40 protein-coding genes are annotated in these 40,867 nt (G+C 67.6%); 17 read left to right on the top strand and 23 right to left on the bottom strand.

The genetic code is table 11. The annotated features are described in order from the left end of the window. Positions 1 to 224 precede the first annotated feature (224 nt). Genes ACQPWZ_RS36760 through ACQPWZ_RS36745 form a run of 4 tightly spaced genes read left to right on the top strand, consistent with a single transcriptional unit; the run spans position 225 to position 2,076 of the window. The gene (locus ACQPWZ_RS36760; RefSeq protein WP_433573957.1) at positions 225 to 1,205 is read left to right on the top strand and encodes an RNA ligase family protein; all 981 of its coding nucleotides are present in this window, start codon (positions 225 to 227) and stop codon (positions 1,203 to 1,205) included. A gap of 48 nt (positions 1,206 to 1,253) precedes the next feature. Further along, positions 1,254 to 1,499: a hypothetical protein gene (locus ACQPWZ_RS36755; protein WP_433573956.1), complete on the top strand. Its 246-nt coding sequence runs from the start codon at positions 1,254 to 1,256 to the stop codon at positions 1,497 to 1,499. Further along, the gene (locus ACQPWZ_RS36750; RefSeq protein ID WP_433573955.1) at positions 1,499 to 1,711 is read left to right on the top strand and encodes a LexA family protein; all 213 of its coding nucleotides are present in this window, start codon (positions 1,499 to 1,501) and stop codon (positions 1,709 to 1,711) included. The genes ACQPWZ_RS36755 and ACQPWZ_RS36750 overlap by 1 nt, the downstream gene beginning before the upstream one ends. 20 nt (positions 1,712 to 1,731) lie before the next feature. Next, on the top strand, positions 1,732 to 2,076 hold the full coding sequence (locus ACQPWZ_RS36745; RefSeq protein ID WP_433573954.1) for a DUF6233 domain-containing protein: 345 nt from the start codon (positions 1,732 to 1,734) through the stop codon (positions 2,074 to 2,076). A gap of 61 nt (positions 2,077 to 2,137) precedes the next feature. Here the strand turns inward: ACQPWZ_RS36745 and ACQPWZ_RS36740 are convergent, their stop codons facing one another. Further along, positions 2,138 to 4,312, bottom strand: coding sequence for a WD40 repeat domain-containing protein (locus ACQPWZ_RS36740; protein ID WP_433573981.1), 2,175 nt, complete (start codon positions 4,310 to 4,312; stop codon positions 2,138 to 2,140). A gap of 445 nt (positions 4,313 to 4,757) precedes the next feature. On the opposite strand from ACQPWZ_RS36740, the gene ACQPWZ_RS36735 reads away from it, so the two are divergent. The 3 genes from ACQPWZ_RS36735 (at position 4,758) to ACQPWZ_RS36725 (ending at position 7,307) form a co-directional block, all read left to right on the top strand. Continuing rightward, on the top strand, positions 4,758 to 4,997 hold the full coding sequence (locus tag ACQPWZ_RS36735) for a hypothetical protein (RefSeq protein WP_433573953.1): 240 nt from the start codon (positions 4,758 to 4,760) through the stop codon (positions 4,995 to 4,997). Between the two features lie 287 nt (positions 4,998 to 5,284). Then, a complete protein-coding gene (locus ACQPWZ_RS36730) occupies positions 5,285 to 5,965 on the top strand; it encodes a recombinase family protein (RefSeq protein ID WP_433573952.1) in 681 nt (226 codons plus the stop codon). A gap of 688 nt (positions 5,966 to 6,653) precedes the next feature. Further along, positions 6,654 to 7,307 (top strand): hypothetical protein, encoded by a 654-nt coding sequence (locus ACQPWZ_RS36725; protein ID WP_433573951.1) that lies wholly within the window; start codon positions 6,654 to 6,656, stop codon positions 7,305 to 7,307. 171 nt (positions 7,308 to 7,478) lie between these two features. Here ACQPWZ_RS36725 and ACQPWZ_RS36720 read toward each other — a convergent pair whose 3' ends face one another. Further along, complete coding sequence (locus ACQPWZ_RS36720; RefSeq protein WP_433573980.1) at positions 7,479 to 8,594, bottom strand: helix-turn-helix domain-containing protein; 1,116 nt, start codon at positions 8,592 to 8,594, stop codon at positions 7,479 to 7,481. A 91-nt stretch (positions 8,595 to 8,685) separates the two neighbouring features. Continuing rightward, entirely contained in the window at positions 8,686 to 9,510 is an 825-nt protein-coding gene (locus ACQPWZ_RS36715; RefSeq protein WP_433573950.1) for a hypothetical protein, read from the bottom strand. Positions 9,511 to 10,466: 956 nt separating this feature from the next. Between ACQPWZ_RS36715 and ACQPWZ_RS36710 the strand changes: the two genes are divergently transcribed. Further along, positions 10,467 to 11,270: a hypothetical protein gene (locus ACQPWZ_RS36710; RefSeq protein WP_433573949.1), complete on the top strand. Its 804-nt coding sequence runs from the start codon at positions 10,467 to 10,469 to the stop codon at positions 11,268 to 11,270. Positions 11,271 to 12,018: 748 nt separating this feature from the next. Here the strand turns inward: ACQPWZ_RS36710 and ACQPWZ_RS36705 are convergent. Further along, positions 12,019 to 13,212, bottom strand: a complete 1,194-nt coding sequence (locus ACQPWZ_RS36705) for a hypothetical protein (RefSeq protein WP_433573948.1) — start codon at positions 13,210 to 13,212, stop codon at positions 12,019 to 12,021. 469 nt (positions 13,213 to 13,681) lie between these two features. Between ACQPWZ_RS36705 and ACQPWZ_RS36700 the strand changes: the two genes are divergently transcribed. Beyond that, entirely contained in the window at positions 13,682 to 14,089 is a 408-nt protein-coding gene (locus tag ACQPWZ_RS36700) for a hypothetical protein (protein ID WP_433573947.1), read from the top strand. Positions 14,090 to 14,093: 4 nt separating this feature from the next. Here the strand turns inward: ACQPWZ_RS36700 and ACQPWZ_RS36695 are convergent, their stop codons facing one another. From ACQPWZ_RS36695 to ACQPWZ_RS36685, 3 genes are all read right to left on the bottom strand, one after another. Then, positions 14,094 to 15,590 (bottom strand): hypothetical protein, encoded by a 1,497-nt coding sequence (locus ACQPWZ_RS36695; RefSeq protein WP_433573946.1) that lies wholly within the window; start codon positions 15,588 to 15,590, stop codon positions 14,094 to 14,096. Between the two features lie 842 nt (positions 15,591 to 16,432). Beyond that, positions 16,433 to 16,813: a hypothetical protein gene (locus ACQPWZ_RS36690; protein ID WP_433573945.1), complete on the bottom strand. Its 381-nt coding sequence runs from the start codon at positions 16,811 to 16,813 to the stop codon at positions 16,433 to 16,435. A 163-nt stretch (positions 16,814 to 16,976) separates the two neighbouring features. Continuing rightward, on the bottom strand, positions 16,977 to 17,294 hold the full coding sequence (locus tag ACQPWZ_RS36685; RefSeq protein ID WP_433573944.1) for a hypothetical protein: 318 nt from the start codon (positions 17,292 to 17,294) through the stop codon (positions 16,977 to 16,979). A gap of 503 nt (positions 17,295 to 17,797) precedes the next feature. Between ACQPWZ_RS36685 and ACQPWZ_RS36680 the strand changes: the two genes are divergently transcribed. Next, complete coding sequence (locus ACQPWZ_RS36680; protein WP_433573943.1) at positions 17,798 to 18,052, top strand: hypothetical protein; 255 nt, start codon at positions 17,798 to 17,800, stop codon at positions 18,050 to 18,052. A gap of 101 nt (positions 18,053 to 18,153) precedes the next feature. On the opposite strand, the gene ACQPWZ_RS36675 is transcribed toward ACQPWZ_RS36680, so the two are convergent. After that, positions 18,154 to 18,855, bottom strand: coding sequence for a hypothetical protein (locus tag ACQPWZ_RS36675; RefSeq protein ID WP_433573942.1), 702 nt, complete (start codon positions 18,853 to 18,855; stop codon positions 18,154 to 18,156). Beyond that, entirely contained in the window at positions 18,855 to 19,382 is a 528-nt protein-coding gene (locus ACQPWZ_RS36670) for an RNA polymerase sigma factor (protein WP_433573979.1), read from the bottom strand. Before ACQPWZ_RS36670 ends, ACQPWZ_RS36675 begins: the two co-directional genes overlap by 1 nt. Before the next feature lie 1,031 nt (positions 19,383 to 20,413). Here ACQPWZ_RS36670 and ACQPWZ_RS36665 point away from each other — a divergent pair. Continuing rightward, complete coding sequence (locus tag ACQPWZ_RS36665) at positions 20,414 to 21,115, top strand: restriction endonuclease (RefSeq protein ID WP_433573978.1); 702 nt, start codon at positions 20,414 to 20,416, stop codon at positions 21,113 to 21,115. A gap of 50 nt (positions 21,116 to 21,165) precedes the next feature. On the opposite strand, the gene ACQPWZ_RS36660 is transcribed toward ACQPWZ_RS36665, so the two are convergent. The 9 genes from ACQPWZ_RS36660 to ACQPWZ_RS36620 form a co-directional block, all read right to left on the bottom strand. Then, positions 21,166 to 22,041: a hypothetical protein gene (locus ACQPWZ_RS36660; RefSeq protein ID WP_433573977.1), complete on the bottom strand. Its 876-nt coding sequence runs from the start codon at positions 22,039 to 22,041 to the stop codon at positions 21,166 to 21,168. Further along, a complete protein-coding gene (locus tag ACQPWZ_RS36655) occupies positions 22,041 to 22,697 on the bottom strand; it encodes an AAA family ATPase (RefSeq protein WP_433573976.1) in 657 nt (218 codons plus the stop codon). The genes ACQPWZ_RS36660 and ACQPWZ_RS36655 overlap by 1 nt, the downstream gene beginning before the upstream one ends. A gap of 220 nt (positions 22,698 to 22,917) precedes the next feature. Continuing rightward, entirely contained in the window at positions 22,918 to 23,865 is a 948-nt protein-coding gene (locus ACQPWZ_RS36650) for a hypothetical protein (RefSeq protein WP_433573975.1), read from the bottom strand. Between the two features lie 514 nt (positions 23,866 to 24,379). After that, on the bottom strand, positions 24,380 to 25,090 hold the full coding sequence (locus ACQPWZ_RS36645) for a hypothetical protein (RefSeq protein ID WP_433573974.1): 711 nt from the start codon (positions 25,088 to 25,090) through the stop codon (positions 24,380 to 24,382). Beyond that, positions 25,087 to 25,500, bottom strand: coding sequence for a hypothetical protein (locus ACQPWZ_RS36640; RefSeq protein ID WP_433573973.1), 414 nt, complete (start codon positions 25,498 to 25,500; stop codon positions 25,087 to 25,089). The genes ACQPWZ_RS36645 and ACQPWZ_RS36640 overlap by 4 nt, the downstream gene beginning before the upstream one ends. Continuing rightward, positions 25,497 to 25,949, bottom strand: coding sequence for a DUF4326 domain-containing protein (locus ACQPWZ_RS36635; protein WP_433573972.1), 453 nt, complete (start codon positions 25,947 to 25,949; stop codon positions 25,497 to 25,499). The genes ACQPWZ_RS36640 and ACQPWZ_RS36635 overlap by 4 nt, the downstream gene beginning before the upstream one ends. Continuing rightward, positions 25,949 to 26,221 carry a hypothetical protein gene (locus tag ACQPWZ_RS36630; RefSeq protein WP_433573971.1) on the bottom strand — a complete coding sequence of 91 codons (273 nt, stop codon included), beginning with the start codon at positions 26,219 to 26,221 and terminating at the stop codon, positions 25,949 to 25,951. The genes ACQPWZ_RS36635 and ACQPWZ_RS36630 overlap by 1 nt, the downstream gene beginning before the upstream one ends. Continuing rightward, entirely contained in the window at positions 26,218 to 26,403 is a 186-nt protein-coding gene (locus ACQPWZ_RS36625) for a hypothetical protein (protein WP_433573970.1), read from the bottom strand. Before ACQPWZ_RS36625 ends, ACQPWZ_RS36630 begins: the two co-directional genes overlap by 4 nt. A gap of 244 nt (positions 26,404 to 26,647) precedes the next feature. Then, positions 26,648 to 26,848, bottom strand: coding sequence for a hypothetical protein (locus tag ACQPWZ_RS36620; protein ID WP_433573969.1), 201 nt, complete (start codon positions 26,846 to 26,848; stop codon positions 26,648 to 26,650). Positions 26,849 to 27,097: 249 nt separating this feature from the next. On the opposite strand from ACQPWZ_RS36620, the gene ACQPWZ_RS36615 reads away from it, so the two are divergent. The 4 genes from ACQPWZ_RS36615 (at position 27,098) to ACQPWZ_RS36600 (ending at position 31,371) form a co-directional block, all read left to right on the top strand. After that, complete coding sequence (locus tag ACQPWZ_RS36615) at positions 27,098 to 27,280, top strand: hypothetical protein (RefSeq protein WP_433573968.1); 183 nt, start codon at positions 27,098 to 27,100, stop codon at positions 27,278 to 27,280. Positions 27,281 to 27,350: 70 nt separating this feature from the next. Then, the gene (locus tag ACQPWZ_RS36610) at positions 27,351 to 28,667 is read left to right on the top strand and encodes a DUF2637 domain-containing protein (protein ID WP_433573967.1); all 1,317 of its coding nucleotides are present in this window, start codon (positions 27,351 to 27,353) and stop codon (positions 28,665 to 28,667) included. Between the two features lie 179 nt (positions 28,668 to 28,846). Further along, positions 28,847 to 30,766, top strand: coding sequence for a type IV secretory system conjugative DNA transfer family protein (locus ACQPWZ_RS36605; protein ID WP_433573966.1), 1,920 nt, complete (start codon positions 28,847 to 28,849; stop codon positions 30,764 to 30,766). Continuing rightward, positions 30,763 to 31,371, top strand: a complete 609-nt coding sequence (locus tag ACQPWZ_RS36600) for a hypothetical protein (RefSeq protein ID WP_433573965.1) — start codon at positions 30,763 to 30,765, stop codon at positions 31,369 to 31,371. Before ACQPWZ_RS36605 ends, ACQPWZ_RS36600 begins: the two co-directional genes overlap by 4 nt. 57 nt (positions 31,372 to 31,428) lie before the next feature. On the opposite strand, the gene ACQPWZ_RS36595 is transcribed toward ACQPWZ_RS36600, so the two are convergent. Then, positions 31,429 to 31,968 (bottom strand): hypothetical protein, encoded by a 540-nt coding sequence (locus tag ACQPWZ_RS36595; RefSeq protein ID WP_433573964.1) that lies wholly within the window; start codon positions 31,966 to 31,968, stop codon positions 31,429 to 31,431. A gap of 95 nt (positions 31,969 to 32,063) precedes the next feature. On the opposite strand from ACQPWZ_RS36595, the gene ACQPWZ_RS36590 reads away from it, so the two are divergent. Continuing rightward, entirely contained in the window at positions 32,064 to 32,717 is a 654-nt protein-coding gene (locus ACQPWZ_RS36590) for a hypothetical protein (RefSeq protein WP_433573963.1), read from the top strand. A 64-nt stretch (positions 32,718 to 32,781) separates the two neighbouring features. Here ACQPWZ_RS36590 and mobF read toward each other — a convergent pair whose 3' ends face one another. Next, entirely contained in the window at positions 32,782 to 37,281 is a 4,500-nt protein-coding gene (gene mobF / locus ACQPWZ_RS36585) for a MobF family relaxase (protein WP_433573962.1), read from the bottom strand. A gap of 343 nt (positions 37,282 to 37,624) precedes the next feature. Then, entirely contained in the window at positions 37,625 to 38,146 is a 522-nt protein-coding gene (locus ACQPWZ_RS36580; protein WP_433573961.1) for a hypothetical protein, read from the bottom strand. A 339-nt stretch (positions 38,147 to 38,485) separates the two neighbouring features. On the opposite strand from ACQPWZ_RS36580, the gene ACQPWZ_RS36575 reads away from it, so the two are divergent. Next, positions 38,486 to 39,046 carry a hypothetical protein gene (locus tag ACQPWZ_RS36575; protein WP_433573960.1) on the top strand — a complete coding sequence of 187 codons (561 nt, stop codon included), beginning with the start codon at positions 38,486 to 38,488 and terminating at the stop codon, positions 39,044 to 39,046. A 92-nt stretch (positions 39,047 to 39,138) separates the two neighbouring features. Here ACQPWZ_RS36575 and ACQPWZ_RS36570 read toward each other — a convergent pair whose 3' ends face one another. Both ACQPWZ_RS36570 and ACQPWZ_RS36565 read right to left on the bottom strand, forming a co-directional pair. After that, positions 39,139 to 39,309: a hypothetical protein gene (locus ACQPWZ_RS36570; RefSeq protein WP_433573959.1), complete on the bottom strand. Its 171-nt coding sequence runs from the start codon at positions 39,307 to 39,309 to the stop codon at positions 39,139 to 39,141. An 875-nt stretch (positions 39,310 to 40,184) separates the two neighbouring features. After that, on the bottom strand, positions 40,185 to 40,355 hold the full coding sequence (locus tag ACQPWZ_RS36565) for a hypothetical protein (protein ID WP_433573958.1): 171 nt from the start codon (positions 40,353 to 40,355) through the stop codon (positions 40,185 to 40,187). Between the last annotated feature and the right edge of the window lie 512 nt (positions 40,356 to 40,867).

Genomic DNA, 40,867 nt, shown 5'->3' with positions numbered 1-40,867 from the left:
CGGGGAACATCGACGTCTTTCGAGACGATGGGGCACGGACGTCGTGTCTCCGCTCGCCATTCACGAAGTGACGCTTCGAGTGCCATCGCGCTTCAGTTGCGCGACCAGAGCCATCGAGCGGCACGGGTTCGGTGACCGGCTGGAAGAAGGTCACACCGCCGGACTAGCAGTTCGGTCCGCGCGTCCGCTCCTGCTGTGCGGGGCGTGCGGTGTATGCCGGGAAAGTGAGGATTGATCCCCCGGTGGTGCCGATGGCCGCGCAGGCCCTCGCCCGGTTGCCCGCGCCCGGTGCCGTGCCCGGCGGCATGGTGTTCGAGCCCAAGTACGACGGCTATCGGCTACTGGTCTTCGCCCATGGGGGCGATGTCTTCTTGCAGTCCCGGAACCTGCGGGATCTCACCGGCGCGTTCCCCGAGATCGCGGACGCGGCCGCGGCCCTGGGTGAGGACGTCGTCCTGGACGGCGAGGTCGTCATCCACACCTGCGGGCGCCTCGACTTCTCCGCGCTGCAGCACCGACTGAACCGGCGCCCAGCGACCACTGCTCGGCTGGCCGTTGAGCAGCCGGCGCACTTCATCGCCTTCGACCTGCTGGAGCATGCGGGGGTCGACATGCTCACCTGGCCCTACGTCGAACGCCGGGCCGCGTTGGAGTCCCTGTTCCAGGGCCACGATCTGCATGCGCCGTGGCAGCTGACGCCCACGACGGAGGACCGGGCCTTGGCGGAGCAGTGGCTGACGGAGTGGGGCGGTCTCGGGGTGGAAGGCGTGGTGGCGAAGGGCGCCCAGCAGCCGTACCTGGCGGGGCGGCGTGGATGGTTCAAGATCCGCTCCCGGGACACCGCGGAGGCGGTCGTGGGTGCGGTCACCGGACCGGTCACTCGCCCGAACGCGCTTCTCCTCGGCCGCTACACCCGCGGCGGCCGGCTGCGGCTCGTCGCCCGCAGCGCGCCACTGCCGCTCGCACTGCGGGACGAGATCGGCCCCCTCCTCACGCCTGCTGGCCCGGGACATCCCTGGTGGGGGATGCGGCTGACCGTCACCTGGGGCAGCCGCGAGCCCTTGTCCTTCACCTGCGTCGCTCCGGAGCTTGTCGTCGAGTTCCTCGGGGACACCGCCGTCGACTCCGGCCGCTGGCGCCATTCCGTGCGAGCGCAGCGGACGCGCACCGACCTCACTCCGGAGGACATCTCCACCCTCGACTGATCCGCGTGCCGCTCGCCCCGCAAATCGAACACGTGTTGTAATTCAGGTATGGCGCGAACCGTGTTTCCCGACGACCTGGTGCAGGCCCAGAAGGACTGGGACCGCACGTATGCGGCGCTCGCCGCCCCGCGGCAGCGGAGCACCACGGTGCTGCGCCGCCGACTGCTGCGGCTCTCCGCGCGCCTGGTCTGTCATCCGTTCTGGTCGACGGCGGCGGGCCGGTCGCCGGCCGCCCGGGTGGAACTGCACCAGGTCGCCCGCGACCGTGAGCACGGAGAGGAGACATCGCCGTGATGGATCACCTGAGCGCACGGCAGGAGCGGATCCTCGGCTGCATCCGCGCGCGGATCGCCGAGACCGGCGAGGGCCCGAGCATCCGGCAGATCGGGCAGCTGGTCGGACTGTCGTCCACCTCGTCCGTGGCCTACCAGCTCGGACGGCTCGAAGAGGGCGGGCTGATCAGTCGAAGCACCAGCAGCTGGCGCTCGGTCCGCCTCGGAACCTGACCTCGCTCAGGAGCACCAGCGTGTCCGAACCACTCCCTCCCCCGCCGCCCTCACCGCTGGAGCTGCTCTACTTCCTGCGCCGCGTCCAGGTCCAGCAACTCGCGACGACCGACCGGTGGATCAAAGACGCCGAGGCGCGCCAAGCCGCGCTCGCCGCCCGCCGGCCGCCACCCCCGCCGCCGGACTGGGTGCTGGAACACAGCGGCAAGGACAAGACACCCATGTACGTCCACGCCGGCCCCTGCAACACCCGACTCCGCACCCGCCAGGTGATCACCGCCCAAGAGGCTCGACGCTTGATCACCGATGGCGTCCGCGCTTGCGTGCTGTGCCGCCCCGACACCGAACTCGGCATCGTTGGCTAACCAGCCGCCGTCGCCAGTGCCCACCGCCGATCCACTTCACCGCTCGGCCTGGGCGCTGCTTCTACGGCACTATCCACAGCACTGTCGAATTCTCGCCGGCGGTGGCGAGGAGACGCCCGTCGGGCGAGAACGTCACCGCAAGAGCCGTGCCGGTGTGGCCGGTGAGGGGGTCGCCGACAGGCTGCCGCGTAACCGGATCCCACAGCCGCACCACTCCGTGGTCGCCGGCGGTGGCGAGGAGGTGCCCGTCGGGCGAGAACGCCATCGCCCAGACCGCGTCGTCGGGGCCGGTGAGGGGGTCGCCGACAGGCTGCCGGGTGGCCAAGTCCCACAGCCGCACCATTCCCTCGTCGTTGGCGGTGGCGAGGAGGTGCCCGTCGGGCGAGAACGCCACCGCAAGAACCGCGCCGGTGTGGCCGGTGAGGGGGTCGCCGACAGGCTGCCGCGTAACCGGATCCCACAACCGCACCACTCCCTCACCGCCAGCAGTGGCCAGGAGATGCCCGTCGGGCGAGAACGCCACCACGTTGACCGTGCCGGTGTGCCCGGAGAGGGGGTCGCCGACAGGCTGCCGCGTAACCGGATCCCACAGCCACACCCTTCCGTCCTTGCCATCAGCGGCGAGGAGACGCCCGTCGGGCGAGAACGCCACCGCAAGAATCGTGTCGTCGTGACCGTGGCCGGTGAGGGGGTCGCCGACAGGCTGCCGGGTAGCCGGGTCCCACAGCCGCACCACTCCGTGGTCGCCGGCGGTGGCGAGGAGACGCCCGTCGGGCGAGAACGCCACCGCCCAAACCGTGCCGGTGTGGCCGGAGAGGGAGTCGCCGACAGGCTGCCGCGTAACCGGATCCCACAGCCGCACCACTCCCTCGTCGTTGGCGGTGGCCAGGAGACGCCCATCGGCCGAAAAGGCGACAGCGGTACCCCCGTTCGGGAGCGCAGGCAGCGGGATCGCATGACCTTGGTCCAAAGCTGATAGGAGAGCTCTGGTCCCAACCAGGCCTAACTTGTCGTTCAGTGCATTCAGCGGCCCTCGCGCGCTGTACAGCGTCACCGCTCCGTCCTTGCCAGCAGTGGCGAGAAGGTGCCCGTCGGGCGAGAACCCGATGCCGATGGTTCCGCCGGTGTGGCCGGTGAGGGGGTCGCCGACGGGCCGCCGGGTCGCCGCGTCCCACAACCGCACCGTTCCGTCGATGCCAGCGGTGGCGAGGAGGCCCCCATCGGGCGAGAACGCCACCGCGTAGACCGCGCCGGTGTGGCCGGTGAGGGGGTTGCCGACGGGCCGCCGGGTGGCCGGGTCCCACAACCGCACCGTTCCGTCCTGGCCGACGGCGGCAAGGAGACGCCCGTCGGGCGAGAACACCAACGCAAGAACCGCGCCGGTGTGGCCGGTGAGGGGGTCGCCGACGGGCCGCCGGGTCGCCACGTCCCACAACCGCACCGTTCCGTCGATGCCAGCGGTGGCGAGGAGACGCCCGTCGGGCGAGAACGCCACCGCGTAGACCGTGCCGGTGTGGCCGGTGAGGGGGTCGCCGACAGGCCGCCGGGTCGCCGGGTCCCACAACCGCACCGTTCCCTCCTCGCCGACGGCGGCGAGGAGACGCCCGTCGGGCGAGAACGCCACCGCGTAGACCGTGCCGTCGGGGTTGGTGAGGGGGTCGCCGACGGGCCGCCGGGTCGCCGGGTCCCACAGCCACACTGTTCCTTCGCCGCCATCAGCGGCGAGGAGACGCCCGTCGGGCGAGAACACCAACGTCCAGACATCATCGTCGGGGCCGGTGAGAGGGTCGCCGACGGGCCGCCGGGTCGCCGGGTCCCACAACCGCACCATCCCGTCCTCGCCAGCGGCGGCAAGGAGACGACCATCGGGCGAGAACGCCACCGCGTAGACCGTGCCGGTGTGCGCAACGAAACGACTGGTAACAGTGAAGGGGTCTGCTTGCAGCAGGCCCGACCGGTGGGCCTCGTCGATGGGTGGGGACTCAAGGACCGGCCCTGAGACGAGAGGTAGGGAGGAGGTCAGGCTTTCCGCTTCCGCAGCAACAGCTGAACTGTCGGCTAGGCGACGGGAGTCGAGTCGCGGAGCAGTGGTGGCACCGTTCGAGGAGCGTTGTGCCTCAAGCCTTTTCCACCTGCTTTGCCAGGCGTCCACCACAGGTGTGCCATAAGGGGGAACCGCCTTCCCATCGAACTGGCCGTATACGTCGTGTGCGAGCAGGATGCGGACCAGCGCCATGAGAAAGTCCAGGCGGGGCAGCCGCTTGCCCTTGAAGATGTCACTCTGCGTCCCCAAAGGCAGAGCCCGCATGCCTTGGGTCTGATCCGCGCGGCTGGCGATGTCCCTCAGTGCTGGATTTCCGCGCTCCAGGCGGAGCTGGCGCAACTGTTCGGCGAACTCCGCCAACTGTTGCTCATAGGCCGCGTCCTGCTGCGGCCCATCGCTTCCGATGTTCGTGGCGTAGTCCATGTGCGTCCCCCGGCGTGCTGCGCGAGCGACCAGGCTAGAGCCAGAGGTATGGAACAGTACGGAACTTGCAGGAACAGGACGGAACACTCTCGGAATGATCGGATACGTTCCGCCCGTCTCGGCCTTTGTACGGCCCCGTTTCGACGCGATCTATCTCTCATGGGTGCGTTCTGTTTGTGCAGGTCAGAGCCCTTGCGGTGGTCGAGTAGATGGCATGACGACGAACTCGCAGAACTCGACCCCCGACCCGTCCGCTTCCCACAGCGCCGTCTCAGACTCCGGCCAGCCGTTCATGACGATGCACACCGTGGTCGTTCTCCTGACCGCGATGTTCATTGGCGCCATCGCCGGAGGACTCACCTACCTCACAGCGGTCCCTGTAGCGGGTGCCGTCCTCGCCGGCCTGACCGCCGCCGGAGCCAGCGTTCCTGTACTGCGTTCCCTCATCCACTGAACCGCCGCGTTCCACCCCGTGCCGGTTGTCCCCCAGGCTGTTCTCGAAGGACAACCGGCAGCTGCCTTCCGCACGGCACCGTCGATCGGGCCTCGGGATCGAACGGCACCCCTCCAAGGCAGTGCTGCCGCGATTGGCGTGCCGTCCAGAAAACGATCGATTGTTGGACAATGGCGCCCGGACATCGACACGCCCCGCCAGAGTCGACTTCTGGTGTCCAATAAGGGTGTTCAACAACTAAGGGCGTCCAGAAACGCGGCAGAGCCCTTTTCTGTACGGTGCCGTGCATGACGAATACCGCTGAGTGGGCGGACGCTGACAGCCCGCTAGAAGCCTTCCCCACCAACTTGTCCGGGGCCCGGGTCGGGTACGGCCGGGTCTCCACGAAAGGCCAACTGCTCGATCGGCAGATCTCGGCACTGACAGCGGCCGGCTGCACGCGGGTCTTCACCGACAAGAAGTCCGGCAAGAACGCGGAGCGCGAGGAACTGTGGAAGTGCCTCGACTATCTCCGGCCCGGTGACACGCTCGTAGTGCCCTCGCTCGATCGCTTGGGTCGCTCGATCCAAGACCTGATCTCCATCGTGGCCGGACTCCGCAAGCGCGGGATCGGCTTCCAGTCCCTACACGAGTCCCTCGACACCACCACGCCCGGCGGGCGCCTCGTCTTCCACGTCTTTGCCGCGCTCGCCGAGTTCATCCGCGAACTCATCGTGCAGGGCACCCACGAGGGCCTGGCTGCGGCACGGGCCCGGGGCGAGCGGATCGGCCGGCCGCCCGCCATGAGAGAGGAACAGGTGCGGCACGCCCGTGCCCTGCTCGCGCAGCCAGACAACACGATCACCTCGATCGCGAAGCTTCTCGGTGTCTCCCGTACGACGCTGTACAAGTACGTGCCCGAACTGAGGGTGGGCCGTGACGCACTCGTGCCAGGCGACCGGGGCCCGGCCCTACCAGGACCCCGGTGACCGCAGCTGCGACCGATGCCCTCGGCTCACCGGACACGTGTGAGGGCCCGGAGCGATGCTCCGGGCCCTCACACGGCGGGACCACAGGGGAGGGGGACGAGGGGCACAACCCCGTCTGCTCCCCTCCGCCATCCGTCATTCGCCTCCTATGGCGGGGACGGCGAACCTTCGGACTACTTGAACCGTGGTGACGCTAAGTCAGCTGCAGTCCCTAGGGCGGGAGTAGGGATACCTCCCGTCCCGCCTTCAACATCAGCTGCTCTGCTTCAACGATAGACGGATCAGCCGGAGAAGCGCCAGCCTCTTCTTCACCTATCGACCAGGTAACCCCCCACCTTTGTGCCCTGGGTGACAGGTTCTTACCCAGTTCAGGGGGTACCTTCGTAGCGGGTAGCAGGTACCTTAGAACCCGGCACTACGTAACTAAGAATTACTTATGGCTACTAACTCTACGAAGGGCGACCGGGTGCAAGCGAAAAGTGGGTCTGTCCAGACGAAGCGCTCCCCGTCGAACGAGGCACTGCGAGCGGCGGGGAACGCTGCCAACTACGGGCGGAACAAGGCTCAGTTGCGCTACAGCTTCGTCCAACGCGTCCACCCTGACGATCCGCCCCCTCCGCTGGCTCGGATGCTTCGGGGCGGCCGGGGAGGCCAGGTTCGGCTGAAGCTGTTCCTGAGCTACCTATGGATGCAGAAGGAAGACTCGGCCCAGGGCCTCACCTTCACGAACCGGGCCTGGGCCACCTTGCTTGACCTTCGTGACCCGGCAACGGCTGGCGCCCGGCGGATCAGTGACGCACAGGCATGGCTGGTGGAGAACCAGTTCATCGAGATCGTGTCTCAGTTGGGGCGCCCCAACCAGGTCGTGGTCCTGGATGAGAGCGGTGACGGCAAGCCCTACGTGGCGCCTGGGGCTGCAGCCCGCAAGGAGGCGACCGAGAGCGCATTTGGGGCCGTCCTCCACCGCTATGTCCAGATCCCACGGGCTTTCTGGATTAACGGGTACCTCACCGTGCTCTCCGGGGCGGGCGTCGCGATGTTCCTCGCACTGCTGTGTGAACGCGGTCCTGCGGCGAACGACGAGGCACTGTGGTTCAGCCCCAAGGATGCAGAACGCCGCTTCGCACTCAGCGAGGACACACGCAGCAAAGGCCTCCGAGAACTTGCGGAGGCCGGACTCGTCCGCACAAAGCGGCGCCCCATCAACCCTGCCGATTTCGAGGTGGTCCACGTCCGCAACGTCCACTACCTCGATCTCGACCGCCTCAATGAGACGGCCGTGATCAAACCGGTCCAGCGCCGCGTGGTGCGCGTACCAAAAAAACGCGCGGCAGCTGATTGAGGTGTGCTGCTGGCACGGTGCCGGCCAGCGTTGGCTGGCGGCGCTGGCCACGTCCACGCGGTGTACGCCGCGGAGCATCGCCGTGAGCATGGGGAACCGGAGCCGACGACGAGCCTGGCAGGTGTCCCGACGGCTCTGGGGGCGCCGTTCCCTGCGGGAGCCGGCTGGCCATCAGGACGAGCTGCTGACCAGTCGGAGGGCTGGCCGGTCTTCCTCAAAACCGAACATGCGCCGCACCTGGGCTGCACTCCAAGCCAACTCGTGAGCCAGTTCAGTAATTGTCAGCCCGTGGTCGCAGGCGAGGGCGAAGGCCTGGGACAGCAGCGAGGGCTGTTCGCCGGGATAGCCAGCCAGGGGTTCCGGAGCGAAACCGGGTTGCCCCTGCAGGCCGTGCAGCCGCTGGTAGGCGCGGCTGGCCGAGGAGTCCGACAGGAGGCCGAGTTCTCGGCAGCGGTACAACAGGGAGTGCACCGAGACGCCCCAACCGTCGCGGAGCTGCGAGAGCTTGTGCAGGTCCGCCCGTGCGGGCAGTTCGGGCAGGATCGATTCGCGGGGGGTGAGGAACTCGGCTGCGAAGGTGTCGGCCTCGCGTTCCTGGGTGATGTCACCGGGATTGGTGTCGCCGTGCAGGATCAGGTGGCCCAGCTCGTGGGCGGCGCTGAAGCGGTGCCGGTAGACGTCGTCGGTCCGGTTGGGCGTCAGTACGATCAACGGGCGCGGGAGGCGCGAGGTGGAGAAGGCGTCGACGGAGCGCAGGTCCTCGTCGCGCTGCGGGGTGACCACCACGATGCCGTGCGCTTCCAGGCGCCGGACCAGGTGAGCGATAGGCCCGGTGCCCAGCCCCCACGCGACTCGCAGGGCTCGGGCGGCGGAGGCAGGTTCGCTGGGCAGATCGGTGCCCGGGTGCACCTCGCCGCCGGCGAAGCCGGGGAGGTCGACCACGGGGAGCTGGACACGCTTCTCGAGTGCGTAGGTCAGCTCCCAGACCTGTTCGGTGAACGCGACGGCTTTGGCGCGCTGGTAGGCCCGGGTGCCGCGCAGACTGCGGAAGTGCGCGGCCGAGGGGTCCAGCCGCGCGTGGGGCCGCCCCGCCAGGAAGTACGTCAGCGGTACATCCAAAATCTTGGCCAGGCGCGGCAGCAGGTCGGGGCGCGGCCGGTTGGTGCCCATCTCGTACTGGCTCACCGCAGCAGGGGTCACCCCCAGCTCGTCGGCCAGCCGCCTCTTCGTCATCCCGATGAGGCTGCGGGCTTGGGCCAGCCGGGCGGGGTCGAAGAGCTCGTGCACGGCAGCCGGGGACGGTTGACCCCGGTCGGCGCGGCCCTTACCGGAGCCGCCGCGGCTGCCGGGGGCGGTGAACAGCGGTGGTTGGGTGTTCTTACTCATCGCCGTCTTCTATGTCGGAAATGGTTGGTTCCTGTTCGGCGGACGGACGCTTGGCGACCTCGAAGCGGTGCGTGACGCCCAGAACAGGCAGGTCTCCCCCGGTGAAGCCCTTTTCGCGGGGGACAGTGATACCCGCATCGCGCAGGTCATCGCGGGAGTCGCTGGAATCCTGCTCGGCGGTGGCGATGCTCATGTCGATCGGCTCCGGGGTCCACACCATGGCGCCGTCGTCCTCCAGCGACGTCGGCGTACCCCACCAGGCGGCCAGGACCTTGTCGCTGTCGGCGTTGGCAGCGTACGCGACGTAGATCACCGTCAGTTGCTCCGCCTCGGCCGCCGCGGCGGCCTCGGCCACCGAGGGGTCCGCCGCCGGCTCGGTGGTCTCGGAATCGCTGTCGAACAGCGTCGGTGGAGGTTGCGCAGGGCCTACCCCGTTGTCGCGGGAGACCTGGTGGGGAAGCTTCGTGCTCAGCTTTGCGCGGGAGATCGGTTCCTTCAGCGAGTCGGCATGCCGAAAGGGGATCAGCACTCGCCCGTTGACGACCGCCAGGCTGTACGACGCCCCTTTGGGCTTGCGGGCCTCATAGCCGGTGAGTTCGGCCAGCTCGAACTGCTTGACGACCTGTCCGTAGCGCGTGGCCCACATGCTGCCGTAGGCGCGCTTGTCCTCGGCCCCCGCCTTCTGGGCCGCCACCTGTACCTCGTAGGCGGTTTGTTGACCACGTGCCAGACCCTTAACCACATGCCGTATCACCTCCGCGGCGTGATCACCGAACTGCTCAACGGCCCACTGCGACGGCGTGATTTCACCAGCCACGATCCCCCCAGGGAACTAGTCACTTACCGAATCGACATCAACGTAGCACCCTGACTTAATTTATAGCCACGGTTTGCCCGATCGGTCTGGCGGCGGGCGCGGCTTGGTTCCAGGAGCGGCAGGCAGGTCGACCTGCCGTCGCGCCGTGCAATCCAAGATGGGCTGGCGCAACGGCCGTCCGATCGCTAAGCGGAATGCTCGCAACCGTGAATGGCTGTACCGATGTTCCCCACGGCCGATCACGCACGCGGGTCGGGGTCCGGGGCTTGGTCACCCCTGCTATCGCTGGTGAACCACAGGATCCGAACCATGTCCGCCGCTGCCCTTCGTCGGGCTGGCTTCTTCCCGTAAACCGCTGTGAGCGACAGCAGGACGATCAGGAGCAGGTAGAGCAGCGCGACCGCGAGCAGAGCCCATACCAACAGCGGAACTCGGGCGAGGAACGGCAGAAGCGCCGACACAGCGACCCCCATCAAAGTGCAGCAATCTCCGCACTGACGGGGCGGCTTACCGCAGCACAGGTAGCCGACCGCGATTGTCGGTCAGCTCCTACGGAACCGCCGCGTTTGTCGGTCGGTCCCCGCCCCTCATGAAGCAGTGAAGAGGCATGCTGCGTACTCTCCGGCGGTCATGATCCACCAGCCGAGCGGTCTCGGTCGAGAGCTATCCCAAGGATCCCACACCACGAGCACGGCTCCTCAGGGGCCGCGTCACGGTTATCGGCATAACTGTGACATCGAGGCGACCCTATCGGGCCCTCAGCAGCTGGTGCTGAAGGTGCGTCAGTGGCGGACGCCGGACGCCGGACATCGGTGCCCGATCCGGGGTTCAGGAGCGGAGCACCGACGCGAGGTAGCGCGCTACGAAATCTAATTTCGGCTTCGAGGGGGATGACACCCACCTTCTTACATATAGGGGTGCACTAAGACCTCACAGTACGAGATGGGATTTTGCCTGTGTCCTCCATAGCCACCTCCGCGCTCACCGCGCCCGCGTTCGCTACCTCGCCGCGCCTCCCCGCAGAAGAACGGGCCGCCGCACAGCGGGCCGCAGACCGGGTGTTGTACGAGCAACTGCAGATGGATGGGTTCGAGGGCCCCCGCTTCGACATGTTCAAGGATCGTCTTTGGATGTACGGGTGGAAGGTGCTGCGCGCCTGGATGCGGGACGGGACAATCATCGAGCGGTGCCGTGAGCGCAAGATCTACTTCCCCGCGCCATACACCGAGGTCGAGGAGATGATGCGCCGGGACGATATACGGCAGGACATCGCCATCGACTGCTTGGGCCGGGCCGTCCCCGTCTTCCTGGCCGACTCCTTGCAAGAGTGGAAGCCTGAAGGCGGACGGAGCCTGAACAGCTTCTTCCTGCACCTCGCCCTGTACTTCTACCGGGACGCTTACCGCCAGTGGGCTGGCAGCCACCGGCAGCGGATGCGCGAGATCCTCGGGCCTGATGCGATTTCGGTGTACGACTCCGAATGCGAGGAGTGGTTACGGGTCCCCGTGCCCAGCCCCGAGGAACAGACCGTTCTGCAGGAGACTCTGGACACCATCCTGGCCCAGGCATCGATGGAGGAGCGGGCGGTGTGCAAGGCGATACTCACCACCGGAGCCACCCAGGAGGAGATCGCGAAGCAGCTCGGGACCACGCGGAAGTCGGTCGAGCGGCGCCTGAGCAAGGTCCGGCAGCGTGCCCGGAAGCTCGCGGCGGAAGGTGTCATCATGACCCCCTCGATCAGCTCGGCGGTGACCCGGTGACCGGTCCCCTCGATCTGCGGGTTCTCGTCCTTCTCCTAGTCGGGGCCGTCACGGCATACATCGCGTACACGCACCCTGACGTCGGGGTCGCCCTGCTCGTCGCCGCCGGAGTAGTGACCCCGGTGTACCTGATGCTGGGTTCTGACCAGAATGGAGGCCCTCCAGCGCGTTGACGCAAGCTGGGCCGCTGGACTTCGTCCAGACTGTTACCAGTCAGGCAGCGGTTCCTCATTAACGCGGCCGCCGGCGCCCAGGCTCCGCCGTGAGCTCGGGGGCGTCGCCTCACGCATCCCGAGCACTCCGCGAGCGCGCATCTCTTCCAGGTCGGGGAGGTTCACCCCGGGCAGGGAGTCGAGAAGGTCAGCCTGGGAGGCGCGGATGCTCTGCGCGGCCTGAGGGCCGGGGCCAAGGTTGCGGCGGGAGGTCACGTGATCATCGTACGGGCGGGCCCGGAAGATACCTCGTGTCCTGTTCGGTGCCGCGTCGTTGAGCTGGACACCCCCGAACACGGAGCCTCCGGTGATGTAGCCCCGGAGGCTCCGTGCTGTGCGCCGGACGGGTGGCGACTCCCTGGGCGGTACCGTTCTGACGAAGCGACAGAGAGCGCCCGGGGACTCCTGTCTCCGCGGCCACACGGACAGAGGGGGAGGCGCGGATGAGCCTTAAGGGAAAGTTCTACCTGTTGCTCGCGCTCATCGTGGTCGGTGTGCTGATCGGCTTGGGCAACCCGCCGACTTCCTGAACTGCGCTATTTACGGGCCCTGTCGCCGCGGTTGTCCTGGCGGGGTACATCGGAGCGCGTGGGCCGGCTGGCGTGGGCGCTCATGCCCCCAGCCGCCGATGACGTCTGCTTCGCTGGCTGGCTCTGGCTCGGGCGGGAGACGGAGTCTCGCTCTGCATGGGTGCTGATGCCCTGCCGCATCGTGGCAACGGGTCGGGTGACGAGGGCTGCCGACTGCTTGCTGGCCGGGTCGTAGCTGTCGCGGCGGGCGGCCACGATGTCGTCGCCCATGCCCGGGATCATCCGGAACAGCATGGCGCTGGCGAAGATGGCGATCACGATGATGGCCAGTCCACTGATGATCGCGGCCGCCGGTTTGGTGTTCGGCTCACCGCCGGAGAGCGCGGAGGCGAGCATCAGCACGATGACGATGATCGGCTTCACCAGAATGATGGCCACCATCATCCCGACCCATCGACGGACACGGCCCCACAGGTCCCGGTCCACCAATCCCGCGTAAACGACGGTGCCCAGCACAGCGCCGACATAGAGCAGGGCGCTTCGCACCACCAGCTCCAGCCACACGACTCCGGCGGCCAGGATCGATACCCCCGCGAGGATGATGCGGACGATCGGTCCGCCACTGCCCTCGCCGCTGTCTTCCTTGCGGAGGGCGGCAGAGAACGCCTCGAAGAACTTCGCTCCGGCCTCTCCGCCGGCGAGCGCATCGGTGATGCTGTCGACCGCCGTCACCACGGTGTAGAGCACCAGGGGAGTGAAGGCGGATGCAACGACGGTCAGCCACAGCAGACCGATCGCGTCGCCCAGGGCCCGGGTCAGCGGCACGCCACGTACGGCGCGCTTAGCGATGGCCCACAGCCACAGAAGGATCGTCAGGAACGCGGACGCGGCAAACACGATCGCGTAGGTCTTCACGAAGCTGCCGTTGGTGAAGTCGACGTCACCGGTCACCTTGACCGCAGCTGACAGCTGATCCACTGTCCATGCGGCACCCTTGGCGAATCCGTCCGCCAGAGCTTGCAGGGGGTCGAGCGCGTCGGTGGGGTCATCGAGCGCGGGCCCTCCTCCCCCGCCTCCGCCCCCTTCGCCGTCTTCGCAGTACTCCCGAGCCAGCCCCTTGATCAGATCGCACTTGTCTTCTGTGGGCGAGGGAGAAGGCGTCGGGGCGGCGAGGGCGCTCGATGCTGTGATCAGCATCATGGCGGCACCAGCAACGGCAGAGACACAAGCGCGGGCCGCAGTACGTGCGGACACATCAACTCCCAGGCGATGGAACGGAATACGAGGGTCGCACGCAGTACCGGCGCCTGGCACCCACCTGCCCAGATAAACAGATAGTCCAGCTATCGTTCGCCCTGCCAGAGATCATGCGGGAGGGGCGCAACGGATGGACGCGAGCGACGGATACACCTGGATCGAGCGGCGGCTACATCCGCCCAGGTCTTCTCCGCCTCGGTCATCTCGCCCTCGCCGTGCCCTCATGGCCGCTGCCGGAATCGTCGTCGTCTTGCTCGGCGCTCTCGCCCTGGCCGGCCGCGGCGGTAGCAAAGGAGCAGAGCAGACTCCTGCTGCGGTCCCTGACCGCGCCGCGTCTGCCGTGGCGGTGCGCAATGAGCGGGGGGCGGCGGGGGCGGCCGCGCGGTATGCGGCGACTCTCGGGGGTGAGTCGATGTTCACCCCGGACGCCCGGCACGCGATCGTGGATTCGATCGCGGCGCCGGCGGCGCGGGGCGAGCTGCAGGCGGCGCTCGATGCCGACTACACCGCGGCGTTCAACGAACGGATCGGCCTGGATGCCGCAGGACGGCCGCCGCTGGGCAGCACGTTCGTCAGCCGGACGATGCCAGCCGGGACGACAGTGCAGGCGCACCAGGACGACACGGCGACCGTGGCGGTCTGGTGCTCGGGGCTCTTCGGAGTGACGGGTCAGGGCTCGAAAGCTCCGGTGACCACCAGCTGGTTCACCATGACCATCACGCTGGCGTGGTCCGCAGACGGCTGGAAGCTCGCCAAGTTCACGCAGGAAGACGGGCCGGAACCATCACGCGGGCAGTTCGGGCAGGCGCCTCCGCTGTAGGGGGTCAGCTGTGGCGCCGGCCGCGCTTCTCTGCTCGTGCCCTGGCTACGGCGGCGGCGTGGATCGCGTCGTTCGTGGTCCCTGGCGGCAGCGGCATCCGGCGCTCCTCGGGCGACTTTCCTTCGCGGTCGCTCTCCGGCTCCCAGCGTCCTAGGTTCCAGCGTTCGGCCTTCTCTCGGCGTTCAGCCTCGGCGCGGGCGAACGCTGCATCACGGCGGCTGGCCTCGTCACGGCGGGGTCGTTCCTCGAGCATCCGCGAACTGGCCTCGCCCCTGAGGATCCGTGCTCGACGGGCAACTGCGGTCTCGATGTCGTCCCATGCGCTGACGTGCTTGGCCTGCGCTACCTGGCGCCGACGGGCGTCGAGCCTGCCGAATCCGGCGGCGTCGCGGTCGCGGATGAGGCGCCAGAGCCGCCACCCGGCCAGGCGTCCCAGGTCGTCGGCACGGAAAGTCTCGTGGCCCCATTGGTCGTAGCGGATCAGGTTCTGCGTCAGTAGCTCGACCAGCTCCGACTCGGTCGAGCGGCGCAGTGCGATCGTGATGGTGTGATGCAGGTCGGACCATGGATCGCCCGTGTGTGACCGCCTCTGCTCCGCTCGGGTCGGGGAAGGCAAAAACACGTGTGACCTGCCCAGTTGGGCCCTCCACGAGTGCCACACGCGGCGCTGAACCCTGCTGGCGACGGCGCTGAAGTCCTCCCCGTACGCCTGGCCGGACCTCTTTCCAGGCGCCGCCGAAGGCGTCGTTTTTGGTAGTTCGATGTGATCCGGCCTCAGGTCCCTACTACCGGTAGATCTAAAACCAACTAGTTGTGAGAACCCCTTCGCGTATAGAGGGGACGCTTTGCCATTACCCATCACCAGCATCAGCCGGTGCACCCTGGCGCTCATCGCGGCGGCCCGGTCTGGGGCTGCGACGGCGGCGCAGTGCAGGTTCGGGCTACCGGCCGCGCCAAGGGCTTTGGCTGCCTCGCGGATCTGCTCCGCGATCCGGGCGGCCTTCGAGTGGGCGGGGTGCTCCCATCGCGGAGAGGCGGCCAGCTGCTCCGCCTCGCGCTCGCCGCACTGCACCACCAGTGGCTCGATGGAGACAGGACGACTGGCGAGACGGCCGTAGTCGGCGTCCTCATAGGGGTCTTCGGCATCCGGGAAGTCCCAGACCTTCAGCTGACGCATCAGGTCCTGGGGCAGGTCACCGGGGATGGTGTCCGTCCTCAGGCAGAGCGCATAGACGGCTCGCCGGCCGGGCGCAGGCTTCACGGCCTGGTATGCGAGGCCGTGTCGGTAGAGCCCCTTCAGGTCATCCCAGAAACGGTCTTCGCCCACGCCGTGCACCGCGGCGTACCGCCCTGCGAGCGCCAGCCCTCCATCAACTTGCCCTGTCCCCCATCGGCCGACGACATGACCGGTCAACGGGTCGAGAGATTGACGGCTTAGGAACTGGGCCAGGCGGAACTTCCGAACGGGCAGCAGGCCGCGTCGGTGCGCCAGCTCCGCCACCCGATACCACGTGGTCAGGTTGACCTGCGGAAAGCGAAGTACGGCGACACCGTCTGGATCCGATCTGGGTGCCGGGACATGCGAAGTTTCCCGGTGTTCGGACACACCGGAAGCAGGGCGCACTGTGCCGTCACCGCAGCCATCGGCTACGATGAGAAAGCCTCCTTGAGGTGATGTGAACGCGTGAGCCGCGCCGCCGGGCTGGTTACCCGGGACGCCTCACGTGCGAGATGTGGGATTGGGACTCAGCAGGTGCTTGGGAGCGAGGTAGCTGAGATCCCGCCGGACGGATGGTGCCCTGGCTGGTTAGGCCGGGGCTTTTTCGCGTCCGGACGTTGTTGTCATCCGGCCTTTGGCAGCTCCTCTTGGGTCTGAAGTTCGTCGGCCCACACCGGGCGCCCTGCCTCGTCGACCTCCATGCGCTGGACCAACTGGCCCACTAGGCCGGCGAAGGAGAGACCTGACTGCTCCGCTGCGGTGATCGCCTTAACGGCTTCATCGGGGAGCAGGACTACACCGGTGCGCCAAGGCTTCCCGGTGGACGGGTCATACGACGCACGCCGATGGGCCTGCCGCTCTCCGCGGAGTGGTCCACCTCGATATGTCATGGGAGCGATCTTTTCACAACTGCAGGCGCGTTCACTACGCGTTGGCCTCGTGTCGTGGATTTTTCCCGGCATACGGAGCGTCGGGGAGTTGACGTCTCGTCATGCGGGGCCGCGTTCCGGGGCCTCGTCTCGCGTCACGGCGTCGCAGGGTGCTGCGGCAGTGGTCGCGGTCTGCACCGCCAAGCTTGTGGATAGGGTGCTGCCTCGCCCGGAGAAACTTGAGTGCGTGTCAGTTCAGATGCGGCGTTCATCGCTGGCGAAGAAGAACCCGAAGGCTGCACTGGCCAGCGCGACGATGGGAGTGAAGACCAGGCTGACCTCGCGGTAGTCGTCGCTCTTGAAATGCAGCCAATGGCCGAAAATCAGGGCAACAGTGGGGAGGCTGGCCAGCGCCCCGACTAGCCACAAGAGGCCCATCGCCAACTTGCGCCGGGTCTCGTACATGTGGCGCTCGGTGTCATGGGCGCCGAGGAGTTCCGCGTCGCCGAGCGTGGAGTTCGGCTGTACGTGCTCTACGAACTCGTCGCTGGGCTCCGCCTCGTCGACAACGATCAGGCCTTGGTCGTCTTCAGCCGGAGGTTCGTCCTCGACGAACTCGGAACCTTCTGTGGTCACGGGCGTCAGCGCTCCGTCTCAGAACCGCGCTGCAGGGGTATCTCCTGGCCCAATGGTGGCCAGGGGGTCGGGGGGCCAAGCGTGTAGAAGGGCACCCCAGTCTGGGGCTGCTCGTCCTCCTCCCATAAGTGCTGGTCCCTCGACGGCGGCTCCGGCTTCTCGTTCATGCGTGAACGCACCCCCTGGGCCCGGGGATGCAGTCACGAAGCGGCTCAGGCGGCCCGATCTTCCACGTCGCGATGTCGGGCAGAGGTATCTCTTCTTCTCGCAGCACCACTTCACCGTTCAGACAGGGATCAGGGTCGTTGGTCGGGATGAACTCTCCTACACAGAGGGGGAGTTCGGGGGCCCGTTGCGGCGCGTCAATGTTGTGCCACTCGTGAAAGGGGGTCAGGTAACCCACCTTTGTCCGGACGCAGATCCGCACGGCACCAGTCCGGGGCCTCTTGGGCTCCTCGTACACCGAGATCTGGTTGTCCATGCGTGGTGTCCCCTCTGAGGTTCCGCCAGACAGGCGAAGGGATGGCGGTGCGACGCAGATACCCCCCAAGCGCGGCTTGGGGGGAAGAATATCACACGGCATGTGATCATTTTCAACACTGGATACACATCCAATGCACATCGATGACACATCCAGAGTGTATCTGAACCTCATCTGGTGAGGATTTACTTGACATCACGTCCTCAGGAGAGCAACATAAGGGGGCGCGTTCCGTCCGGTGCGGCCGAAGGGGATGGTCTGATGGGTCATTTACTTGTCCTGTGAGTCCGATGGCTGGCCGGCGCGGGCGCTGGTGTCGTCAGTGGTTGGGGGGAATCACGCGCGAGTGAGGCAAAGGGGTTGCTTCGCTCTTCTGTGCGACACAGGTACCGACTCGTGTGCGCGAATCCGTTCGGGGAATCGCAGGTTGCAGCCTGGATGTGGGGACCCGAGCGCTGTCGTGTCCGGGTCCGCCCTGACATTTTCGAATTGGGAGCGTTGGCATGCCTGAGAACTCGACTGAGACGCCGCGTACAGTGGCGCCGCCGACTGAAGTCACTCGACTGAGCGTCAACATCAATGCCGAGACGGCCGCCAAGCTTCGCTGGTACAAGGAGCACAAGGGCATCTCGATCACCGAGACCGTCCGTCGAGCGGTAGCTCTGCTGGAGCTGGTGGAAAAGGAGACGGCCCGCGGGAACGAGGTTCTCCTCAAGTCCCACGATGGCAAGTCGGTCCGCCAGCTGTGGATGGTCTGAGCCCTGGCATCGGTCCGCCACAGACTTGCGCAAACGGAGAGCTGCAGCCCCGGCGAGCAGACTGCTTCCGTGCACATGCTTCGTTAGGGGCTGTGGCGCTCTCACCGTGCACCCGCTCGTCGCTCAGCGAGCTTGGCCGGCAGTCCTGGGCCTGGCAGAGCAATGACTCCGAAGTCCTCGTGGCTGACCTGCTCGATGTGCTCGTAAAGGCAGGTAGACAGGCTGGCACTGAACTCTGCTGGTGGGGGGCCGCCATCGTTGTAGTGGCGGACGAAGTCGGCGCCACCTAGCCGTTCGTAGCAGTGCACTGCCTCGTCCGCGCGGTCCAGCAAGAGGCCGTCCAGGAACAGGCAGTAGGCGGCAGTTGTGCTTCCAGCGCCAGCCGCGAAGTGCCACCAGAAGCGGGCGTTCGTCACGTAGCCGCACAACTGGAGCAAGCAGGCAAAGACCAGGGCGCCCTGGCTTTCGCCTGGAACCTCCACGAAGGACAGCAGTAGCTGTTCGATGTCCGGCCGCTGCACAACGAGCTGGCATAGAGCCTGGAGATCTTCGGAGGCTCTTTCGCGCGCCATCTGCGGCAGTTGCGCTGACCTGCCCGGATCCGCGCCCTGGAGCAGCAGACCGGTGAACTCTGGCGATGCCGGCACCAGCCAGCTGTGAACCCGCAGATTGTGAGCCACTTCGCGTTGCAGAACCGCGGCGGCAATCAGCATATGGAGCTGTCGTTCGTCTTCCTCCTGCTGCGCTTGCGTATAGGTGGGCACAGCGATCTGAAGTCCCTGCAAGACATCCGCGAACGTCATCAGGACGCCTTCCTCGGAGCCGGAACGTCCCGGCCGTGGTCGAGCTGAAGCAGGCTCGCTAGCTGCCTGGTGGCCTGCTGTATGTGGGTCCGTACTGTGGAAGCGCTAACTCCGGTGAGCTCTGCGATTTCAACCGCCTTGTAGCCCAGGACGTGCCGAAGCCAGAAGCACTGCCGCTGCCGCTCGGGAAGGGCATCGAGCGCACGGTAGAGATCAATCCTGATGAGCAGCGCTTCGATGGGATCGTCGTCCCCAGCCCAGATCGGTGTACTGAGGGGCTGAAATGCCATGTCGACTGGCGCTGGCCGGCGGTCGCGACGCCGCAGGGAGTCAACTACATGGTCGTGCAGCATCTTCCATGCGAACGCTGTGATGTTGGCACTACGCAACGCTTCCTGCCATCGAAGAAACAACTTCACAAAGAAGTCATTCACCGCCTCGCGCGCGTCGCTCTGCGAGGCAAGCTTGCTGAAGGCGTAGCGGTAGTAGGCGTCTCGGTGCTGGCTCGTGAAGGCCGCATACGGCACCGGGAGCCTGACTGGCAGCTCGGCTCGAAGCTGCCGGGTCACAACGTCCCCGTTCAACTGCACTCCCTCACGCGTCAGCACCACACGCTGAGCTGCGCGCGATGGAGGATCGACGACCCTCACAGGGGAAGCCGCGCGAACCACGTCAAACGTCTAAGCGAAAAGAAGAAAAACTTACGCAAGGCTATGCCTTGATCACTACAAGTAACTCCTGGGTAACTTCTGTTCGCATTTATGTGCTTCGCGGATAGGAAGCTCTACGGCTTGAGGAGCCTGCCAATTCGCCCTGCCACAGCCGAAGCTGCGGGCTGGACGTTCCCTCGTTGGGCGGCAGGCGAAGCCCTACCGCGGGCGTTGTCGGGGTGCCAGGCTCGCGCTTGCGCGACCGCGAAGCGGCTCGGCCTAGCGGTCCGGCGGCGGCTGTGGTGCCCTCCGGGTGCCGTGCGGTGAGGGGGCAGAACCGCAACCCGTCACCGTCACCACCCAACCGCCCGCATCCCAGGATCCGCGGCCCCGACCCCCTCAGCAGGGTGGCCCGCCGGAGGCACCTTTCCTCACGTCATCGCCGCATCTGCCGCACCCGCCCCACCAGCATCACGCCGGGTGATCGCCCTCTGACCGACTGTCAGTGCGCGCTGCTTTGATGGGTCGTTCGGGGATCAGACCATGAGGGGGAGGACAGCTGTGCCGTGGGTCAGGGAGCACGTGAAGGCTGATGGGACCAAGGTCCGGGGGTACTCACGATGGGCGCCGGGAGCACGTCACGAGATGGCGATATTAGCCGTGGCCACGGTGGCGATTCTCGGCGTAGGCAACGGCAACATCAGCACCGGGACGGGGAACGGCCAGGCTCCGCGTCCTCAGAAGACAGCAACGTATCCGATCACGTTCGCGGACAACGGCCGGGCGGTGAAGCCTCGTCCGCAGAAGTCGGTGACGTACCCGATCCGTTTCCCCAAGGTGGAGCGGAAGCCAGCACCGCGGCGGTCCGTGTCGTACCCGATCCGCTTCGAGACCAGCGGGAGCGGGCGATGAACCGCCGGCGGCCGCCCGCGCGGCGGCGCCCGGCGCGCAAGACCAAGCGCCAGCAGCAATTGGAAGCGCAAGCGATCGGCTACGGCGTCGTTGCTGTCGCAGCCATCGCGGCAGCCGTCGCGGTGGTCACCTGGGTCAGCGAGCATCCTTGGGTGCTGATGGTGGCCCTCGTCCTGGGCGTGGCCGTGTTCTACGCCTGGCTGTACCAGCGACACCAGCGGTTGCAGTGGGAGCGGGTCCGGTCTCGCGGCCTGCGGTACGCGATCAGCCAGCTCGACGCTCTGCATCACCGGGAGTTCGAGCACGCGATACGGGATCTGATGAAGCGGGACGGCTGCACTGATGCCGTGCAGGTCGGCGGAGCAGGCGACAACGGGGCGGACGTGAAGGCCACGGACCCCTTCGGGCGCCGCTGGGTCATCCAGTGCAAGCACCGCCGGAACGGGCGCGCCGGCTCCCCTGTCGGGACCCCGGACCTGCACGTCCTGAACGGCACCGCCCGCCAGCTCCACGGTGCGGACGTCGTGGTCCTCGTGACGAACGGACGCTTCACCTCTGGCTGCCTGCCGCTGGCCCGATCACAGAAGCTCCACCTGGTCGACCGCAACGTGCTCGGGGAATGGGCCGCGAGCGGGCGGCCCCTATGGGAACTCCTGCGGGCCGTTCCCCCTCCGCGAAAGCCGAGCTCGTTGTCGTGAGGAAGACCGAAGGGGCCCGCCATGTGAGTCGGCGGGCCCCTTCGGTGTTGTCAGGTACGAGCGCGGTGGGCGATGCGGCCGCCGTACCGGGCGATCTCATGGAGAAGCTGCTCCGCCTCGCCTGGGTCAGCGACACGGGCCGCCTTGCCGGTGCCGTCCCCAAGGTTGTCGTACGCCTTCTGCAGAAGAGCGAGCGTCTGGCGGAGTGACGCGATTGCGTCCTGACGGACCTCCGAAGCTTCGGAGGTCCCTGACGATACGTCACTAACCTCCGAAGCTTCGGAGGTCTCTCCCGCGATCCGCTTCCTGGCGTCCCGGAGTGTCTTCTCAGTGACCCTGCCAGTTTCCTGCGCGTCGGCCCACATCTTCCGGGCGACCTCGGGACCGTGTGCCCGGATGGCTGGAGCCAGTGCTCGGACGTGCCCAGTGTTGAGCGGGACCTCCTGCTGCTCCGAGCTTCCGGCCACACCGAGCGCGGCGCGGACCATGACGGAATCCATCAGGGTGTAGACGTGGCTTTCGCTGTATCCCCAGACCTCCAGCGCGTACTGCTCGAATGTGCGCTCCGGGTGGTTGACGCGGTAGAGCTCCCGATCCCGGATCTGCATCATCGCGGGTCCGGCTTCGTCCACGAACTTGGCTGCGGCTGCGTTGCGAGCGGCGCGGATCGTCTCGTCGCGCTTCGCTGCGGCCGTGGAGATGACGTTCTCCAGAACCGTGAGCGCTTCGGCCGGGGACAGGCTCGGGTCCAGGTTGGGTCCGCGCAGTATGCGGCCGGCGCGAGCCTGACGGACCTTCTCCTGCTCGGCCGGGGCAAGCTGACCGACAGAGTTGAGCTCGGCTGTGGTGGAGAAAGGCTCCATGGAGGGGGCGGGTACAGCAACCTCGGTTGTGCTCGACGCTCCCATCCGGACGGGCTTAACCATCAGCTCGCCTCCGCAGCCATCATCTCGTCCAGAACGGCCGCATATTCGTCTAGGTTCGTCGGCACTTTGCCGATGGCCCGCTCATACTCGACCAGTAGGGATACCTCGGCGTCCAGCACCGGGAAGGGGCTGGATCCGCTGGTGAGCCGCTCGCGGGCGTCTCGGGCGGAGCGTGTCGATTGGCTGCACTTGGCCAGCAGGACGTAGGCGGCGAAACCTTCGGGACGCACGTGAGAGAGGGCGGCAGCCTTCGCGGTCCGAAAGGTAGGTTCCAGGCGGCGGGTGTCGAACTCGGAGGGCGCAACCGGCACTAGTAGACGGTCGGTGACCTTCAGGGCTTCGGTGAAGAGAGCGGCGTTGCCGCCCCCGATGTCAGCAAAGACGGCGTAGCCGGCGGCGCGGAGCTCTGCCAGGCGGTCGCCGATGTCTTCGAAGGGGTACCGCTCGACCTCGAAGGGGTAGTCGATGCCCTTTGCCTTGGCATCCTTGGCCCAGTCGAACGTGGTCTGGGAGATGGTGTCGGCGTCGACCACCATGACCTTCTTGCGCTTCTTCATGACTGCTTGAACGAAGCCCAGGTAGTTGGCAGTTGTCGTCTTTGCCGATCCACCCTTCAGGCAGCCGATCACGGTAACGTCGCCACTATCGTCGGCCACGGTTCCTCCTTGGATCTAGGTGTGCAGTGGCCGTACGGACGCGCCTGCCGGATCTGCCCCAAGCTGACCGGCGGGCGCGTGACACTGGTCGACAGATCTGACCGGTGCCCCACACTGCAGGAACCGTATCGAGCCTGAGGGCTGAGTCACGGCTTCCCCCACCACTTCTGCGGCAACTACGGCCGGAGAGACCGTGCAGGAGCATCCCCGTCCGTCGCTCCTAGTCCTCCCAGGCGGTGCCTTCGAGCCCGCGGCGTATCTCTGCTCGGTACGCGTGGAGGGCACGAAGCTTGTCTGCCCAGGAGATGTCCGAAAGGTCGGGGACAGTAAAGCTTGGGCTGTTGATGGGGATTGGCTCTTCGGTTGGCTGGTCTGTCGTCGGGTTCAGCAGTCGGAGAGCTTCCTCTTGGTCCGCTCGGACCAAGGCGCCCGCCTCGAGCCGTGCCTCGGCGAGTGTCTGCTTGGCCAGGCGTTCGTCAGCCAGAGCCCGGTTACGCAGCTCCAAGGCTTCCTCTCGGAGTTCGCTTGCTTCCTCTCGGAGTTCCCTTGCTGACTCCTGCAGCTCCATCGACCTGACCCGGCGGACCTCTGCACTGATGCGGGTCCTCTCCGCTTCTTCCAGGGCGACCTGCTTGATGCGGTCGGCTTGCTTCATAGCCTCGTCCACCAGCACGGCGGCAGCCGCAACATGCGATGTTGCCCACCGCATGGCTTCGCGACGGACCTCATCCAGTCGCTCCCCGGTATCGGAGCTATCCACGCCGGCAGCAGCGCTCGGAGGAGGGACGAGAAGATGCGGAGCGGGGGCTAACACGCCAGCTGTGGCAGCGCTGGCAGCCTTGACCCGCTTCCTCGCCATGGCCGCCTTCTTCTGCGCACTCTTCGTCTTGATCCACTTCTCATGCCACCTGCGACCGGCGACATCATCATTCGCCGTGAGACGACGTACCAGCTCAAGGACGAAATCTAGGGAGGGTAGCCGTTTCCCGTTGAGGGCCTCAGAGATGGCCGCTGCCGAGATCGTCCGCCTGCCTTCACGCTTCTCGATCTGCCGAAGGGACGGGGCGCCGGATTCGATGTGCAACCGTTCGAGGCCTTCAGCAAAGGACTTCAAGGCCTCGTCCGCCGCAGCAACAAGGTCTTCGTCTGAAGTCTCGATCTTTTCCACGGCCATCCGGATCCGCCCCCTGACTGTGCGTGAGGAAAGCTTAGGGCTCAGTCGCCGAACGTTCGCGGTCTTTGCCGAACAGCACCGAACGAAGGGTATGTACGGCCGTGAGGCTCCCTCGTACGGCGTTGACCTGCGGTGTATGAGCTTCAGCGGGCCCGTTCGGAATGCTGGCTTCGTCTTCCCCGCTGCCCGCACCATCGGTTCATCGCCGCATGCGCTACCCGGTTAGTACCGGGACTTACTGGCATGCATGGAGAAGGGGACAACAGGTGGTTAAGAGGAAGGACGATCGTCAGTGGGGCCTCACGCTTGCCCGGGGTGGCCTGCAGGTGGAGGCGGGGCGGCATCTGCGGGTATCCATGTCCCTGACGCTGCTGTTTTGGTTGGTCAGTGTCAGCGGGGCGGTGAGCTCAAGTCCGTACTGGGCTCACCTACTGGCTTAAGACCTGAGAAGGACCCAGAGGGCTCCCCGTGCTGACGCGGGGAGCCCTCTCCGTTTGAACCGTAAGGATCAGTTCAGCTCCGCGTGCGCAGCCTTTAACAGCGCCTGCACGTCCAGCTCTTGGCCCGGCTCCAGCCTCCGCTGTTGGCGGACCTCGGCGGCCGCCACGATTGCCTGCACCCTGGCCTGCTCCTGGCGGTACTCCCACTGGGCGGTCGCCACCGTGGCGCTTGCCTCGATGGCGGCCACTCTGGCGGTGTTGATGCCCTTGGTCTCCTCCATGGTCAGCTCGTGCGCCTGGTTGCGGGCCTCGCGACGGTCGGTCCGCCACAAGGGCGCGCACACGGCGTACACCGCGGCGGTGCACCCGGCCCACAGCAGGCTGGCCAGCTGCCAGTCCGGCGTCCACGCGGTCACTCCGGCGAACGCGAGCACGGCGGCCCCGCCGAAGGACAGGCGGACAGTGTCGTTGTCGCCGTGCTGCTTCGACGCGGCGACGCATCCTGCGCACCCCGCGAGCGCGGCAAGGCTGCCTGTGATCCACAGCGGGGCGGTGGAGCCGGTCGGGATGTTCTGGCCCCAGCTCCACGCGAGCGCGGACATCGTGGTGGTGGCCAGGCCCGGAGCCAGGCGCCCGAAGTGGTCCCACAGCCAGCGGCCGGCGGACCGCTTCGGAGGCAGCTGCGGGGCGGGGCGGAACGTCGGGGGCACGGGCGGGCGGTGGGCCTGCTCGATCAGGTAGAGCGCCGGATCGAACGGTGCGGGGCTCTGGTCGCTCACAGCGTCATCTCCTGTCCTTCTCGGGTCAGTTCCTGCTGGCGGGTCTGCTGGGCTCGATATCCGGCGTCGCGGCGCTGACGGTCGGCCTCCTCCTGCTGCTGGCGCTCGCGGGCGCCGGGCCCGTTCTTGCCCCAGACGGTGACTTCTCCGCGTCCGGACAGCCCCGGTGTGCTTATGGATGCCACCTCGGTATCGCGGTACATCACGGTTCCGTCCGGACGGACCTCGAACCCGTGCGGGTCGGTGCCTTTGGACGGGTCGTCGTGGACGATGCGGCGCCCGTCGATCGATACGCCCCGGTGGTCGAGGGAGACCTGGTGGCCGTGTCGCTCGATCGTGAGTCGGGCCTGCCCGCTCCGGGCGTCGTCGCGGTCCCACTTCCAGGGGTTGAACTCCTCTCCTTCGCTCACCGGTCCGCCTCTTGGTCGGCGAGTTCGGCGAGCACGCGGGCGTGACAGGGGGCGTTGTCGGCACACCAGCAGCCGAGCCGCCGGCCGCGCAGCTTGGGCAGCTCGCGGGCGACCAGCTCCGGCCGTGCGGCCAGCCAAGCCCGGTACTTCTCGACCACCGCGGCGGCGTCGCCGTGGCGGCCGACCTTGAAGGGGTTCGCGAGGATGTGGCCGTGGAGCTTCCATCCGCCCTGGAACATTGGGCGGCCCACGTACACGACGTCCGCGTACTCCGGGTCGTCCTGGTGACCGTGGAGGTCCACCACGGTGGTGGAGTCGCCAATTGGCGTCTGGGGATCGGCCTCGGTCGTTGCCGGATCCACGGTGGTGGCGGGCTTCGGCTCGGCCTCGACGGAGAACATGGGCAGCTGCACGCCACCCTTCATCGGCAGGCCCTGGCGAGCGCGCATCAGCTGATCACCTCCGCCACGGCCTTGCCCATGCCGAACAGAAGAAGGGCGATCACGACGGCGACGGCCAGCACGGTTTTACTGGCCTTCCAGATCTTCCGGAGCCCTACGGACAGGGCGAGCGCTGCCAGCACCACGGTGACGCCGTACGCGGTCAGGGCGGACAGGGCGGCATCGATGACTGTGCGCCCGATCTCCACGGAGGTGGCCAGCACCAGTACGGAGATGACGAGGGCGGCAAGCGCGATGAGGCGTTCGCGGGCGATGGTCACTCGGACGCACCCCCCTGCGGGGCGACCACGACGAACGCGCCGCCGGTCAGGTCGTAGTGGACGTGGGCGGTCGGGTACTCGCCGGCGCGGTACTCCCCGGCCAGCCACTCGGCGCGGCTGTCGGCGCGCAGGTCGCTGTCGGAGATCCGTTCCAGCACAACGGTGGTGGTGCAGTGCGACATGGGTGTGCCTCTCCATCAAGGCGAGAAAGAGAGGCGGGCCGCCCGCGATCGGGGCGGCCCGCCGGGGCCCTATCGGGCGGGGTGCGGCCGCGCGGGCTGCTGCTGCGACTGGCGTCCGTCGCGCTGGTGCGGCTCCGGCCGGATCGGCAGGGGCGGGCGGGTGTCGCTCATCGGCCCGAACCTCCGCTGCTGCGGCGGTTGGCCTCGGCGAGCTTGCGCGACATTTCCTCGCGCTCGGCGTCGGTCATCGGGCCACCGCCAGCAGGCACGTGCAGCGGACGGTGGTGGCCTGGCCGTTGCGACGGATCACGACGGTGTCGAATCCGGCGCAGTCCGCGCACTGGGCGCTGAACGCCGGGCCCTTCTTGCCGACCAGCACGAGGCGGGAAGGGTTCGCGGGGGCCGGGATGGAGATGCCGGTGGTCCGGCTGGCAGACTTCTGCACGGAGATCCCTCTCTTCGCGGATTAGGGGTGTCCCAGCTCGGAGGGCGCGTCAACGCCGTTCCGGGCGGAGAGGGCCGGGGCTGCAACCCCGGTCCTCTCGCATTTCCATTAACCTCCCCCACACCTAGCTTGTCAACAATCTAGATTGATGACTTTCTAGCTGATCTGCTGTACCGTCCTAATCGAGCGTCAGAAGGGAGGCGATCTAAGGTGCTCCAGACACTGGAACCACCCATGAGGAGAGGCCACGTGCCCGAACAGCGGGACCAGGCGGCCGGCGGCGCGGCGGACGAGGAACGAGTGCTGATCTCGGGACGCGTGCGGGCTTCCGTGCGCAAGCGGCTGCGCGTGTACGCCGCGGCCAACGACGAGAACTTGCAGGACTTGCTCGACAAGGCGATCGACGAATACCTGACGAGCCGCGGCGGCTGACGCGCAAAAAGGCGAGCCCCGGCGGTGAGGCAACACCACCGAGGCTCAGACGCTGAGATTGGAGACCTACATGCGTCACGACCAGGGTACGGCCGCTGATCCATCCGGATCTGCATCTGCCCCTGAGAAGTTGGTTCCGCGGCTTACCCGCACCCATCGGGTGCTGATCGGCCTCGTCACCATTGGTGCCGTCGTCATTGCGGCTATCGGCTTCGCTGGCTCGTACGGCGCGGTGCGCGAACTCGCCGTGCAGAAGGGGTTCGGCGACTTCGCCGTCGTCTTCCCCATCGGCATCGACGCGGGTATCTGTGTGCTGCTCGCGCTCGATCTGCTGCTGACCTGGCTGCGCATCCCCTTCCCGATGCTCCGCCAGACCGCGTGGCTGCTCACCGTGGCCACCATCGCGTTCAACGGCGCGGCCGCTTGGCCGGATCCGCTGGGCGTCGGCATGCACGCGGTGATCCCCGTGCTGTTCGTCGTATCCGTGGAGGCGGCACGGCACGCGGTGGGCCGGATCGCGGACATCACGGCCGACAAGCACATGGAGGGCGTGCGCCTCACCCGCTGGCTGCTCTCTCCCCTTCCCACGTTCAAGCTGTGGCGCCGCATGAAGCTCTGGGAGGTCCGCAGCTACGAGGTGGCAGTGGAGATGGAGCAGGCCCGGTTGATCTACCAGGCCCGGCTGCAGGCCCGTTACGGGCGTTCCTGGCGGCGAAAGGCGCCGGTGGAAGCAATGATGCCGCTGCGGCTGGCCAAGTACGGCGTACCACTCACGCAGACGGCGCCGGCGGGCCTCGCGGCGGCGGGGATTCCCCTGCCCGTGGAGCTGAAGCGGGTGGACGAGGTCCCACCGGAACTCCCTGCCGTGGAGCGGACAACCACTCCCGCGCCGGTCGTGGCGGACGTGCAGGATCACGACACGCAGCACGAGGTCGAGCCGGACGACGTCACGGAGGACCGCGACCCGTTGCCAGCTGCAGAAACGACGCCGCACATGGAGCCGTACGCGTTCCGCCCCCATGCACAGCTAGCGGGCGCTGCTGGCCCGGTGGCGGCTCACAACGGCAAGCGACCGCAGATGGTGCAGGCCCGGATCGACAGCAACGGCACTGACTGGTTCCAGAAGGACCCGGCTCCGGTTGCTGAGCCCGCGTCGCCAAGCAGTGCGGAGCCGCAGCCTGAGGCGTCGGTGCCCGCACCGGCCACGGAACCCGAGGCGGTGGAACTGACCGGGGTGGACCTTCTGGAACACCTCTATCTGCAGCTCACTGCCGAGGAGCGCGCGCAATCAGCCAGCGCTCTGGCTCGACGCCTGTGCGCGGACGTCGGGTTCACCGAAGGCACGGCCCGGAAGTACCTGCGGCCGATCATCGAGAAACACAGCTGAGGCAGCGCGGCACACTGCGGCACGCGTCAGAGAGGTCCGGTCAGGAAATATCGATCGGCTCTGTCAGTCCTGGGCCGTACGGTGACGATGGGTCACCGGTTCCCACCCGTAAACACGCGCCCCCGGCAGGCGCTTGCACCGCCTTACCGGGGACTTCGCGACCAGAGGAGAGAGACCTCGTGTCACGCAAGGAAGAGAGTACGACCAACCAGACCATCGACCTGACCGTGGGTTCGGCAGAGAACAGGGCCGCTCGCCGGTCCTCCTATGCGGCGGCGGGACTGCCTGCTGTCGCGATGGCGGCCGGTGCCGACGAGGGCGGCTTGCCTGAGCCGTCTCCCGGCGGGGTCCTCGACGTCATCAACGCGGTGGGCTCGAACTTCCCGCTCGGTGGCTGGCCGGGCTTCGCCCTCACCATCGCCGCCGGCGGGGGCCTCGGCTACTACCAGCTGAAGCAGCGGTGGGACCTGGGCAAGTCCGGGCCCACGTCCAGCGGGAAGGACTCCGCGCGGGTCGGCTTCGCCATTCCCCCCGAGCTGAGGAAGTGGCTGTCCGACGCGGGCCTGCGTGCTCGCGCGAACACGCTTCGCCCGTCCGTGGAAGGGGTCAAGGGCCGCTCGATCAACCCGCACGATGTCGGGCTCCACATCGGCACAGACCTGCTCTACAAGCGGGCCTTGTTCATCGCCTGCGAGGACATCGTGCTGATGTACGCCCCGCCGCGTACCGGAAAGAGCGCCCAGTACGGCAACGCGATCATCGATGCAGCGGGAGCCTGCGTGGTGACGTCGACTCGTGGTGACCTCTACGAGCACACCCACCAGCTGCGGCGCGAGCACAACCGGCCGGTGCTGGTCTTCAACGCGGGTGTCTCCGGCGTGGAGAACACGCTGCGCTGGAATCTCGTGGAGGGCTGCGAGGACCCGGTGGTGGCACTGCGGCGGGCGGGCTACATCCTGGCGGCCTCGGCCAGCGGCGAGAGCATGGAAAACGCCTCCTTCTGGCAGGGGCACAGCTTCATGGTGCTCTCGTGCTACCTGATGGCGGCCGCCTTCAAGGGCGGGGACCTGACGACGGTCCGCGGCTGGGTGTCCAACTCGACGGAGCGGGAACCACTGGACATCCTGCAGGCTCACGCAGGCCGCGTGCCGGACGGCTGGGCCATGGGCCTCGGCCAGCTCCGGCAGGCGCCGGAGAAGACGCGGGACTCCGTGTACCTGACCCTGATCCGCTCGTTCGAGTTCATGTCACTGCCGCAGGTCCTGGACATCGTGTCCCCCCGGCCCGGCCAGCAGAAGTTCGACATCGACGACTTCCTCCGCTCACGCGGCACCCTGTACCTGGTCGGCCGTGACCAGCAATACGGCAGCGTCGCACCCCTGTTCAACGCTCTGGTGGGCGAGATCTACGAGACTGCGTACCTGCAGGCGGACGCCAGTCCCGGCGGGCGGCTCGACCCGTACCTGCGGATGGTCCTGGACGAGGCGGCCGTGATCTGCCCCCTTCCGCTGCACCGCTGGTCGGCGGATGCCGGCGGCCGCAACATCCAACTCCTCATCAGCGTCCAGTCCCCGTCCCAGCTGCGGGAGCGGTGGGGCCACAACGGTGCCCAGACCATCATGAACAACTCCGTGCGCGTCGTCCTCGGCGGCCTGTCCATCCCGCAGGACCTCGAAGAGGTATCGCAGCTGTGCGGGGAGAAGGACGAGGAAGTGGCCTCCTCGTCCTCCACGGACGAGGACAAGCAGAGCCGCAGCATCTCGACGCGGCGGGTCCGGATCATGCCGCAGGACGCCATCCGGCAGATGAAGGAGGGCACGGGCCTGGTCTTCTACAGGCATCTGCCGCCGATCCGGTACCAGTTCACCCCCGTGTGGCAGCGCAAAGACGTCAAGGAACTGGCCAAGCGGGCAAAGGCACAGGCCAAGCTGGCGGCGAAGCTGAAGAAGAAGGGCGTACAGGTCGCGGGCCCGGTCCTTCCGCCACAGATGCCTGCCACGGCTCCCGAGGCCCCGCAGCAGCTGCCGGCGTCGGCCCCGGGCAGCATTCCCGGGCAGGCACCGACCGCTGACCAGAGCATGTGGGGGAAGACCGGATGAACGACCAGCCCAAGGAGATCACAGCGGTCTGGGCTCGCACTCGTGACCTGAGCCGAAAGCTCGATGAGACGAACCAACGGCTGGACACCCTGGAAGGGCAACGGCTCGCGGACACGGTGGAAGAGCTGTCCCTCGTGGTCAGCAAACTGGCAGACAAGCCGGAAGCTACAAGGTTCGCGGTCTGGAACTGGGCGGTCATGAATCCGCAGCAGCAGGCACAGGCGTGGGAGATCCTGCTCGACTGGATGGAGAAGACGTTCCGCGTCCGGTGGCCTCGTTCGTACCGGGAGATGCTCGGATACGCGGAGGCTCCCACCTCGTGCTGGTACAGGCACCCGGACATGGTGGAGACCTTGACGGGCCTGATGGCGTCCCACTACTGGGCGTTCACCGACCCGGAATCGGGACCACTGCGGGTTGCTGAGTGGCTGGACCGCTGGCTGCCCGGCGCCGTGCGCCAGGGGCAGTTCATCCTGAAGGAATGCGGCGGCGGGTACGGGGAGACGAAGCACAAGGACCCGTGGGAGAACAAGAATCTCCAGGTGGACCTGGACGCGGTGAGGTCCCACATTCACCTGCTGAGATCGGGCGAACTGCCCGACTGAGCCACCCAACGACAGAGGCCCGGACCAACATGGTCCGGGCCTCATCGTGTGCGCTCATCAGGCGGCGGGCACCGGGCGCTCCTCGTCTGGCCAGATCGCCCAGCCCACGGTGTACCGGACGCCGGCGGCATAGTCCGCGTCCACGTCGGGCCAGTCGTTGCCTTCGATGCAGTCGCGCGCGTGCGTCCGTTCCAGCCCTACCTGGCGCTCCGTGTACGGGTATTCGTACCGCTCGCCGCTCAGCGGCGCGTAGAGCACTTCCCCGAGTAGCCAGGACGCCACGGCCCACACACCCTCGGCGGCCGCCGCTGGACGGCGCACGTCAATCTCGCGGTGCAGCTGGGCGTCGGCGCCGGTGTGGAACTGGCGGGCTGCATCGTCTCGGAGCGATTCCAGCTCTGCCCGGCTCCTGCGCACGTTCCCTGGAAGGCCCGGTGTGCTCGGGTCCTTCGCTGGAACCAAGGTGGACCCGTACTCGTGGCCCGGCCACTTGGGCGTCGTCCCGGGCAACGGCGTCGACTTCGGGGTGTCCAGGTCGAGCGGGGCGTGAAGGCGCCGCGGCTTGTTCCCAGTCCACGGGGCGCTGCTGCTGGCCATGGCACGACGGTAGCGCCGGCCACTGACACGCTGCCAGGCATCACAGGTTGCGCGAACGTTGTTTCGGAGGCTGCTGAGGCTCTTAGGGTCTGACTATGAGCGACGTCGCAACGAGGAACCGGGTCTGTGGGGCGATTCTTAGATGGGTCGACGCGATGGGCGATCATCCGAGGCGCGACCTGGAGACCTTCCTGGCCTCAGATAAGGCTGCCGCAGCCGACGGCATCGACACCGAAGTGGCAAAGCACGCGGTTGCGTACATGGAGGCGCGTGGACTGCTCACAGTGCTGAGGGCGTGGACTGAGAATCCGGTTCGGTTGACTCTGACAGTGGAGGGTCGAGACTGCATCTACCGGGGTGCGGATGTGGAGGCGTACGTGCGGGACCGTGAGCCGGGGACTCGGATGGAGTTCAACGTGAACGGGGGCCAAGGGCACCAGTTCGGAAACGTTGGAGATTCGATCACACAGACAAACGTGGTGCAGCAAGGAATGGCGGTCGAGCAGTTCGCCCAGTTGGTGGTGCTTCTTCGGCAGTACGCAGACGATCCGCGGGTGAACGAGCAACAAGCGGAGGAACTCCGGGACGTTGCGCATGACCTGGAAGATGAGATTCAGGATGGCGAGGTTGAGCCGAGTACGGCTCGACGTCGTCTGGCAGCAGTCAGACGGGCAGCTGCTCGGTTGGCGCCAGCACTATCGCTGGAGCTGACCGCCGCAGCAGATCAGGCGGCTCAACTGCTGGGGTAGTGCGGCCTCGATCATGTGGCCCGCGCCAGCGCATGGCTTGACGGTCAGAGGCGCCTGCCAGTGCCTACATCTCGACTTCGTGGCCCTGGATCTGCTGAGCCTGGATCTGGGGCTCGATGACTACCTGGGGTTCGTCCCGGCGGGTCCGCTCGGCCTCCGCCATCTGCTGTGTCTGCTCGCGGTCGTTCAGGATCTCGGTTGCGCGAGCGGCGGTGCGCACGGCTTCCTCCAGGTCCTCGCCCGTAATGGTGCGGCCGGACTCGTGGGCCCGCTCGCGCGACTGCTGCAGCTGCTCGGGGTCGGCGTGCTGCTGTTCCAGGTCCGATTCCACCTCGGCCTGCACGTCCTCCGGCAGTTCCAGGGTCTGCCGTTCCGGTGCGCGGAGTTCCAGCTGGCGCTGTGCCTCCTGCGCCTGCTCGCGTGTGGGCTCGGTGTGCTCGTGCCACGCGGCACGCGCCCCGTGGACCTGTTCCAGCTTCTCGACGTCCTCGGACAGCGTGGCGGTCAGGGCCTCGTACCCCTCGGCGGTCTGCTGCAGCTCCTCGCGCTGCTCGTCCGCCTCGGCCTCCATCGCCTGGATGTACGTCTGCAGAGACTCGCGCTCGGCCTCGGCCAGGGACTCGCTCGCCTCGCGCAGCTGGTCGGCAACGTGGGGCGGTGCCCATCCGGTCTCGCGGGTGTAGCGCTCGACCATGCGTCGCAGGGAGGCGTCCGACGCTCCGACCAGGTCCATCCGGTCGTCGGGCTCGCCCAGCGCGCGGTAGGCCCGGTCCCAGTCCTGGCGGACGTCGACCGCACCGCGGCCCGGCCGCTGGCCGATCGCGTCCCGCTCGTGCTCGTGCTCGTGGGCCTCGCGGTAGGCCAGGACGGTGCCGGCGCGCTCGATCCAGCGCTCGCGCCACACATCGTTCTCCGGCACGGGCCCGAACGCGCGCTCTGCCCAATGCGGCAGCTCCTCGGCCCCGGCCAGCTGCCGTCCCAGTTCCAGCCGCTTCTCCTCGGCAATCTCGGCGACCGCGCGGGCGTACTCGCCTTCCGGGCCCGCGATTCCAGCGGCCCGGTTCCGCCAGTCGGCCCGCTCCTCAGCAGCCGCTCGCCGCTCCTCCACGATGGCGGCCCGCACCTGCGGCTCCTGCGCACCGTGCAGGACACCGGCCTGCAGCTGCATCTGCTCCGTCTGCTGCGCAAGAGCGTGCGCAATGCCCTGCGCATCATCGACCAGCTGCGCATCGGACATGACCTGGGTGGCGGTCTGCTCCTGCTCCTCGACTGCCTCGCGTACGCGGCGCTCGTCCGCGTGGACCTGGAGGCGGTCGGCGGTCTCGATTCCCTGTTCCAGTCGCCAGTGCAGCACCGCACCAAGGTGCTTGGCGTCGGACAGGTCCCGCTCGGTGGCCTCGTGTAGCAACGCGTGCGCGTCGTGGCCGGCGGCCTCGGCGCTGCGGCCAAGGCGGACGAGGGAGCCGTACTCCTCGCTGTCCCGCAGTTCGCGGTAGCGCTCGGGTCCCAGCGCATCGTGCAGCACACGCCCGAACCGGGTCTCCGCGTCGCGGGTCGAGAGGTCTTCCAGCTCGTAGGTGTGCTTCGCGAGCGACGTGGACCATTCCAGCTCGTCCTGCTGCGTCTTGGTGGCCGACTTCTCCACGCTGGAATTTTCCAGCGTCTGCTTGTAGAGGGTCATTCCGTCGGGGCGCTCGCCCTCGGGGGCGCCGGGGACGTCGGTCGACATGTACGCGGTGTTCCGCTCGCGGCCGCGGGTCATGGCGACGTAGAACGCGTCCCGCGAGCCGGTGCCGTCCCAGTACGAGTGGGCGGTGCCCACGGTCCGCCCCTGGGTGGAATGGATCGTGCCTGCGTACGCCAGGTCCACGTGCTTCTGCACGTAGGAGGGCGGGAGCTGGAGGGTGTCTCCGTCGTCGTAGGCGACGGTCACTGAGCCGTCCTCCGACAGTCCGAGCACCTTCACCACGTCGCGGTTGGTGGCGAATCGGTCGCCGGAGGTGCTTGTCAGGCGGCGGTTGTTGTCCCGCAGCTGGATCATGTCGCCCTTGCCCACGGTCAGACCGCGGTCCAGCAGTTCGATGCCGTCCTCTTCGACCAGCTCCAGCCGTACGAGGTCCGCGCGAGCGCGGGCGGCCAGCTCATCGGCCTGCGTCGTCGTCGGCGCGATCAGCACGGCGTCCTGTCCACCCACGTGGTCGGCAAGCCACGACTGGTACGCGGCGGCCTTCATCTCCTCACCCGTGCCGCTGCGCAGACGTCCACGCGCCTCGTAGTCCGCGAGCACTCCCACATCGCCCGTACGGAGCTTCAAGGACGCGTCCTTCTCCCACTGGTGGGAGAACCGCATCACCTGGTCCAACTTGTGCACGTTGGGCAGGCCTTCGGTCAGCTGGGAGAACACCCCGCCGCTGCCCACGCTGCCCAGCTGGGCGTTGTCACCCACGTACAGGACCTTCGCTCCCGCCTGGTCGGCGTACCGGCGGATCTCGTCCAGCTGGCCGGTCTCGGCCATGGATGCCTCGTCCACCATGACCAGCTGGCCGGGCTGCAGCTGGTGGGCCTGCCGGTCCGATTCCAGCACCCGGCCGCCCGATTCCAGACGGCGGTTGGTGTCCAGGAACTTGGCGATGTTCGCGGCGTTCTCCACGCCTTCGTCGGACAGCACGCGGGCGGCTCGCTGGCTGACGGTCAGCCCGATGACGGGGCCGACTTCCTGCGTCCAGACGTCGTGGATCGCGCCCGCAAGGCGGCTCTTCCCGGTTCCAGCGGGGGCGGCGACCACTTCCATGCGGCGGCCGCTGGATAGGATCGAGCGGAAAGCCTGCTCCTGGCCCTCGTTGAGTTCGCCGGCGGCCACGGCCTGCTCGATCGCCTCGCGCCCGACTGCGGGGGCGCCTACCTCGGTCGCCTTGGCGATGATGCGGCCTTCGCGCTCGAGGTGGGCCTCCGTGGCGTACTTGCGGGCGCCGTGGCGGGCGTAGACGGACAGTCCGTCCTTGCGCTGCAGCTCGGGCGGCAGGGGGACGAGGTCGCGGGCGGTCAGCCGGACCACGCCCGTGTCCGTGCCGGGGTGCAGCGCGGTGTCGGCCAGCTCGTTGACGAGGGCGCGCACCTGGTGGCGTTCCAGTCCGCCCAGGCAGTCGGGCAGTCCCTTGGTGATCTCGACTACGAGGTCCGATCGGCGCCACGTGCTCTTCTGGTCCTGGGCGTTCTCGACGGCCTCGCGGACGACCTTCTGCGGGTCGAATTCCAGCTCCGATTCCAACGGGCGCTCGCGTTCCAGTTCGACGCTCGCGCGTTCCACCTGCGCTGGAATTCCCGTCAGGGACTCGCGGGTGTCGGCCACCATGTCCGCCTCCCAGCGGGCCAGCAGCTCCTCGCGCGGAACGGCGTCGGTCTTGTTCTTCCGCTCGTTGAGGTTCGCCCACTGCGCCATGCGTGCCAGCTCGTGCGCGGACGGCGGCCGACCGTTCTGGGCCTCCCAGGCGCCTGCCAGATCAGCCGTCTTCTTCGTGATGGTTCGCCGGCGGCTGCTGTACTTGTCGCGCGTCTCCTCGGCGATGCCGACGATCTCGCGGGCCATGCCGTCCGGGCGCATCGCCGTGCGGACGCCCAGCTTGCGGTACAGCGCCTCGTCCATGGACTTCTCGAAAACGTGCCCGGCGGCCTTGGTGTGCCGGTAGATCTCCTGCCCGTCGATCGCGAGCCACTTGGAACGGCTCTCGCCGGTCACCGGGTCGGTGGACGTGGCCTGGACGCGGTTCCAGATGGCGTTGTGGACGTGCATCTGCGGGTCGTTGTCCCGGCTCGTGTGCTGCCGGAAGCTGGCCACGGTCCAGCGGTGCGCGTCGACCTGGCGGCCGGTCGGAGTCCCGTCCGCATCCTTGGCGCCATGCCGTCCGTCGCGGGCGTATCCGGCCTCGTCCTGCAGGAATTCCAGCCCAGCCTGCACGCCTTCCATGACGGACTCCCAGACCTGGTCCGCCTTCCCGGCGGCCGCGGCCGCGCCTTCCAGGTCACCGGCGTCACGCAGCCGCGCGGCCTCGATCTGGAATCCGGCGTGCAGCAGGCTGTACGACTTCGGCACGGAGAACGTCACGTCGTAGTACGAGCGGGCCGCCGGGGCGTTCTGGCGCACCTTCAGCTCCGCCTCGCGGCGCTGCTCGGGCGTCGAATCCGGGCCCAGCTCCTCCAGCGCGGCGGCCACCTTCTCCTCGGTCGACTTCGTGTAGTCCATCGGCCGGCGGCCCACGCGTGCCTCGTCGTAGATGGCCGCTACCTCGGCCCTGTACTCATCTGACCCGGGCTCGGCCGTGATAGCAGACAGTGACGCCCGAACCTCCGCGTGGAGGCCCGGGTGCGTGAACTTGCTGTACATGTCGCTCATCAGCTCATGGTCGACAACACCCGTCAGACCAAGATCATTCGCACCGTTCCCAAGCCAGATCCCAGCCGGTTCACCAGCCTGCTCGATGGCCTTCAGGTAGTAGTGCTCCCCGCCCTTGCCTACCTGATTGATCAGGTATCCCGGGTCAGATCCCGGGCTCACAGTGGCGGTCATGGTCACGACGGTACGAGCCATCGGATAGTAATGCAAGGGTGTGTTGATTCAAGTAGGTCGGTGCAGATAGATCATGACAGGTGGTTAGAGGGGTTGCCGTGGCGGTGAGTTGGGAGAGTTGAGGATCGGATAGGCGGGAAGTGGAGAACGTGGTTCATGGGGTCGGGGGTAAGGTCGCGTTCCATACCTGGTGATGCTCCCTGCGTGCGCGTACCGGCGCGAGCGGTAGCGGGTCCACTGCCGTGAGCCACGGCAGTGGGAAGAGCGACCACCGGCCTGCTGGCAGGCGTCGACTGTTACCAAAAGTGATTTTCGGCGGCGTGGCCGTGCTCGGCCTCGGGCGTCACCAGAGGGTGTCTTGGCGCTCCCCGGAGGGGTGGCCAGCCGCGAGAGCGGCCACGATCGCGGCTGCTTGGGCGCCTGCCTCGGCGGTCAGGATGGCGTCCCGCACGGCGACCGCGCGGCCGGCGGCTCCGCGCACGTCTCCCAGAGCGTGTCCGGACAGTCCGCGTCGGGCCTGGAAGTCCGCGATGTTCTGCAGCCGCTCCCCGATGAGGAGGTGGGTCGGGTTCTGGCAGCTGGTTTCGTCACAGGCGTGTCGGACGACGGCGCTCGGCCCGAGCGCGGCCGCGCCGTGGTGGATCGCCCAGCCGAGAACGTGGGCTGTCACCACGCGGGAGGTGCCCGCTGTGCGGCTGCCCGCGCGGAATTTGCCGTGCCCGCTGTCGCTGATGGCCCCGAGCCACCAATGGCAGGCGTCGGGGCCCCCTCCGCGGTACACCTTGGTGTGGTACCTGGCCGCGGTCACCGGGTCGGCGGCCAGGCGGTCCCACGGAACGGCTGAGGTGGGCTGCTGCTGACCCATGGGGCACCCTCCCTGATCCGGTTCGCTGTCGTGGAGGACAGGCTACGGACAAGCCTCTGCCCGACTGCCTCCGGCCAGTTCTGTTGCTGGAGACGGCGCTGACTGGCGGGATGCCTGCGCGAGCGGGTATCTCTACGGGACACACGCTGGGCGGACGGTGGGGAGTTGAGCCTGGTGGGCACGCTGCGGATGCTGCTTCGGTCACCTGCCTTCCGACGCCTTGCCCCTCCTCCTTTCTGGTGGAGGCGTCCGCCGGTGCCCGGGTCGCGGCGCTCGCAGCGGCAGCGCGCGGTTTCGGAGTTGCGGGCCCAGGGCCGGTACGGGCCGACGCTCCGTGACGTGCTTCCCGGCTTCGTCGGGCTCGGGCTCGCCATCGTCGTGCCAGTGGGCTTCCTCGGCTGGGTATACGTGCGCTTCGGCGTGCTCGTCCTGGTGCTGAGCGTCGTCCTGCTCGCTGGGGTGGTGATGCTGCTCGATCGCTGGCGCCGCACCTCTGCTCGCCGGCGGGGCGGCCACTACACCGCAGCGGAGCTGTCCCGGCTTGATGACGAGGGGTTGACCGTGGCGGCCGCGCGGATGCTGCGCAGGGATGGCTGGCAGGTGGTCGATGTGGGCGAGCCTGGTCGTCCGCGCCTGTACGCCAAGGATCGCCGGGGTCGTGAACTGGACGTGGCATTCCGCCCGGTGACCTCGGCGGACGAGGGCGCGAGCGGGCCCGCTCCACTTCGCGAGGCGGGCCGCCCGGGTGTCGACAACCTGCTTCGGGTCGTGGTCCATCGCGGCGACTTCAGCCGCGCGGACGTGCTCTGGGCTTCGCGCCAAGGCGGCGTCCACCTTCTCGACGGCCAGCAGTTGGGGCGGTGGGCGATGGGCTCGCGGCTGGAAGAGCTGGGCCTGTGACTGCGATCGGTGAGAAAAGCTCGTGCAGTTACTGACGAGCGGCGGCGAGCAGACGCTCATCGGCCCGTCGGCTGACGCCGTGCCCGGCCGCATCACTCGCCAGTCGCCAGGAGGTGGGCCACGACGGCGCGGACGGCTCCAGAGACGACGCCTCCGATCGCGGCCACGGTGGCCTTCTTCGTGAGATCCGCTCTCGGGTCGGGGGCCTGCTGCGGTGCCGGTACCTGCGGCGGCTGCTGCTGACCGCGCTGTTCAGTGCTCACTTGCTCCTCCAAGGATCTCGGGAAAGTCCTCTCGTCCCGGACAGGCCGGGGCCGGTCCGAACGATGGGGGAGCGATGGGTAAGGCACGCAAGCCCCGCTCCGAAGACAGGTCAGTCCCCAGTTGGGTGCGATGAAGAAGCCGGGGCCCCCCATCCGCCCAACGGGCGGGGAGGTCCCGTCAGCGGGTATCTGTACGGACACGTGCGGACGGTGGGGGTAAGGAATTGACGCTGGTCTGGCGGCGGCTGCCGAACGGATGCTGCGCCGCGACGGCTGGCGTGTCATCCGTTCGGCGACCGCCGGCTGCCCTCTGGGAGCGGGCTGCCGCATTGGCTGCACTTCCGGACGCAACGGTGGCGCGCTGAGCGGAGCGCCCCCACGGGCCTCCGGCACATCGCGGCAGCAGCTGCTCCCCCTCAGCGACGGCCGGTGGTGCGCTCTCCTCACGCGCCCGTCATCCGTGACGGCGGGAGTACGGCGACCAGCCCAAGTGCCGCCCTGCGGACAACAAACCGGAGCCAGCCAGGCACCCTCCCCTCCCCGCCAGCCATAAGTACGCGCGCAACGACGAGAGCGGCCGGCGGCAGATCGCCCGCCATGTAAACCGCCCACAGATGCCGCCACAACCGGACCGTCGACTGTTACCGCCACCGCCCGCCCGCCTTAGCTGCGGGGTGGCACGAATCGAGCCTTGGCGGAGGGATCCCGTGCCGCGGCGAGGAAGTTGGACGAAGGCAGGCCCGGTCTCCCAGAGTCTGGCGCGGGTTGGCCGGGACGATGTCGCGCCCATCTGAAGAACGGTGGGCTGGCACGTCCTCCGCATGGACTTGGGGGTGGAAGACATTGCCCTCCGCCCCAAGTGCTCACTGCGCGGATCAGACCCGGTGAAGCTGCCCCTGGATGGTGAGGCCGAGTCCGGCCACCGCGATGAAGCTGCCGCCGGCGTACGCGACGGCGACGAGCGGCGGCCCCGCCAGCAGGAGGACGATCAGGGCTGCGGCGAGACCGCAGGCTCCCCCCACGAGTACGGCCATCGTGACGGACATCCACCGGATCGTGGACTCCGCGCGTTCAAGACGTTGTCGTACCTCTCGGGTACCGTCTGAATCAGTCATGGGGATCCCCCTGTCTCGTCGGATAGTGGCTACCCACGACAAAGGGCAAAGGGAGACCCGGGAAGCGGCTGAGCCTGGAAGCAAGACCGCAGCCCGGTGTCTCCCTTCGTCATGCCGAAGGGGCGCTGGGCACAACGCTAGGGCACAGCACCGACATCGCCGTGGAACTCACATCCGAGAGCTCCCTCACTGCTTTCGTTGACTCAGGCTGTACAGAGAGCACTCCGCCCGCGGCAATGAACGGCCCCGGACTACCTGCCAGGACTTATTCAGCAGATACCCCTTGCGCGGATCTCTTCGCCGATCTTGCCGCCGACGTGCAGGTTGGTCGTCAGGTACTTTGCGTCATCGGCAGCAGTCGGACGCTGCGGCTCCCAGAAGAAGTGCACGACGTGCCTCCCGTCAGTTCCCAGTGATGCGGGGCCAGATGTCCACGACACCAC

Origin of the sequence: Streptomyces sp. CA-251247, assembly GCF_050952975.1 — a bacterium.
Classification (GTDB): Bacteria; Actinomycetota; Actinomycetes; order Streptomycetales; family Streptomycetaceae; genus Streptomyces; species Streptomyces achmelvichensis.
This window is presented reverse-complemented; position numbering and strand designations above follow the sequence as displayed.

Coding starts and splice junctions, on each gene's coding strand:
- ACQPWZ_RS36755 (WP_433573956.1), top strand. CDS start 1,254: ATGGCGCGAACCGTGTTTCCCGACGACCTGGTGCAGGCCCAGAAGGAC.
- ACQPWZ_RS36750 (WP_433573955.1), top strand. CDS start 1,499: ATGGATCACCTGAGCGCACGGCAGGAGCGGATCCTCGGCTGCATCCGC.
- ACQPWZ_RS36740 (WP_433573981.1), bottom strand. CDS start 4,312: ATGGCGCTGGTCCGCATCCTGCTCGCACACGACGTATACGGCCAGTTC.
- ACQPWZ_RS36735 (WP_433573953.1), top strand. CDS start 4,758: ATGACGACGAACTCGCAGAACTCGACCCCCGACCCGTCCGCTTCCCAC.
- ACQPWZ_RS36730 (WP_433573952.1), top strand. CDS start 5,285: ATGACGAATACCGCTGAGTGGGCGGACGCTGACAGCCCGCTAGAAGCC.
- ACQPWZ_RS36725 (WP_433573951.1), top strand. CDS start 6,654: ATGCAGAAGGAAGACTCGGCCCAGGGCCTCACCTTCACGAACCGGGCC.
- ACQPWZ_RS36705 (WP_433573948.1), bottom strand. CDS start 13,212: ATGATGCTGATCACAGCATCGAGCGCCCTCGCCGCCCCGACGCCTTCT.
- ACQPWZ_RS36700 (WP_433573947.1), top strand. CDS start 13,682: ATGTTCACCCCGGACGCCCGGCACGCGATCGTGGATTCGATCGCGGCG.
- ACQPWZ_RS36685 (WP_433573944.1), bottom strand. CDS start 17,294: ATGGACAACCAGATCTCGGTGTACGAGGAGCCCAAGAGGCCCCGGACT.
- ACQPWZ_RS36680 (WP_433573943.1), top strand. CDS start 17,798: ATGCCTGAGAACTCGACTGAGACGCCGCGTACAGTGGCGCCGCCGACT.
- ACQPWZ_RS36675 (WP_433573942.1), bottom strand. CDS start 18,855: ATGACGTTCGCGGATGTCTTGCAGGGACTTCAGATCGCTGTGCCCACC.
- ACQPWZ_RS36665 (WP_433573978.1), top strand. CDS start 20,414: ATGAACCGCCGGCGGCCGCCCGCGCGGCGGCGCCCGGCGCGCAAGACC.
- ACQPWZ_RS36660 (WP_433573977.1), bottom strand. CDS start 22,041: ATGGTTAAGCCCGTCCGGATGGGAGCGTCGAGCACAACCGAGGTTGCT.
- ACQPWZ_RS36635 (WP_433573972.1), bottom strand. CDS start 25,949: ATGCGCGCTCGCCAGGGCCTGCCGATGAAGGGTGGCGTGCAGCTGCCC.
- ACQPWZ_RS36625 (WP_433573970.1), bottom strand. CDS start 26,403: ATGTCGCACTGCACCACCACCGTTGTGCTGGAACGGATCTCCGACAGC.
- ACQPWZ_RS36610 (WP_433573967.1), top strand. CDS start 27,351: ATGCGTCACGACCAGGGTACGGCCGCTGATCCATCCGGATCTGCATCT.
- ACQPWZ_RS36600 (WP_433573965.1), top strand. CDS start 30,763: ATGAACGACCAGCCCAAGGAGATCACAGCGGTCTGGGCTCGCACTCGT.
- ACQPWZ_RS36595 (WP_433573964.1), bottom strand. CDS start 31,968: ATGGCCAGCAGCAGCGCCCCGTGGACTGGGAACAAGCCGCGGCGCCTT.
- ACQPWZ_RS36590 (WP_433573963.1), top strand. CDS start 32,064: ATGAGCGACGTCGCAACGAGGAACCGGGTCTGTGGGGCGATTCTTAGA.
- mobF (WP_433573962.1), bottom strand. CDS start 37,281: ATGACCGCCACTGTGAGCCCGGGATCTGACCCGGGATACCTGATCAAT.
- ACQPWZ_RS36580 (WP_433573961.1), bottom strand. CDS start 38,146: ATGGGTCAGCAGCAGCCCACCTCAGCCGTTCCGTGGGACCGCCTGGCC.
- ACQPWZ_RS36565 (WP_433573958.1), bottom strand. CDS start 40,355: ATGTCCGTCACGATGGCCGTACTCGTGGGGGGAGCCTGCGGTCTCGCC.